The 57,465-nt window shown below is 62.0% G+C and carries 50 protein-coding genes and 4 pseudogenes (1 of these 54 only partly in view); 33 read left to right on the top strand and 21 right to left on the bottom strand.

The window, feature by feature from the left end; translation table 11 throughout:
* The 4 genes from FJW08_RS27925 to FJW08_RS27910 form a co-directional block, all read left to right on the top strand.
* Positions 1 to 435 carry the 3' portion of a DUF2840 domain-containing protein gene (locus FJW08_RS27925; RefSeq protein ID WP_140813129.1) on the top strand. 57 nt of this gene lie to the left of the window's left edge, so only the last 435 of its 492 coding nucleotides appear in the window; its start codon lies beyond the left edge, outside the window; it ends in the stop codon at positions 433 to 435.
* On the top strand, positions 432 to 977 hold the full coding sequence (locus FJW08_RS27920) for a S26 family signal peptidase (RefSeq protein ID WP_140765911.1): 546 nt from the start codon (positions 432 to 434) through the stop codon (positions 975 to 977). Before FJW08_RS27925 ends, FJW08_RS27920 begins: the two co-directional genes overlap by 4 nt.
* A gap of 36 nt (positions 978 to 1,013) precedes the next feature.
* Positions 1,014 to 1,343, top strand: a complete 330-nt coding sequence (locus FJW08_RS27915; protein ID WP_140813128.1) for a DUF736 domain-containing protein — start codon at positions 1,014 to 1,016, stop codon at positions 1,341 to 1,343.
* Between the two features lie 110 nt (positions 1,344 to 1,453).
* Positions 1,454 to 2,116 (top strand): lytic transglycosylase domain-containing protein, encoded by a 663-nt coding sequence (locus FJW08_RS27910; RefSeq protein ID WP_246682620.1) that lies wholly within the window; start codon positions 1,454 to 1,456, stop codon positions 2,114 to 2,116.
* Positions 2,117 to 2,220: 104 nt separating this feature from the next.
* Here FJW08_RS27910 and FJW08_RS27905 read toward each other — a convergent pair whose 3' ends face one another.
* The 3 genes from FJW08_RS27905 to FJW08_RS32755 all read right to left on the bottom strand — a co-directional run bounded on the left by FJW08_RS27905 (position 2,221) and on the right by FJW08_RS32755 (position 4,928).
* Positions 2,221 to 3,750 (bottom strand): IS66 family transposase, encoded by a 1,530-nt coding sequence (locus FJW08_RS27905; RefSeq protein ID WP_140813126.1) that lies wholly within the window; start codon positions 3,748 to 3,750, stop codon positions 2,221 to 2,223.
* A gap of 72 nt (positions 3,751 to 3,822) precedes the next feature.
* A complete protein-coding gene (tnpB, locus tag FJW08_RS27900; RefSeq protein WP_140813125.1) occupies positions 3,823 to 4,176 on the bottom strand; it encodes an IS66 family insertion sequence element accessory protein TnpB in 354 nt (117 codons plus the stop codon).
* On the bottom strand, positions 4,173 to 4,928 hold the full coding sequence (locus FJW08_RS32755; RefSeq protein ID WP_246682616.1) for a transposase: 756 nt from the start codon (positions 4,926 to 4,928) through the stop codon (positions 4,173 to 4,175). Before FJW08_RS32755 ends, tnpB begins: the two co-directional genes overlap by 4 nt.
* Positions 4,929 to 5,334: 406 nt before the next feature.
* Here FJW08_RS32755 and FJW08_RS27890 point away from each other — a divergent pair, with 406 nt between their 5' ends.
* The gene (locus FJW08_RS27890) at positions 5,335 to 7,074 is read left to right on the top strand and encodes a VirD2 family relaxase/mobilization nuclease (protein ID WP_181183073.1); all 1,740 of its coding nucleotides are present in this window, start codon (positions 5,335 to 5,337) and stop codon (positions 7,072 to 7,074) included.
* 23 nt (positions 7,075 to 7,097) lie between these two features.
* Entirely contained in the window at positions 7,098 to 7,472 is a 375-nt protein-coding gene (gene hpaR / locus FJW08_RS27885) for a homoprotocatechuate degradation operon regulator HpaR (protein WP_140813123.1), read from the top strand.
* 112 nt (positions 7,473 to 7,584) lie between these two features.
* On the opposite strand, the gene FJW08_RS27880 is transcribed toward hpaR, so the two are convergent.
* Positions 7,585 to 9,174, bottom strand: coding sequence for a GMC family oxidoreductase N-terminal domain-containing protein (locus FJW08_RS27880; RefSeq protein ID WP_140813122.1), 1,590 nt, complete (start codon positions 9,172 to 9,174; stop codon positions 7,585 to 7,587).
* A 4-nt stretch (positions 9,175 to 9,178) separates the two neighbouring features.
* Positions 9,179 to 10,681 (bottom strand): aldehyde dehydrogenase family protein, encoded by a 1,503-nt coding sequence (locus FJW08_RS27875; protein ID WP_140813121.1) that lies wholly within the window; start codon positions 10,679 to 10,681, stop codon positions 9,179 to 9,181.
* A 204-nt stretch (positions 10,682 to 10,885) separates the two neighbouring features.
* Between FJW08_RS27875 and FJW08_RS27870 the strand changes: the two genes are divergently transcribed.
* From FJW08_RS27870 to FJW08_RS27825, 10 genes are all read left to right on the top strand, one after another.
* Complete coding sequence (locus FJW08_RS27870) at positions 10,886 to 11,785, top strand: hypothetical protein (RefSeq protein ID WP_140813120.1); 900 nt, start codon at positions 10,886 to 10,888, stop codon at positions 11,783 to 11,785.
* A gap of 34 nt (positions 11,786 to 11,819) precedes the next feature.
* The gene (locus FJW08_RS27865) at positions 11,820 to 12,407 is read left to right on the top strand and encodes a YceI family protein (RefSeq protein ID WP_246682615.1); all 588 of its coding nucleotides are present in this window, start codon (positions 11,820 to 11,822) and stop codon (positions 12,405 to 12,407) included.
* A gap of 210 nt (positions 12,408 to 12,617) precedes the next feature.
* On the top strand, positions 12,618 to 13,406 hold the full coding sequence (locus FJW08_RS27860) for an SDR family oxidoreductase (RefSeq protein WP_140813119.1): 789 nt from the start codon (positions 12,618 to 12,620) through the stop codon (positions 13,404 to 13,406).
* Between the two features lie 13 nt (positions 13,407 to 13,419).
* The gene (locus FJW08_RS27855) at positions 13,420 to 14,214 is read left to right on the top strand and encodes a MoaF C-terminal domain-containing protein (protein WP_140813118.1); all 795 of its coding nucleotides are present in this window, start codon (positions 13,420 to 13,422) and stop codon (positions 14,212 to 14,214) included.
* A gap of 17 nt (positions 14,215 to 14,231) precedes the next feature.
* On the top strand, positions 14,232 to 14,624 hold the full coding sequence (locus FJW08_RS27850) for a nuclear transport factor 2 family protein (RefSeq protein ID WP_140813117.1): 393 nt from the start codon (positions 14,232 to 14,234) through the stop codon (positions 14,622 to 14,624).
* Between the two features lie 65 nt (positions 14,625 to 14,689).
* The gene (locus tag FJW08_RS27845) at positions 14,690 to 15,898 is read left to right on the top strand and encodes an amino acid ABC transporter substrate-binding protein (RefSeq protein WP_140813116.1); all 1,209 of its coding nucleotides are present in this window, start codon (positions 14,690 to 14,692) and stop codon (positions 15,896 to 15,898) included.
* A gap of 174 nt (positions 15,899 to 16,072) precedes the next feature.
* Complete coding sequence (locus FJW08_RS27840) at positions 16,073 to 16,810, top strand: ABC transporter ATP-binding protein (protein WP_140813115.1); 738 nt, start codon at positions 16,073 to 16,075, stop codon at positions 16,808 to 16,810.
* Positions 16,803 to 17,513 carry an ABC transporter ATP-binding protein gene (locus FJW08_RS27835; protein ID WP_140813141.1) on the top strand — a complete coding sequence of 237 codons (711 nt, stop codon included), beginning with the start codon at positions 16,803 to 16,805 and terminating at the stop codon, positions 17,511 to 17,513. Before FJW08_RS27840 ends, FJW08_RS27835 begins: the two co-directional genes overlap by 8 nt.
* Positions 17,514 to 17,518: 5 nt before the next feature.
* Positions 17,519 to 18,412 carry a branched-chain amino acid ABC transporter permease gene (locus FJW08_RS27830; protein WP_140813114.1) on the top strand — a complete coding sequence of 298 codons (894 nt, stop codon included), beginning with the start codon at positions 17,519 to 17,521 and terminating at the stop codon, positions 18,410 to 18,412.
* A 3-nt stretch (positions 18,413 to 18,415) separates the two neighbouring features.
* Positions 18,416 to 19,384, top strand: coding sequence for a branched-chain amino acid ABC transporter permease (locus FJW08_RS27825; RefSeq protein WP_140813113.1), 969 nt, complete (start codon positions 18,416 to 18,418; stop codon positions 19,382 to 19,384).
* A gap of 56 nt (positions 19,385 to 19,440) precedes the next feature.
* On the opposite strand, the gene FJW08_RS27820 is transcribed toward FJW08_RS27825, so the two are convergent.
* The 3 genes from FJW08_RS27820 to FJW08_RS32565 all read right to left on the bottom strand — a co-directional run bounded on the left by FJW08_RS27820 (position 19,441) and on the right by FJW08_RS32565 (position 21,912).
* Positions 19,441 to 20,394, bottom strand: coding sequence for a helix-turn-helix domain-containing protein (locus FJW08_RS27820; RefSeq protein WP_140813112.1), 954 nt, complete (start codon positions 20,392 to 20,394; stop codon positions 19,441 to 19,443).
* Between the two features lie 386 nt (positions 20,395 to 20,780).
* The gene (locus tag FJW08_RS27815) at positions 20,781 to 21,677 is read right to left on the bottom strand and encodes an MBL fold metallo-hydrolase (protein WP_181183072.1); all 897 of its coding nucleotides are present in this window, start codon (positions 21,675 to 21,677) and stop codon (positions 20,781 to 20,783) included.
* Between the two features lie 58 nt (positions 21,678 to 21,735).
* Positions 21,736 to 21,912: a hypothetical protein gene (locus FJW08_RS32565; RefSeq protein ID WP_181183071.1), complete on the bottom strand. Its 177-nt coding sequence runs from the start codon at positions 21,910 to 21,912 to the stop codon at positions 21,736 to 21,738.
* A 287-nt stretch (positions 21,913 to 22,199) separates the two neighbouring features.
* Between FJW08_RS32565 and FJW08_RS27810 the strand changes: the two genes are divergently transcribed.
* Together FJW08_RS27810 and FJW08_RS27805 are read left to right on the top strand one after the other, a co-directional pair.
* Complete coding sequence (locus FJW08_RS27810) at positions 22,200 to 23,102, top strand: LysR family transcriptional regulator (protein WP_140813110.1); 903 nt, start codon at positions 22,200 to 22,202, stop codon at positions 23,100 to 23,102.
* 69 nt (positions 23,103 to 23,171) lie between these two features.
* The gene (locus FJW08_RS27805; protein ID WP_140813109.1) at positions 23,172 to 23,561 is read left to right on the top strand and encodes a VOC family protein; all 390 of its coding nucleotides are present in this window, start codon (positions 23,172 to 23,174) and stop codon (positions 23,559 to 23,561) included.
* 233 nt (positions 23,562 to 23,794) lie between these two features.
* Here FJW08_RS27805 and FJW08_RS27800 read toward each other — a convergent pair.
* Positions 23,795 to 24,024 (bottom strand): annotated as a pseudogene (locus FJW08_RS27800) (acetoacetate--CoA ligase); the annotation flags it as partial.
* A gap of 231 nt (positions 24,025 to 24,255) precedes the next feature.
* Here FJW08_RS27800 and FJW08_RS27795 point away from each other — a divergent pair.
* Both FJW08_RS27795 and FJW08_RS27790 read left to right on the top strand, forming a co-directional pair.
* On the top strand, positions 24,256 to 26,241 hold the full coding sequence (locus FJW08_RS27795; RefSeq protein ID WP_140813108.1) for a conjugal transfer protein TraG: 1,986 nt from the start codon (positions 24,256 to 24,258) through the stop codon (positions 26,239 to 26,241).
* Between the two features lie 5 nt (positions 26,242 to 26,246).
* Complete coding sequence (locus FJW08_RS27790; RefSeq protein WP_140765668.1) at positions 26,247 to 26,684, top strand: ribbon-helix-helix protein, CopG family; 438 nt, start codon at positions 26,247 to 26,249, stop codon at positions 26,682 to 26,684.
* An 89-nt stretch (positions 26,685 to 26,773) separates the two neighbouring features.
* On the opposite strand, the gene ehuB is transcribed toward FJW08_RS27790, so the two are convergent.
* Positions 26,774 to 27,646, bottom strand: a complete 873-nt coding sequence (gene ehuB, locus FJW08_RS27785; RefSeq protein WP_140813107.1) for an ectoine/hydroxyectoine ABC transporter substrate-binding protein EhuB — start codon at positions 27,644 to 27,646, stop codon at positions 26,774 to 26,776.
* 255 nt (positions 27,647 to 27,901) lie between these two features.
* Positions 27,902 to 28,369, bottom strand: coding sequence for an Lrp/AsnC family transcriptional regulator (locus FJW08_RS27780; RefSeq protein WP_140813106.1), 468 nt, complete (start codon positions 28,367 to 28,369; stop codon positions 27,902 to 27,904).
* A 126-nt stretch (positions 28,370 to 28,495) separates the two neighbouring features.
* Between FJW08_RS27780 and FJW08_RS27775 the strand changes: the two genes are divergently transcribed.
* The 3 genes from FJW08_RS27775 to FJW08_RS27765 all read left to right on the top strand — a co-directional run bounded on the left by FJW08_RS27775 (position 28,496) and on the right by FJW08_RS27765 (position 33,009).
* Complete coding sequence (locus FJW08_RS27775; protein WP_140813105.1) at positions 28,496 to 30,877, top strand: transketolase; 2,382 nt, start codon at positions 28,496 to 28,498, stop codon at positions 30,875 to 30,877.
* 120 nt (positions 30,878 to 30,997) lie between these two features.
* Positions 30,998 to 31,942: a kinase gene (locus tag FJW08_RS27770; RefSeq protein ID WP_140813104.1), complete on the top strand. Its 945-nt coding sequence runs from the start codon at positions 30,998 to 31,000 to the stop codon at positions 31,940 to 31,942.
* The gene (locus FJW08_RS27765) at positions 31,936 to 33,009 is read left to right on the top strand and encodes a PLP-dependent cysteine synthase family protein (RefSeq protein WP_140765678.1); all 1,074 of its coding nucleotides are present in this window, start codon (positions 31,936 to 31,938) and stop codon (positions 33,007 to 33,009) included. Before FJW08_RS27770 ends, FJW08_RS27765 begins: the two co-directional genes overlap by 7 nt.
* Here the strand turns inward: FJW08_RS27765 and FJW08_RS27760 are convergent.
* On the bottom strand, positions 33,004 to 34,266 hold the full coding sequence (locus FJW08_RS27760; RefSeq protein ID WP_140765686.1) for a threonine synthase: 1,263 nt from the start codon (positions 34,264 to 34,266) through the stop codon (positions 33,004 to 33,006). The two genes, FJW08_RS27765 and FJW08_RS27760, sit on opposite strands and share 6 nt — an antisense overlap.
* A 202-nt stretch (positions 34,267 to 34,468) precedes the next feature.
* Here FJW08_RS27760 and FJW08_RS27755 point away from each other — a divergent pair, with 202 nt between their 5' ends.
* The 6 genes from FJW08_RS27755 (at position 34,469) to FJW08_RS27720 (ending at position 40,636) form a co-directional block, all read left to right on the top strand.
* Positions 34,469 to 34,735: a helix-turn-helix transcriptional regulator gene (locus FJW08_RS27755; protein ID WP_140765680.1), complete on the top strand. Its 267-nt coding sequence runs from the start codon at positions 34,469 to 34,471 to the stop codon at positions 34,733 to 34,735.
* Positions 34,736 to 34,900: 165 nt separating this feature from the next.
* The gene (locus FJW08_RS27750) at positions 34,901 to 35,629 is read left to right on the top strand and encodes a LuxR family transcriptional regulator (protein WP_140765682.1); all 729 of its coding nucleotides are present in this window, start codon (positions 34,901 to 34,903) and stop codon (positions 35,627 to 35,629) included.
* Positions 35,630 to 35,695: 66 nt separating this feature from the next.
* The gene (locus FJW08_RS27745) at positions 35,696 to 36,319 is read left to right on the top strand and encodes an acyl-homoserine-lactone synthase (RefSeq protein ID WP_140765684.1); all 624 of its coding nucleotides are present in this window, start codon (positions 35,696 to 35,698) and stop codon (positions 36,317 to 36,319) included.
* A 927-nt stretch (positions 36,320 to 37,246) separates the two neighbouring features.
* Positions 37,247 to 38,653: a recombinase family protein gene (locus FJW08_RS27735; RefSeq protein WP_181183070.1), complete on the top strand. Its 1,407-nt coding sequence runs from the start codon at positions 37,247 to 37,249 to the stop codon at positions 38,651 to 38,653.
* A gap of 21 nt (positions 38,654 to 38,674) precedes the next feature.
* Complete coding sequence (locus FJW08_RS27730; RefSeq protein WP_224617123.1) at positions 38,675 to 39,901, top strand: HipA domain-containing protein; 1,227 nt, start codon at positions 38,675 to 38,677, stop codon at positions 39,899 to 39,901.
* Positions 39,902 to 40,375: 474 nt separating this feature from the next.
* On the top strand, positions 40,376 to 40,636 hold the full coding sequence (locus tag FJW08_RS27720; protein ID WP_140813100.1) for a hypothetical protein: 261 nt from the start codon (positions 40,376 to 40,378) through the stop codon (positions 40,634 to 40,636).
* A 3,227-nt stretch (positions 40,637 to 43,863) separates the two neighbouring features.
* Here the strand turns inward: FJW08_RS27720 and FJW08_RS32560 are convergent.
* From FJW08_RS32560 to traD, 3 genes and pseudogenes are all read right to left on the bottom strand, one after another.
* Positions 43,864 to 44,556: a hypothetical protein gene (locus FJW08_RS32560; protein WP_181183069.1), complete on the bottom strand. Its 693-nt coding sequence runs from the start codon at positions 44,554 to 44,556 to the stop codon at positions 43,864 to 43,866.
* 152 nt (positions 44,557 to 44,708) lie between these two features.
* Positions 44,709 to 44,978 (bottom strand): annotated as a pseudogene (locus FJW08_RS32750) (transposase); the annotation flags it as partial.
* Between the two features lie 64 nt (positions 44,979 to 45,042).
* Positions 45,043 to 45,143, bottom strand: a pseudogene (traD, locus tag FJW08_RS32745) (conjugal transfer protein TraD); the annotation flags it as partial.
* 522 nt (positions 45,144 to 45,665) lie between these two features.
* Between traD and FJW08_RS27700 the strand changes: the two are divergent.
* From FJW08_RS27700 to FJW08_RS27685, 3 genes are all read left to right on the top strand, one after another.
* Positions 45,666 to 46,997, top strand: a complete 1,332-nt coding sequence (locus FJW08_RS27700; protein WP_140813099.1) for a UDP-glucose/GDP-mannose dehydrogenase family protein — start codon at positions 45,666 to 45,668, stop codon at positions 46,995 to 46,997.
* Positions 46,998 to 48,103: 1,106 nt separating this feature from the next.
* A complete protein-coding gene (locus FJW08_RS27690; RefSeq protein ID WP_140764190.1) occupies positions 48,104 to 49,183 on the top strand; it encodes a glycosyltransferase family 4 protein in 1,080 nt (359 codons plus the stop codon).
* A gap of 16 nt (positions 49,184 to 49,199) precedes the next feature.
* Complete coding sequence (locus FJW08_RS27685; RefSeq protein ID WP_140764193.1) at positions 49,200 to 51,410, top strand: amylo-alpha-1,6-glucosidase; 2,211 nt, start codon at positions 49,200 to 49,202, stop codon at positions 51,408 to 51,410.
* A 44-nt stretch (positions 51,411 to 51,454) separates the two neighbouring features.
* Here FJW08_RS27685 and FJW08_RS33115 read toward each other — a convergent pair.
* Positions 51,455 to 51,574 (bottom strand): annotated as a pseudogene (locus FJW08_RS33115) (Hsp20/alpha crystallin family protein); the annotation flags it as partial.
* A 66-nt stretch (positions 51,575 to 51,640) separates the two neighbouring features.
* Positions 51,641 to 52,066: an Hsp20 family protein gene (locus tag FJW08_RS27675; protein ID WP_140813139.1), complete on the bottom strand. Its 426-nt coding sequence runs from the start codon at positions 52,064 to 52,066 to the stop codon at positions 51,641 to 51,643.
* Between FJW08_RS27675 and FJW08_RS27670 the strand changes: the two genes are divergently transcribed.
* Entirely contained in the window at positions 51,950 to 52,597 is a 648-nt protein-coding gene (locus FJW08_RS27670; protein ID WP_246682618.1) for a Ku protein, read from the top strand. The genes FJW08_RS27675 and FJW08_RS27670 overlap by 117 nt on opposite strands.
* A 308-nt stretch (positions 52,598 to 52,905) precedes the next feature.
* On the opposite strand, the gene FJW08_RS27665 is transcribed toward FJW08_RS27670, so the two are convergent.
* The 4 genes from FJW08_RS27665 to FJW08_RS32555 form a co-directional block, all read right to left on the bottom strand.
* Entirely contained in the window at positions 52,906 to 54,687 is a 1,782-nt protein-coding gene (locus tag FJW08_RS27665) for a thiamine pyrophosphate-requiring protein (protein ID WP_140764196.1), read from the bottom strand.
* Between the two features lie 26 nt (positions 54,688 to 54,713).
* Positions 54,714 to 55,751: an SDR family oxidoreductase gene (locus tag FJW08_RS27660; RefSeq protein WP_140813098.1), complete on the bottom strand. Its 1,038-nt coding sequence runs from the start codon at positions 55,749 to 55,751 to the stop codon at positions 54,714 to 54,716.
* Between the two features lie 815 nt (positions 55,752 to 56,566).
* The gene (locus tag FJW08_RS27655) at positions 56,567 to 56,971 is read right to left on the bottom strand and encodes a hypothetical protein (protein WP_181178792.1); all 405 of its coding nucleotides are present in this window, start codon (positions 56,969 to 56,971) and stop codon (positions 56,567 to 56,569) included.
* Positions 56,965 to 57,195 carry a hypothetical protein gene (locus FJW08_RS32555; RefSeq protein ID WP_140764202.1) on the bottom strand — a complete coding sequence of 77 codons (231 nt, stop codon included), beginning with the start codon at positions 57,193 to 57,195 and terminating at the stop codon, positions 56,965 to 56,967. Before FJW08_RS32555 ends, FJW08_RS27655 begins: the two co-directional genes overlap by 7 nt.
* Positions 57,196 to 57,465 lie beyond the last annotated feature (270 nt).

Below are 57,465 nucleotides of genomic sequence, written 5' to 3'. Positions count from 1 at the left end.
TGGATCGAGAAGCGGATCGAGCACCGCATCCGCTTCGGACGTCCTGCCGATCAGACGATCATCGACCAGCGGCGCCGCGTCCTAGGATTTGTGCCGGGCAGCATTTTTGCCTTCGTGCGCTGGGTGGCGAATGACTTTGGCACCATCGCTTCGCGCATCGACATCGTGCGTGCCGTCTTGCCCGGTGAATCATATCAGACGCTGCCTCACATCCGGCCAGGCGGCGAGATCCTGCTCAAGATCGCAGGCTGGGACAAGGTCGAGCGGGTTCTCAAACTGATCGACGCGATCGAGAGGATAGGCTTCGATCCGGTCGAGGCCGCACCGGACCATTGGCGTCAGGCCCACAACCGCCTGGTTGCCGGCGGAACACCGCGAGCCTATTCACTCGAGCAGCACCGGGCCTTTCTGTTGCGCAAGCGAGCGACATCATGAGCCGCGCCGCTTGTATAGTCGCGGCGCTCGCGGCCGTCGTCGCGACGGTCGCTCCGGCTGCCGTGGGGATGCCGCCGCTGCTGCTATGGAACGCGTCGGCCAGTGCGCCGATCGGGCTCTACGCGATCGGAAAAATGGCCGTGCCTACGGCTGGCGGGCTCGCCGTCATCGAGCCACCGGAGACAGTCGCCCGGTTCGCCGCCGAGCGCGATTACCTTCCGCGCGGTGTGCCGATGCTGAAGCACATCGAAGGGCTTCCCGGGCAGCTAGTCTGCCGCGTCGATCGCGTCATCACCGTCGACGGGATTGCGGTCGGTGCCGCACTGGAGCGCGACCGCAAGGGGCGCGTGCTGCCTGACTGGCAGGGCTGCCGCATCATCGCCGCCGCCGAAATCTTCGTCATGAATCCAAAGGTCCCAGACAGTCTCGACGGCCGCTATTTCGGCCCGTTCCCGGCGAGCTCGATCGTCGGACGCGCGCTACCGCTTTGGACCGACGAGAGAGGCGATGGCCATCACACCTGGCTCGCTCCCGTGAATTGAAATTCAGCCCAGTCAACAGAAAGAAGGAGGCATTCCATGGCCGAGATCGGCGTGTTGCAGAAAACAGAAACTGGCTATTCGGGACGCATTCAAACGCTGCTCGTCGATGTCGAGCTGGTGCTTGTCCCGACCGGAACGTCGGACAACAAGGCGCCGGATTTTCGCATCCACATCGGCGATGGCAGCGGCCCCGAAGTCGGCGCGGCCTGGAAGGAAACCGGGCAGACGGCTGGCGAATACCTTTCCTGCCGATTGGAGGATCCGCTGTTTGCTCGGCGTTTTCGCTCCAGTCTCTTCCGCTCCGATGACGGCTCCTGGTCGCTGCGCTGGATGCGGCCGAAATCGCGGCAGGCGCGTGCGCGATGAGGGAGCCATCGGCGCCGAAAGATGCGGACGAAAGCCGGCCTGTCGGTTGGTTGGCTGGTCGGCGTGAGGCCCTTCGCTTTGTCGCCGGCATGCTGATCTTCTGTCACGCAATGACGGGGGCCGTCGCGCAATCGGCGCAGGTCTCCCGCAAATCCGCGGACGATCCTTATGCCGTGGATATCGCCGAGGCATCGCATCGCTATCGCATTCCTCAGCGCTGGATACGGGCAATCATGCTCCTCGAAAGCGCCCACGACCCACGCGCCGTGTCACGAAAGGGGGCCGTGGGCTTGATGCAGATCATGCCCGCGACTTGGGCCGAGCTGCGCCTTCGTCATCAGCTCGGCCGCGATCCCTATGATCCACGCGACAACATCCTTGCCGGGACGGCCTATCTTCGCGAGTTGTATGATCGATACGGTTCACCGGGTTTCCTGGCCGCCTACAATGCCGGGCCAGGACGTTACGAAGCCTCCTTGAAGGGCCTTCCGCTGCCGGCTGAGACCCGGGCCTATGTTGCGAAGCTTCGCCCTTTCTGGGGCGGCGATGATGCGCCCGGCTTGCTCACCGCCGGCCAAGCAAGGGCCGTCACTTGGAAGGTCGCGCCGCTGTTCATAGGGCGGGAGGCTTCTGAGGCCTTATCCGATCTCGCGTCCGGCAAAGCCGCATCCGGCGCGGTGCCGCCGACACTTTCGGTGCGCGATCTGTTCGCGGCCGGTATGCACGCCCGTGAGCTCTTCCCCGCGTCCGAAGCCGGAACCCCGTCGCGATGATGGCGAAATTTGCAAATCGTGTCCTGGCGTTCTCCTGGACGTCAGGGCGTCCGAATGGGGGAGGGCACGAGGCAACAAGTAAGCGTCCGGTGCTTGCACGTCGCTCAGCTCTTGACAGGATTTCCGACTTTCCAAGCCCAGGGCAGGAGTTCATCGAGCCGGTTTACCGGGTGACCGTCGACCATGCGGATGAGTACGTCGCGCAGCCAGGCATGCGGCTCGACGTCGTTGAGCTTGCAGGTTTCGATCAAAGAGCACAGCACCGCCCATCGGTGCCCACCACCGTCACTGCCGGCGAAGAGGTGGTTCTTGCGGCCGAGCGCGACAGGTCTGATCGCGCGCTCGACCGGGTTGGTGTCGAGCTCGATGCGGCCGTCGTGCAGGAAGCGGGTCAGGCCGCCCCAGCGCGAGAGCGCATAGCGGGCGGCTTCGGCGAGGGAACTGCGACCCGGCAACAACGGCAGCTGTGCTTCGAGCCAGACCCGCATGGCGTCGACGATTGGTTTGGAGTGGCTGCGCCTGGCTGCAAGCCGATGCCCCGGCGATTGGCCGCGAACATCCGCCTCGACGGCATAGAGTTCGCCGATCCGTCGCAAGGCTTCCACCGCGATCGGCGCGTTGGTCGCATGCGCCACGTCGTAAAACTTGCACCGTGTATGGCTCCAGCAGGCGGCCAGAACGATATCTCCCTTGCCGGTAAGACGCTCGAATCCGGCATAGCCATCGACATGCAGAACGCCCTTGAAGCGCTCGAGATGCGAGACGGGACGATCGGCTTTGCGGTCCGGCGCAAACAGATAGACGGCGGCCGGCGGCTCCGGTCCGCCCCATGTCCTCTGCTCGCGGGCGTATACCCACAGCCTTCCCGTCTTGGTGCGTCCGCGGCCAGGATCGAGCACCGGTACCGGCGTGTCATCAGCAAAAAGATGGCTCGAGGCGAAGACGCTTTTGGCGAGCCGCTCGTGCAGGGCTTCCAGCCACCAGCAGGCGCCGCCGACCCAGCCCGCGAGTGTCGAACGCGGGAGCTCGACGCCATTGCGAGCGAAGATCTGCGACTGCCGATAGAGCGGCGTGTGATCGCAATATTTGCTGACCAGCACCTGCGCCAGCAACGCCGGCGTCGCCAGACCGCCAGCGATCGCCCGCTCCGGCGCCGGTGCCTGCATCACCGTCTCGCAGACCCGGCAGGCATATTTTGGCCGCGTCGTCCTGATCACGCGAAGCTGCGCTGGAACCCAATCCAGCGTCTCGCTGACGCTTTCGCCGATGGCATGCAGCGCGCTGCCGCAGCACGCGCAGATCATGCTGTCGACATCGACCAGAACATCCTCGCGCGGCAGATGATCGGGCAGCGGCTTGCGACGCGACGGCCGCTCAGTCGACGGCTTGCTGACGAACTGACGGCTCTCCTGGATGCGTGCGATGTCAGCGTCGAGTTCTTCCAACGCAAGTGCAAGCTGATCGGGATCGAGCCGCTCCGAGCTGCGGCCGAACTGCGCCCGCTGGAGCTTTTTGATGATCGACTGAAGCCGCTCGATCTCGCCGTCGCGGCTCTCGACCGCAGCCGCCATGTCGCGCACGAGGCGTTGAAGAAGTGCTGGATCGGATGGCAGGTTTTGGAGATCGACCAACATAATCGATTCTATCACAAACAGCACAGGAACCCAAGGATTCCGGGCTTCTTCGCGACAATAGAAGTGCCGGTTTCAGCCCGCCAGCATCGGTCGCCAGAAGCGTTCCGGCGCACGCCAGTCGATGCCCTCGATGAGCATCGCGAGTTGTGCCGGCGACAGTGCCACCGAGCCGCCAGGCTCAGCCAGGCGCGGCCACATGAACTGTCCGTGATCCATGCGCTTGGTGAACAGACACAGTCCCGTTCCGTCCCAAAAAAGGATCTTCAGGAGCGAGGCATTCTTGCCGCGGAAGACGAACAGATGGCCCGAGAAAGGATCCTTCTTCAGATGCTCCTGGATCAGCGCGGCGAGCCCATCGAGACCTTTGCGCATGTCGGTGTGACCCAATGCCAGATGCACTTTCACACCCGCTGGAACGACCATCATGGTGCCTTCTCCTTGCCGGCCAAGTGCCGCTTGACCGCAGCCGCGGACGCGCCCGCCGGCGCAAACACGCGCCGCCCATCATCCAGTTCGATTGCCACCATGCCGTCCGGCGGGTGCACGAGATTGCGCAACGCGGCGAGCGCCGGCGGCTCGCTTTCTGCTCCATCGGCGATCTCGACCAGCGCCAGTTCCGGCGCCTTGCGGGCGGTCAGGCCGAACTCCTCCCGCCAGCGGAACGCCATGCTGGTGGCAATGCCATGGCGGCGGCAGACCTGCGCCACGACAACGCCGGGCCTCTCGGTCTCCGCAACGATCGTCCGCTTCTGCTCTTCGGTGAAGCTGCGCCGGTGCGATCGCCCGTCCACCGCGTCGGGTGTCAAGCGGTATTGGCGCCGCGCGCAATTAGCAGCGCTGCTTAATTGGGCTCGGGCACTCGGATGAAGCAGCGATCGCCAGTCCATTTCGTCACCGGATTCTTCCAGGCGATCGCGCCAGATCCGCAACGCATGTCGCGAAAGACCGAGCGCGGCGGCGTATTCGGCATGCCCCATGCCGCTCCAGTTCATCGCCTCGACATGCATGCTCCAGAACGCCCGAAGGGCGACCGGACCGCTGTCCGTGCGCTTGCCGTAGCGATAGCGCGGCCGCCTCTGGGGATGCTTCGGCTGCTGCGTCTTGCGCTGACGTCCGGTCTTCTTCCGGCGCAAATTCTGCAGCTTTTCCGCGCGTTTGCGCAGGTCTTCGGCGCTCACCAGATGGCGCGTCCACAGCTCGAATGTCCTGGTCGAAAGATCACGCTGGCGGCAGAATTCCTGCGCACTGAGAGTGCTATTGAGCCAACTCGCGACCTGCGACGACCAGTAGGGGCTGTTGGCCTTGGCCCAGGAGCGACGAGGCGCCATCCGAATATCCTCCACAAAGCGAAGGAACCCGACATGATGCGAGATTGCACTACTTCAAATATGTGCAGGGACCGGACGGTTACGGCAACAACCGAGGGATGGCAAGATAAAAGGGCGCACATTGTGCGGCGGTCGGTTGGTTGTATTCACTGGGTTTTTCGCCGCTTCCCGCACATTGCAGCGCCTCGGCGCAATGTGCTGCGTACATGCAAATCATTGTATTTGTCTCGATTTTGGCAGTGTGTGGGGCGCAGCCGTGTCCGATGAGCGCGAATTCCATGTCCGTCCGGGCCGCATTCGCTCGACACGATCCCAATCGTCGCGGCCCTTCATCGCCCAGGCGCTCGCGGCGGCGCAAAAGACTGGCGGCAGCGCGTCGCGGTCAGGCCGGATCGGGTCAGGCAAGCGCTCGCAATTCGGACGCGGCAGGGTGGCCAGCATCCAGGCCAACCGCTTGCTTACCGGCCGCTCCCGCGTCGCCACGATCAAGACCCGCGTGGTTCGCCATTCGAAACGTGGCGCACCGCTGGCGACCCACCTCAACTATCTGCGCCGCGAGGGCGTCACACGCGACGACGCGAAAGCCCGCATGTTCGGACCGGAGGTCGACGATGCGTCGACCACCGATTTCGTCGCGCGCTGCAAGGACGACCGGCATCATTTCCGCTTCATCGTCTCGCCAGAGGATGCGGTCGAGATGGCCGACCTGAAATCCTTTACCCGCGATCTTATGGGTCGCATGCAGAAGGATCTCGGCACGTCACTCGACTGGATCGCGGTCGATCATTGGAACACCGACAACCCGCATGTCCACGTCATCCTTCGCGGCCGGGCCGACGACGGCCAGGACCTGGTGATCTCGCGCGACTACATCAGCCGTGGCATGCGCGATCGCGCAAGCGACCTCGTCACGCAGGAGCTCGGCCCCCGGTCCGATCTTGAAATCCGCCGGCATGTCGAGCGTCAGGTCGAGGCCGAGCGATGGACCGGGCTCGATCGCCAGTTGCTGCGGGACGCGCGCGACAATGGCCTCATCGATCTCGCGCCGCATGCCGATCGCCAGCCTGATGAATTCGTCGCGCCCAAGCTCGGGCGGCTGCGCAGGCTGGAAACCCTCGGCCTCGCCGAGCAGCTCGGTCCGGGCCAGTGGGTTGTCAGCGACAGAGCGGAGGCAACGCTGCGCCAGATGGGTGAGCGCGGCGATATCATCAAACGCATGCATCGCGCGTTCGCGGCCCGCGATATCGAGCGCGCGACCGCCAGCTATGTGCTGGCGGCCGAGAACGTCGATGAGAAGATTATCGGCCGGCTGGTCGAGCGCGGACTGGATGACGAACTCAAGGGCACCGCCTATGCGGTGATCGATGGCGTCGACGGCCGCTGCCACCACGTCCGGCTCGCCGATCTCGAGGCGGCGGGCGACGGCGCGCCGGGCTCGGTTGTTGAACTGCGCAAATTCGACGACGCCCAGGGACGCCGGCGGCTGGCGCTTGCCGTGCGCTCCGATCTCGCCATCGAACGTCAGGTCGTTGCGGAGGGGGCGACCTGGCTCGACCGCCAGGCGCTTGCCCGTCCTGCCGCGGCTCTTTCGGATGGCGGCTTCGGCGCCGAGGTGCGCCAGGCGCTTGTTCGGCGCTCCGAGCATCTAGTCGGTCTGGGGTTGGCTGAGCGGCAGCCGGGCGGAACTGTCTTTTCGGGCGGTTTGATCGACACGCTGCGCCGAAGGGAACTTGACGCGCTGGGGAGCAAGCTCGCAGCCCAATCCGGCGGGTCGTTCAATCGTTCCGGCAGTGGTGAATATGTGTCCGGCACCTACAAGCAGCGCTTTGCGCTCGCATCCGGCCGTTTCGCCATGATCGATGACGGGCTCGGCTTCCAGCTCGTGCCTTGGACGCCGTCGTTGGAGCGCCATCTTGGCAATCGTGTCTCGGGCGTCATTCGCGCTGATGGCGGCGCCGATTGGAGTTTCGGCCGCAAGCCCGGTCTAGGCCTGTGAGGGCACCCTCACATGGATCTGGAATGTCGGGTTTCCGGCCGATGCTTGCCCGCCACGACATCACTGACCAGCAATGGCGCGTGCTGAGGGTCCTTGCCGAAGCCAGGCCGCTGGAAGCGACCGAGCTTGCCAATCGCGCCTCGATCCTGCCGCCGAGCCTCACCCGCATCATCAAGGCGCTGGAGGAGCGGCAGTTCATCTCCCTCAACAAGGTCAAGCACTACGGCCGCCGGGCGCTGCTCGCCATCAGCCCGGCCGGCCTCGCGCTGATCGCGGATCTGGCGCCGGAACGTGTGGCCATCTACGAAGCGATCGAGCAGCGCTACGGCGCCAAGCGGCATGAACACCTGCTCGATCTCTTGGAGAGCTTGATCCATTCCGAGTCGACGGCAGATTAAGTTCGATCCTATCGCCCTTCGCACATTTCGGGCGCCGCGCGAGCCGCGGCGACGACCCACACGGCCATTCGCCTACCGCGGCTAACCATCCTTGAGAGGGAGGGAGGGCGCACTAGTTCTCGCCCAGTAAGAAATCGGCGCAGCGATCGCCGATCATGATTGCCGGCGCGTTGGTGTTGCCGCTGGTCAGCCTGGGCATGATCGAGGCATCCGCGACGCGCAGGCGCGGCACACCGCGCACGCGAAGCTGCGGATCGACCACAGCCTGATCGTCCGTTCCCATCCGGCAGGTGCCGCAGGGATGGTAGACCGTCTTCGCGTGGCGGATGATGTGGTCGACGATCGCGTCGTCGCCGAGATCGTCGGCATTGCCGGGTGCGAGCTCCTCGGCAACGACCTCGCGCAGCGCCGGCTGGCGCACGATGGCGCGCGCGACCTTCATGCCGGCGAGCAGCAAGGCTAGATCGTCGGCGTGCGACAGGAAGCCGGTGGTGAAGCGGATCGAATCGCTTGAATTGCGCGAGCGCAGCAGCACCGAGCCGCGCGATTTCGGTCTCAGCACACACGGGTTTAGCTCCATGCCATGGCGTTCGATCGAGCCGTGCTCGGCGCTCTCGATCATCACCGGCAGCACGTGGAACTGCACGTCGGGCCGGCCGTCGCCATCGGTGTCGAAGAAACCGCCGCTCTCGACCACGTTGGAGGCGAGCAAACCGCGCCGGAACATGAGATATTCGATTCCGTGCCGAAGCGCCTTGAAGCCGCGATCCTCACCGAGCAGCGAGACAGGCTTGCGGGTCAGCGCGTAGAGCGGGGCCGCGACATGATCCTGCAGATCCTGGCCGACCGCCGCCATGTCGCGGATAACGGGAATGCCCATCTCCGCCAGATGCGAGGCCGGTCCGAGGCCGGACAGCATCATCAGCTTTGGCGTGGCGAGCGCGCCGGTGGCGAGGATCACTTCGGCCCTCGCCGATGCGGTATGGTTCTGTCCGTCCGGCGTCGTGTAGGACAGGCCGGTGGCCGCACCGTTCTCCAGCGTCAGCGCCGTCACCAGCGCATCGGTGATGACCTTGAGGTTGGCATTGCCGGCAAGTGGCCGCAAAAACACTTTCGCGGCCGACTGCCTTTCACCGTTTGCGGTCGTCGTCTGGTAAAACCCGACGCCCTCCTGCCGCTCGCCGTTGAAGTCGTCATTGAAGCGATAGCCGGCCTGCTGCGCGGCCCGCACAAAGGCGAGCGACAGCGGATGCCGGTAGCGCGGATCGGAGACCGGCAGCGGTCCGTCGGTGCCGTGCTGTTCGCCGGCAAGCCGCTCGTTGCACTCCAGCCGCTTGTAGATCGGCAGCACGTCGTCCCAGCCCCAGCCCGGGCAGCCGAGATCGCGCCAGCCGTCATAGTCCTCCGGCTGACCCCTTATGTAGAGCATGGCGTTGATCGACGAGCCGCCTCCGAGCGTGCGTCCTTGCGGGATCGGCAGCGAGCGGCCGCCGACGCTCGGCTCCGGCTCCGACTGGTAGATCCAGCTGCGCGCCGTGCCGATCACCTTGGCGAAGGTGGCGGGCATCTCGATGAAGCGCGTGTTGTCGGCCGGACCCGCCTCGACGACGAGTACGCGCTTGCCCGCTGCGACAAGCCGGTTCGCCACGGTGCAGCCGGCGGATCCCGCGCCGGCAACGATATAGTCGTAGACCTCGGCCATCTGGTCAGGCGTAGCGCATGATGGCGGTCTTGGTCTCGAGGTAGCCCTCGATCGCCGCACGGCCATGCTCGCGGCCGATGCCGGACTGCTTGAAGCCGCCGAAGGGGGCTGCGGGGTCGAGCGTATTGTGCGAGTTGACCCACACCGTGCCGGCCTTGAGGCCGTGGATAGCGGTCATCGCCTTGCCCATGTCGCGGGTCCAGATCGAGGCCGACAGGCCGTAGCGCGTGTCGTTGGCAATGCGGAGAGCCTCATCGAGATCGGCGACCGGCATTGCCGCCACCACCGGTCCGAACACCTCTTCGCGCACGATCTCCATGTCGGGCCGGACGTGATGCAGGATGGTCGGCGCCACATAGTGTCCCTTGGCCGGAACCGCCCGCGCGCCACTCAAGCGTTCGACGCCTGCCGCAAGGCTGCGCTCGACGAAGCCCTGAACGCTGTTGCGATGCTTGGCCGACACCAGCGGGTTGATCTGCGCCTCTGCGTCGCGGCCGGCGCCCATCGTCATGCCGTCGGCTATCTCGGCCAGCCGCGCCAGCGTGCGGTCATAGATCGACTTCTCGATCAAAAGCCGCGCTGCCGAAGTGCAGACCTGGCCCTGGTTGAAGAACATGCCGAGCCCGGCCAGCAGCGGCTCGATGCCGTCCTCCATGTCGGACAACAGGATCATCGGCGATTTCGAACCGAGCTCAAGCGTGAAGCGCGCGACACGGTCGACCGCGGCGTGGCCGACGCGTTTTCCCACTTCCGTCGAGCCGGTGAAGGTGAGCTTGTCGATGCCGGGATGGCGGATCAGCGCTTCGCCGGTGAGTGATCCGCCGCCGGTGACGATGTTAACGACGCCGGGCGGGAAGCCGACCGCCTCGATCAGCTCGGCAAGCCTGAGCAGGCCAAGCGGCGTTTCCTGCGGCGGCTTCAACACGATCGTGCAGCCGCAGGCCAGTGCCGGCGCGATCTTCCACATGCCGATCAGAAGCGGGAAGTTCCAGGGCACTATGGCGCCGACGACGCCGACCGGTTCCATCACCGTCATCGCATGATGCTTCGCGCCCGGCGGCACTGGGATAGAAACCTGGAAGGTCGAGCCTTCGATCTTGGTCGCCCAGCCGGCATAGTAGCGCAGCCAGTCGACGGCGCCGCCCGCGCTCAACATGCGCGCAACGCCCAGCGACTTGCCGTTCTCGATGCTCTCGATCTCGGCCAGAAGGTCGGCGTCGGCCTCAATCGCGTCGGCGAGCCTCAGCATCAGGTTCTGGCGGTCGACTGGCCGCATCGAGCCCCATGGCCCTTCGAGTGCCGCGCGTGCCGCGCGCACCGCCTGGTCGACGAGCTCCGGGCCGCTCTCCGGCACATGCGCCACGATCTCGCCGGAGGCGGAATCGTCGACCGCAAGGCCGTCGCCGACGAGGCCGTCGACAAAACGCCCGTTGATGAAGGGCCGGTGCGGTCGCGACAGGAATGCGGCGGCGGCAGCACTGATCGGCGGCACGGTTCTCTCGTTCACGCCATCCTCCTCGAAGTGTTGATCGACTTCTCGAGAGGGTTATGGAGCACGCCAACGCCCTTCAAGCCGGCACGGCCGCGAGTGCGCTTTCAGTCAAAACAAAGTTCCCGCTCGGACAAGACGGCGCGCCCTTGGCCAATCAAGATTGGGCAACGAGATCGGCCGCGCGGGCACGGTCTTGAACGGTGTTGGAGGCGGCGGCGGTTGAGCGCGATTCTCGGCAATGCGATGGTCATCACGGCGGCGCTGCCACTCTTGCTTGGCTTCGTCCTGCCCTTGCTTTCACGGTTTGCCCTGCCGGCGTCATCGCCGGTGCTCACGCTGCTTTGGGCCGCACTGCTCCTGTTCTTTTATTGGGACACGCTCGGCCCGCCCGTCATGCCGCCGGTCGCCGCCAGCCAGAAGCTGATCTATCTCGCTTTTGCCGGCATCGTCATCGGTCTTTTGCCTGAGCGGATCATGCCAGGCCGAACGGCAAGCGTTCTCGCCGTTATTGCTCTTGCCGCGGCATTCCTCTGGCTTGGCTGGCGTCGTCTTGCCGGCGGTTCGCTCGACCTGCAGATGATCGCAGCACTCGCCGTTGTCCTGCTGGCGCTCATCGGTGCGGCAATGCTCATAGCAAAGCCATCCTCACCATCGCCTTCGGCGGAAGAGCCGTTCCTGGCGCCGGCGGCAGTGCTGTCCTTGGCGCTTTCCGGCGCCATCGTCTCGGTGCTTGGCGCTTCGATCGTCACCGGGCAACTGCTCGGCTCGCTGGCCGCGCTGATCGGCGGCTGGTGTCTTGTCCAGTATCTCGCGACGTCGCGCGGTGGCGCTGCCTCCGCCTGGAGCAAAGGCGTCGAATTCCTGCTGCTCTACGCTGCCGTCACCGTGCTGATCCAGGTGGCGCTGCTGGCGCCCAAGGCCAATCCCCTGGCACTCGTCTTGTCATCCTTGCCGCCGCTCGCCGCCGTGCTCGTGCGCGGCCGGCTGCAAGGCGTGCTTCCCGGCGCCGGGTCCTTGCGGCCGCTGATTGCCGGTCTCCTGATCGCCCTTCCGGCGATGCTGGCCATCGTGACGGCGATCGTCTGGGCGCCGCACGGGGCCGCTCTTGGCTTTTCCTGAGCCACTCCAACAACCAACAATTAGGGAGAGATATGTGAGGACGAAGAGACTGATTACCGCGCTCGCTTTCGCCGGCGCCTCCATGCTGGCCTCGGCCGCCTATGCCGACAATTACGAGATCGACGGCCAGCACGCCTGGGTCACCTTCACCATCAAGCACGGCATCTACAGCGTCGCGCACGGCCAGATCGACGCGGTCAAGGGCGCGATTGTGATGGACAAGGCCGACGTCACCAAGAGCAGCGTCAAGGCGGAGCTCGACGTCGGCTCCATCCACACTGCTTTCGATCAGCGCGACAGCGACCTGAAGGGTCCCGATTTCTTCAACGCCGCCGAATTCCCGACGATCTCATTCGAAAGCACCAAGGTCGAGAAGGTCGACGGCAAGACCGGCAAGATCACCGGCAATCTCACCATCAGCGGCGTCAGCAAGGAAGTCACGCTCGACGTCAAGCTGCTCAACGAGGCGCCGGCTCCATGGGATGCGACGCTGACCAAGGCGGCCTTCAGCGCCACCGGCAAGGTGAGCACCGCCGATTTCCCAATGGCCAAGGCCGCAGCTGGCTTCGGCCTGGGCCCGGATGTCGAGATCGCCATCGATCTGGAAGCGATCAAGAAGTAGGTCACTACAGTCGTTCCTGTGGTGGCCGCCGCGCGGCTCAGATGTCGCGCGGCGCTTAGCAAGTCGGTTCTGGAGTGCGCATTCAGTCAAAACAAAGTTCCCACTCGGACAAGACTGCGGAACGGCTCCGGCGCACTATCCCTGAACAAGATCGGCATATGGCAAAGACCGGCCCGTAGCCGGCACGACGGCACCAATCGGGATGGACCAATGAGATTTTCCGGCAAGACGGCATTCATCACCGGTGGCGGCACCGGCATCGGCGCGGCCGTCGCCCGCCGCATGGCCGCCGACGGCGCCAGGGTGGTGCTGATGGGCCGGAGGCGCGAGCCGCTCGAAGCCGTTGTCAGGGATATTGGCGGGCTGGTGGTGCAGGGCGATGCCGCCGACGCCAAATCCGTGCGCGCGGCCCTTGCGCAAGTGCATGACAAATTCGGACCGGTCGACATTCTCGTCGCCAATGCCGGTGGCCACGGCGTCGGCCCAACCGTGTCGATGAGCGACGAGACCTGGGCGCTGGCGACGCGCCTCAACCTCGACACCACTTTCGTCTGTGCCCGCGAGTGCCTGCCGGACCTGATCGCGCAGAAGGGCAACATCGTCGTCGTCGCGTCGATCGCCGGCCTGTTCGCCGGCCCGGCGGCGGCCGGCTACGTTACCATGAAGCACGCCTGCGTCGGCCTCGGCAAATCGCTGGCGCGCGACTATGGCCGCCAGGGCGTGCGCACAAACATCATCTGCCCCGGCTGGGTGGCGACCGACATGGCCGACGAGCAGATGCAGTTCGTCATCGAAAGACATGGGCTCGGCTCCATCGAGGAAGCCTATCGCCTGGTGACCAGGGACGTGCCGCTCGGCCGCCCGGCGACGCCGGAGGAAGTGTCCAACGTCATCTGCTTCGTTGCCTCGGACGAGGCGGCGATGATGAACGGTTCGATCCTGACCATCGATGGCGGCGCCACCGTCGTCGACCTGCCGACGCTTGCTTTCGTCGATTGATGTGGAGGGTACCATGAACGACCAGAACAGACCTGCCGACTGGAAGCACTTCGACGATTTCGCCGCCGGCATCGCCACCAACCGTCTGCCGACGACGGACGCGTTGCGCGGCCAGACCTTCAAGATCACGCTGAACACCGGCCGCGTCATCGACCTCGCCTTCACGTCGGCCAATACCGTGGCCTGGAGCGAAGGCAGCGATGCCGGCGCCGACTGGTACGAGGCGCTGGAAGTCGCGCCGCAAGTCTTCTTCATCAACATGGTTTTCGCCACGCGGCTGACAGAAGACGAGGCCTTTATCGTCGACATCGAAACGCGGCGTGTGCTTTCGGTGCGCGAGCGGGTTCGCGAGCCCGGCGAGGCGCCCGGCGAGCCGCGCGTCGCGCAGGTCTATTCTGCAGGTGTGCTCGGCGATCCCTCGGTTCCGGCTGCCGGTGCCGAACCGGCGCCGACGCGCGATCTGATCGGTCTGACCGCGCACTACACATACAGCCCCAACCACGTCTACGAGCACATCTATCTGAGCTCTGAACGCTATGCCTGGCAGAACCTCGTCGGCATCCAGCGCGGCCATGGCGACGTCGATCTCGCGACCACCTGGAAGTTCGACGACAGGCTTTATGTCTTCGGCTTCCGCGAGTTCATCATCCCGGTCGCTTCGTTGTTTTTCTACAATTGGGACACGATGCGCTCGACCGGCAAGTTCCTCGGCGTCACCAGCCAGGGCAAGGTCGAGAACAAGCCCGCCGGCGCCTTCATCGAGAAGAAATCCAGGGCCGTTTACGACCCGGGCCAGGAACCGGTTTGAGCATTGGGATCAGCATCATGAGTAGCAGGAACTACGAAGTCATAAAGGCGCACTACGCCGGCTCCGACGCCAAGGATCTGGCGGCAATGATGGGACCGGTCACCGACAAGACGGCGTGGACCGAAATGGCGGGCTTCCCCTATGCCGGAACCTATGTCGGTGCCGACGCCATCATATCAGGCGTCTTCAGGCGTATCGGCGAGGAGTGGGAGGGCTATGCGCTGAAGGTCGACAAACTGGTCGACGGCGACAGCACCATCGTCGGCATCGGCACCTATTCGGGCATCTACAAAAAGACAGGCAAGGCGATGTCGGCGCGGGTCGTCCATGTCTGGGAAATGCAGGACGGCAAGGCCGTCAGCTTCGAGCAGTTCACCGACACCAAGCTGGTGGCAGCCGCGATGGACTGAAGCACTGGCGCTGTGAATGCGGGCCTCGCCCTGATGCGTTGGCCCGATGAACCTGGGAGGATGGAATGGAAATCACTTTGAAGGGAATGCTGGCCGGCCTGTTGCTGTCCACCGCGCTCAGTGCCGCCGGCACGGTCGCCGCTAATGCCGGCGACACCGAAATCGTGATCGGCGCGCCGATCTCGCTGACCGGGCCGCTGGCCGGCGACGGCAAGGAGCAGAAATGGGCCTATGAGCAGGCCGTCGCCGACATCAACAAGGCCGGCGGCATCATGGTCAAGTCCGCCGGCAAGAAGCTGCCGGTGCGCCTCGTCGTTGCCGACGACGAAAGCTCCGAAGGCAAGGTGGCGTCGGCCCTTGAAAACCTGATCAAGGTGCAGAAGGTCGATGCTCTGCTGTCGACCCATTCCGGGCCGATGAACATCGCCGGCGCCATCGTCGCCGAGAAGTACAAGAAGTTCTACATGATCACGACGGCCTTCCCGTTCGAATGGCAGCCGTTGAAGCTCAAATACTCGGCGCTGTTCTTCTTCCATCCTGGTCCCGGCGCCGAGGTGCCGTTCGAGGTCTGGGACAAACTCCCGGCCGGGGAGAAGCCGAAGCACCCGGCCCTGGTCACCGAAGATTCGCCTGACGGCAAGGGCTTTGGCGGCGCCTTCCAGGCGGCGGCGAAGAAATACGGCTACACCTTTGCCGTCGACGATCCGTGGGCGATCGGCGCCACCGACTATTCGGCGCTGATCACCAAGCTCAAGGCCGCCGATGTCGACGCCATGCTGGTCTTCGGCTCGCCTGCCGACACCATCACGCTGCTCAGGCAAATGAAGGAACTCGGCTTCTCCGTACCATATTTCCACGGCTGGAAAGGCACCTGGACCGGCGAATTCCATGAAGCGCTGGGACCGGACTCCGACTACATCATGACCGACGGCTTCTGGTCGGCGAGCTACCCCTACAAGGGCGCCAAGGAACTCGGCGAACGCTACGAGGCTGAGTACAAGAAGGACTCCGTCACCGTCGGCGCCTTCTATGCCAATGCACAAGTGTTGGCGCAGGCGATCGAGAAGGCCGGCAGCACCGATGCATCGGCGATCCATGACGCGATCTTCGGCCAGGAGTTCAAGGACACCGTGGTCGGCGACCTGAAGTTCGACGAGACCGGCTTCGCGCTGATCCCGAGCGTCGCCACGCAATGGTGGCAGGGCAAGCATCAGCTCATCTATCCGGACGGCACCTGGACCTACAAGCCGGCCCCGGCCTGGGACAAGCGCTGACAGGCGAGGGGCAGGGCGCTCGCAAGGGGAAGCACCCCTAGGGGCGTCGACGCTGCCCATTGCCCTGCCGGGCATTTCTCCCCGTATAGCGAGGGGGAGAAAGGGCTGGCCGCAGGGCGGCGCAAAGCCGACAGCTTGCCACCCAATCACGTCCACTGGAGAAACGGAAACACGATGCAGCCTGACGAAATCCTGCTTCGCCTCGAGGCGGTCCAGAAGCGGTTCGGCGGGCTCGTCGTGCTCAACAATGTCGACATCGCCGTCGGCCCCAACGAACTCATCGGGCTGATCGGCCCCAACGGCGCCGGCAAGTCGACGCTGTTCAACGTCATCACCGCCATCTATGCGCCGACACAAGGGCGGGTGCTGTTTCGCGGCAACGACATCACCGGTATCGCGCCGCACCGCATCTCCAGGCTTGGCATCGCCCGCACCTTCCAGCTGGTGCGCACCTTCCTGACCATGACCGCCTTCGAGAACGTCATGGTTGGCGCCGTCTACGGGGCAGGGGGGCGCGTCAAGCATGCGACCGAAGCGGCGAACGCCGCGCTCGAACTGGTCGGCCTCACCGCCCGGCGCGACATACGCACTGCGCATATGACCCTTTCCGACCGCCGCATGCTGGAGATCGCGCGCGCCGTTGCGTCAGACCCGGCGCTGCTGCTGCTCGACGAGCCGATGGCTGGCCTCAACCCGACCGAGATCCAGCGCATGGTCGACGTCATTCGCCGCGTGCGCGCCGAGCGTGGTCTTTCGATGCTCTGGGTCGAGCACAAGGTCGACGCCATCATGAAAGTCTGCAGCCGCGTCATCGTGCTCGACCATGGCGAAAAGATCGCCGACGGCTCGCCGCGCGAAGTCACCCAGAACCGCAAAGTCATAGAGGCCTATCTTGGCGAACCGGCTGCTTGAAGTGAGCGATCTCCAGGTCGCCTATGGCGACGTCGGCGCGCTGTGGGGCGTCTCGCTCCATGTCGACCCCGGCACCATTGTCGCCATCGTCGGCGCCAATGGCGCCGGCAAGACGACGCTGCTCAGGACCGTCTCTGGGCTGCTCAAGCCGAAAAGCGGCGATATCAAGCTGGCCGACCAATCGCTGGTCGGCAAGGCGCCGCAGGAGATTGCCTCCATGGGCATCGCGCATGTGCCGGAAGGCCGCGGCCTGTTCCGCCAGATGACTGTGCTGGAGAATCTCGAGCTCGGCGCCTTCCAGCCCAAGGCGCGGCCGCGCACCAAGGAATTGCTCGACAAGGCCTATGCGCTGTTTCCGCGCCTCAGGGAGCGCGTCCACCAGAAGGCCGGTTCGCTCTCGGGCGGCGAGCAGCAGATGCTGGCGATCGCGCGGGCCACCATGTCGGAGCCGTCGCTGCTCATCCTTGACGAACCGTCGCTGGGTCTCAGCCCACTGGTCGTGCAGCAGATGTTTTCGCTCATCCAGACCTTGCACGGCCAGGGCGTCACCATCCTGCTCGTCGAGCAGAACATCCACCAGGCGCTGAAGGTCGCCGACTATGCCTTCGTGCTCCAGACCGGCTCGCTCGCCATGCAGGGCACCGGCGCCGAGCTGATCGCCGATCCCGAAATCCAGAAAGCCTATATGGGCGTGTTGGAGTAGATCAGATGTTCAAACTGCCCCCTCCCGACATCCTGCTCCAGCTCTCGCTCAACGGCGCGCTCGGCGGCGCCATGTACGGCGTCGCCGCCGTTGGCCTGAGCCTGATTTTCGGCACCATGCGGCTGATCTTCCTTGCCCAGGGCGCGATGATCATTCTGGCCGCCTATTTCGTGCGGACGCTGTTCTACGGCCTTGGCATCGACCCGTTCCTGTCGCTGCTCATCGTCGTGCCTGTCGGGCTCGGCGTCGGATGGCTGATGTATCAGGGCCTGTTCCGCAAGGCGGCCGCCGAGGAAGACCGCAACGTTTCGCTGCTGATCGCCGTCGGCCTGATGTTCCTGGTCCAGAACCTGATGACCGTGGTCTGGGGTGGCAACACCGCCGGCGTGGTGACGAGCTATACGGCGACCGGCATTGAGCTGCTCGGCGTGCGCACCTCGTTTACCCGCTCTACGGGCTTCCTGATCGCGCTCGCCGGCACCGGGCTGGTGATGCTCTTCCTGCGCAAGACCATTGTCGGCAAGGCGGTGCGCGCGGCTTCGGAAGACATGGACGCGGCGACGCTGATGGGTATCAGCCCGCACCGCGTCAACTCCATCGCCTTTGCCATCGGCATCGCGCTTGCGGGTGCGGCCGGCGTCGCGGTGGCAACCACCTTTCCGTTCAACCCGTTCGCCGGCTTCATCTTCAGCCTCAAAGCGCTGGTGGCGCTGGCGCTGGGCGGCATCGGCAACGTCACCGGCGCGCTCGCCGGCGGCATCCTGCTTGGCCTGATCGAAGCCTATGTCCAGTTCTTCATCTCGGGCGGCTGGACAAACGCCATCGCCTACGGCGTGTTCCTGGCCGTGCTGATGTTCAAGCCGGAAGGCCTGTTCAGCCGGCCCTACAAGAAGGCTTGAGAAATGAGCAACGCCTTCAAATGGATCGCCATGGTAGTCGTCGCGGCGCTCGCGCTGCTGCCGTTCCTGCCCGGTGCTGTCGACGCCTATTATTTCTCGTTCCTGTTCTTCGTCTTCCTCTACGCCATCATGGCGCAGAGCTGGAACCTTGTGGCCGGTTACGGCGGCCAGATCAGTCTCGGCAGCCACGCCTTCTTCGGGCTGGGCGCCTACACCACCGCCATCGTGTGGACCGGCAACTATATCTGGGGCTCGCTCTATGACACGCACCCCGGCATCTACTATTTCGATCCGGTGACCATGGCGCTGGGCGGCGTGGTGGCGGCCCTTGCCGCCGCCATCATCGGCCTGCCGCTGCTGTCCAAGCTGCGCGGCGACTATTTCGCGCTGGGCACGCTCGGCTTCGGCGAGATCGTCAAGGTGCTGTTCGTCAATGGCGGCGACTTCACCGGCAGCGCCTTCGGCATCGTCGCGCCCGCCGGCCTGTTCGACACGCTGCGTCCGCATTACTGGGTCGCGCTCGGGCTGATGGTCGCCACCGCGCTCGCCATCCGCGCTCTGATGCGCTCACGCTATGGGCTGGCGCTGATCGCGGTGCGCGACGACGAGATGGCTGCGTCGGCCAACGGCATCGATGTCCTGAAGGTCAAGGTCGCGGCTTTCGCCAGCAGCGCTTTCATCGCCGGCGTCGCCGGCAGCCTCTACACCTTCTACATCTTCCATGTCGGCCCGGACTCGGTCTTCGATCTCGACTGGATGCTGCTGCCGCTGATGATGACGGTGGTCGGCGGCACCGGCACGCTGCTCGGTCCCATCCTCGGCGCGCTGGTCATGTACGCCGTCTTCGACCTCGCGCGCATTGTGGTGCCCGACTATCACCCGGTGATCTCGGGGCTGACCATCATCCTGGCGATGCTGTTTCTGCCGAAGGGGCTGATGCGCAGCTTTGCGGGCAAGGCAAAGCTGGCGTAGGCAATAAGCTTCCCGATGAATGCAGCGCCCGAACTCCGCCGTTCAGACCCACGCGCCTAATGCACCACCGTCCTTAACCTCTCCCTCAACTCCCTCGGCGCGACATCATACTTGCTCTTGAACGCCCTTGAAAAATGCGCGCTGGAATTGAACCCACAGGCGAAGGCGATTTCCGAAATCGAGGCTGCGGCCCGGGAAGGGGACAAAAGCTCCTCCTTGCTGCGCTCCAGCCGCCTGTCCCAGACGAAACGTTCCAATGTCATGCCTTCGCCTTCGAAGGCGCGGTGCAGGTAGCGGCGGGAGCAGCCCATGTGGCGGGCTATGTCCTCGGCCGAGAGATTGCTGCGGGCGAGGTTGGCGTCGATGTAAGCAACGATACGCTCGCGCAGCGCTTCCAGCGGCGAGCGGCGGAAGTCCGGCGCCATCGGCTTGGCCTGGATCAGCCCGTTGACGAGCTGGATCAGGCTTTCGCCGACGCGGCGGCAGCCGGCCTCGTCGAGCTTGTGCGCGGTGCCGATCGCCATCTGCATCAGGCCGGAGACGATATGGGTGAGGCTGTCGTCCTCCCCGGGCAACGGCACCGGCGCCGAGAGGCGCGCCAGCGTCTCATGGCCGAAGGTTGAGCGCGGCACCTGCAGGATGAGCTGGTCGACATCACTGAGGTTCTGCAGGGAATAGCTGCGTAGCGGATCGTAGATGATCGCCGCGCGCGGGCCGAGATCGACCGCGACCTGCTGCTGTTCAAAGCGGCTGCGGCCGCTGAGCTGCATCAGGATCTTGATCGAGTCGGGATCGAAACTGCGCCAGAAGACGCGGTCGCTGACCACCAGATGCGACTTGGCCTTGATCTCGGAGAGCCGGCAGGAGCCGAGATTGACCGAGACCAGCTTGGGCAGGGACGGCGCGTCGCCGCGCGAGAAGCGCTGGGTGATCGGGCCGAACAGCATCCGCGACGCGGACAGGAAAGCCTCGCCGTCGGCGACGCTCATATGGCGGGTGGTAGCATGCATACAGTCTCCTCCTCCGGGTGGTCTCCCGTCTTGTCGCGGGATTGCGGCGCATCGGCAGGAGCCGACGCAGCCATCATTTAACTTAACATGCTAATCATACCCGCCGCAAACGCAGATATGTTCATGCTTCGCCAGCGAGGCGGGCTGGAATCAGCCGCGCCGCCTTGATAGTAGCCTCGCCTCGGCTGGCCGCGGCCGCGTCGTCGACGCGTGAGGCCGGCGAGGCCACGGACAGCGTGCCGATCAAGCGACGGTCAGGGCCGACCATCGCCGCCCTGTGCACGCCTTCCGTCGCGCCGCCGGATGGCGCAAGGGCCAGCAAATCACGGCCGTTCCCGCCGGAGGACACTGAGGGCACTCCGGTTCAGATCAGGTTGGGGCTCACCTCAGCCCCACTTCATTTCGCCTTTGACGACCTTGGCGCCGATGTCGAGGGCCACTCCCATGCCGAGGTTGGGGAAGCGGGCTTCCATGGCCGCCTTGAGCGCCGCGGCGTCCGCGGCCTTGGCCAGTTCCTCTTCGAAGGCAAGCAGGTAAGTCTTCGTGTGCTCGACGGCCGAAATGTCGGTTGCCGCTTCGGGTGTCATGTGCCCCGGAACGACGACGGCGGGTTTGATGGCGGCGATCTTGTCGAGATTGGCGATCCAGGCGGCGCGCTCTTCCTTCGTCGGGGTATCGGCTACCCAGACGTGCACGCCGGAGAAGATCATGACGCCGCCGAACACCGCCTTAAGCGAGGGCACCGAGAGGTAGCGGCGATTGGGCAGACCTTCGGCCGCCACGATCGTCACCGTCTCGCCATCGATGGTCAGCTCATCGCCATCGAACGCTTCCGGCAGGACGATGTCAGCCAAGGTCTGCGGGCCATTTTCCTTCAGCTGAGGACCCCAGACGGCCAGCTTTTTGTCCACATTGCCCTTGATCGCGGCAAGCGTTTCGGAAGACGCGATCACCTTGGCGTCGGGGAAGGCCTCGCGAACCGGCTTGAGGCTGAAGTAGTAGTCGGGATCCGACTGGCTGATGTAGATGGTGGTCAGCTTCTTGCCGGTCGCCTTGATCGCATCGGCAAGCGCCCGGCCGTCGGGGTAGGTGAAGCCACCGTCGATCAGCAGCGCTTCGATCGATCCCGACAGTAACACCGGAGCTCGGAAGAAGCCGTTCTGGCCGGCAGGAAAGTGCTTCCAGGCGGGTCCGGTTCCGGCGGCGCGGCCGATATCGGCGGGAGCAAAAGCGGCGGCGGCGATAGCAACGGAACTTTTCATGATCTGTCTCCTGGTGAGCATTTTGAAAACTCCTTTTTGTGATGGGCAAAGAAATCGGTCTGCGCGCTCGAGGCCAGGACTACGTCAACCGGGCCCAAGTGCAGGACAAATTGAGGAAGCTGCGGTCGGGCCTGGTGATGTTGGTGTGGACGGCCCCATTCTCGAAATCCTCGAGGTGGGTCACGGTCGTTCCGTCAGCCTCAATCCAGGCCACCATGAACACGCCCTGCCGAATGGCGATTGCGCGATAGGTCACGGCCTCCGCCTTGGCGAAGTCGTCCATTTGTTCAGGGGCAAACCGCATGGTTTCCCCGTCGCTATCGAACTCAAATGAAACGCGAGTTCGCCGAAGCGGGCCTCATGGACGTGGCCGATAGCCGGAAACATTTTCGCCGTCGTCATGCGGGGGACCCTTCGAATGCCGGGCAGATCAGCCGGTGGCTGAACTCGATGCGCAAGATGCATTGTCTTTATTGGTCGATAAATCCCGATGAATTGAATTCAATGTAAGCTATAGACACACAATCCTGCGGAGCGACGACCATGGAAGCGATCAACCTCAATAGGCTGGCCTATTTCGCCGCGGTGGTGGAGGCAGCTTCCTTCACACGAGCGGCGGAGCGTCTCGGCATCACCAAAACTGTCGTGAGCCAGCAGGTGGCGCGACTTGAACAGGAACTGAAGACAAGCCTTCTGCTTCGCACGACCCGGCGGGTTGAGCCGACCGAGGCAGGCCGGCTGCTTCACGCGCGATGCGCGATGATTCTGCGGGAGGCCGAGGCGGCCGTCGACGAGCTTGCCCAAACAAACGCTCAGCCAATGGGAGTTCTGCGGGTCACTGCGCCGAATGACTATGGCACCACCACCATCGCGCCGCTTGCAGCCCGGTTCTGTCGTACCTATCCGGCATGTCGCGTCGACCTGATGCTTTCGGACACCAGGATCGATCTGATCGCGAACCAGATTGATCTGTCGATCCGCGCGGGCTGGCTAACGGACTCGAGTCGTCAGGCACGCAGGATCGGTTCCTTCAAACAGTTTCTCGTTGCGGTGCCTGATTTAGCACGGAGCCTATCGCGCGCCGAACCCGAGGATCTATCCGACCTGCCCTTCATCGCGAATGTCGCGCTGAAAGAGCCGCTCGCTTGGCGTTTCACGCGAGGTGAACACGATCGGCGCACAGTGCGGATGAAGCTTGGGCTGACAATCAACGCCACGCCGGCCGTTCTGGAGGCGACCCTGGCCGGCGCCGGTATGTCCATCCTTCCAGACTTTGCTCTGGGCGACCACGTGGCGGCCGGCCGGCTGGTACCCCTTTTACCCGGCTGGACCCTACCCTCCGGCGGCATCCATGCTGTGTATCCGGCCGCCCGTTTCCGTCCGCCCAAGGTGACGCGATTTGTGGAGATGCTCGCCCAAGCCGGCAAGGCCGGTGTCGGCACTTAGTTGCGCCCAAGCCATACCGATGCGATTCTGCCAGCGACGCGTTGTCGACGCTTACGCGAGGCCAATGTGATGCTCCTGGCTGTCCACCATGTCGCAATCATCTGCAGCGACTACGAGACGTCCAAGCAGTTCTACACGAGCAAGCTTGATTTCGTCATTCTCGCCGAAAACTGGCGCCCCGAAAGGCGGTCTTGGAAGTGCGACCTGCGTCATGGCCTCGTCCAGATAGAGTTATTCAGTTTCCCGGATCCGCCGAGCCGGCCCAGCAGGCCCGAGGCCTGCGGATTAAGACATATTGCATTCGTGGTCGCGTCGGTCGAGGCAACTGCCGGGCTGCTTCGGTCGCGAGACGTTGACGTGGAGCCAATCCGAACAGACCCCTACACGGGGCGCCTGTTTACCTTCATCGCCGATCCGGATGGACTTCCGATCGAACTTTACCAGGCCGGCGCCTTATGAGCTGAACGAAGGCGCCTCCGGCGACTGGATAGACCTTCGGGCGCTCCGCTGACCAGGCAGTCTCTCGTTCCGATACAGAAAGGTGCCTGGCTTCCTGCTGCGCTCAGCTTGCTGAGCTATCCGGGGCGTTTGACAAGCTCCGTCGACCATCTGGTCGTCATTTTCTATTTGACGATGTGCTCCTGTGCTTCGAGGAGAGGCAAAACCAGAGACCGAGCACGGCTCGCCCGTGTATCAACCAACCGCGGCGGGCTCCTGAACAGCTCGAGCGGTTCCGGGTTGGCCGGCACCTCCTTGTTCTTGATGGCGCGGCCATGCACGACGTCGCGCACCGCGAGTTCGGTGGTGTTGCCCGATCTGGCGCGCGGGATGTCGGTGGCGGCGACGATCTTGTCCGGCACGCGGCTCGGCCTGGCGCGAATGCGAATCGTGGCGCGATGAGCTTTTGCAGATCGGCGTCGAGCGGCGTCTTGGCAACCACGTCTCCGGCGTCGTTCGCGGCAACGGCGGTGCCGTTTGGAGTTTCTCTCGCAAGCCCGGCTCGGCTTGTGTGGCCCCTCTCACATAGATTTCTGGAATCTCGGATTGCCGATCCCCTGTCTTCTTTGCCGGCAGCGCGACGTGACACGATCGGTGTGAGCCGGCTGTTGAATCTCGCATCCACCTGCCGGCCTCTCGGCACAAGGAGAAACGAATGTCGGGAACAAAAGTCCTTTGGGGGCAGATCGTCCTCGTCTTCCTGATCGTGCTCGTCACGATCTGGGCCTCGACACAATGGTCGGCTTGGCAGCTCGGCTATCAGGAGCGGCTGGGGGCGCCATGGTTCGTCATCGGCGGCATGCCAATCTATTATCCGCCTGCCATCTTCTGGTGGTGGTATTTCTACGATACCTACGCGCCTGGCATCTTCGCGCGTGGCGGTCTGATTGCCGCTTCGGGCGGCTTCATCGCGATCGCCGTGGCGATCGGCATGTCGCTGTGGCGTGCACGCGAGGCGACGAAGGTCGAGACCTATGGCTCCGCGCGCTGGGCCGAGAAAAGCGAGGTGCAGGCGGCGGGCCTGCTCGCCCCCGACGGCGTGGTGCTGGGCCGCTATGGGTCTCACTACCTGCGCCACGATGGGCCCGAGCATGTGCTTTGCTTTGCACCGACGCGTTCGGGAAAGGGTGTCGGCCTCGTCGTGCCGTCTCTGCTCACCTGGCCTGGCTCGGCGATCGTCCATGACATCAAGGGCGAAAACTGGAGCCTCACCGCCGGCTTCCGCGCCCGCCACGGACGGGTGCTGCTGTTTGATCCGACCAATGCGAGATCGGACGCTTACAACCCCTTGCTCGAGGTTCGCCGCGGTGAATGGGAGGTCCGCGACGTTCAGAACATCGCCGATATCCTGGTCGATCCCGAGGGCTCGCTTGAACGGCGCAATCATTGGGAAAAGACGAGCCATGCGCTCTTGGTCGGCGCGATTCTGCATGTGCTCTATGCCGGACCGGATAAGACACTGGCCGGCGTCGCGGCATTCCTGTCCGATCCGAAGCGGCCGATCGAGTCGACCTTGGCAGCCATGATGACGATGCCGCATCTGGGGGAGGGCGGTCCGCACCCAGTCATCGCCAGCGCGGCCCGTGAGTTGTTGAACAAGTCCGACAGCGAACGCTCCGGCGTGCTTTCGACCGCGATGTCCTTCCTCGGGCTTTATCGCGATCCTGTGGTGGCCGAGGTGACCCGCGCCTGCGGCTGGCGCATCGCTGACCTGGTCGCCGACGCTCGTCCGGCGACGCTCTATCTCGTTGTCCCACCCTCCGACATCAGTCGCACCAAACCGCTGATCCGTCTCATCCTCAACCAGATCGGCCGCCGTCTGACCGAGGATCTGCAGGCCAGGACGGATCGTCATCGCTTGCTTCTGATGCTCGACGAATTCCCGGCGCTCGGAAGGCTCGACTTCTTCGAGTCGGCGCTCGCTTTCATGGCCGGCTACGGGCTGAAAAGCTTCCTGATCGCGCAGTCCCTCAACCAGATCGAGAAGGCCTACGGGCCGAACAATTCGATACTGGACAACTGCCATGTGCGCGTCAGCTTCGCGACCAACGACGAGCGTACCGCCAAACGTGTGTCTGATGCCCTTGGCACGGCAACCGAACTGAAGGCGATGAAGAACTATGCCGGTCACCGGCTCTCGCCATGGCTTGGTCATCTCATGGTTTCGCGCTCAGAGACGGCGCGGCCATTGCTGACACCAGGCGAGATCATGCAACTGCCGGCCGGCGATGAAATCGTCATGCTGGCTGGTATCCCGCCGATCCGGGCCAAGAAGGCGCGCTATTTCGAAGACCCGCGGTTGCGGGAGCGCATTCTGCAGCCACCGTCTGTCACGGCTCGAGCCGAGCCGGAGCCTGACGATTGGACGGCGCTTCCATTGCCGCTTCCGCCACCGGATACGGGAGCCGCAACTGTCATGGCGAAAACCCAGCAGGAATCGACCGAGTCCGAGCTGCGACGTCAGCCCGAACTCGATCCCCTTCTCGGGGCTGTGGCGGAGCCACCGCTCGTCAACGAATTCGAGATCGACGCGCCTGACGAGGCCGATGATCTGGCTGCGAGCAGCAGCCGGATGGCTCGCTTTGTTCGGGGCGTGGCGCGTCAGATCGCGCTCGATCCGAACGACGGCATGGAGCTGTGACGACTGTGGCGGCAAGCAAGAAAAAGGTGCAGATTTCCGTCTATCTTGACCCTGCGGTGATGGCGGCGCTCCTCGAATATGCTGCCCGGCGCGATCGCTCGCAGTCGCTCATCGCTGAAGCGGCGATCGCCTCTTTCCTCTCTCCGGATGCCGACGCGCAACGCGAGGCGGCGATCTCCAAGCGTCTCGACCGGATCGACCGCCGGATCGCGCGGCTGGAGCGCGATGTCGGCATCTCCATTGAAACCTTGGCGGTATTCGTCCGCTTCTGGCTGGCGACCACGCCCGCTCTGCCTGAACCGATGGCCCAGGCAGCGCGCGCCAAGGCAAGCGAGCGTTATGAAGCTTTCGTTTCCGCGCTTGGCAGGCGCCTGGCCAAGGGGCCGAGCTTGCGGCAAGAAATCCCCGAAGACGTCGCGCCGTCCAGCGATCCGGAACGATAGTGATGTGAGGCCCTGTCGGCCGACGCGCGAACTCGCGCGGCGCGCAACCCGGTCCTGTTGATGTCAGACGGCTTTTGTTGCTGACCCGGTCAGTTGGCGGCTCCGCACAACTGCGACGTCGTCAATCCTGGCGGCACGTTTTCCGTGGGGCCAAATCCGTATTTCGCCATGATGGTGGCGATCGTGCCGTTGGACATGACCTTGGCCAGCCCCTGATTGTAAAGGTCGCGCAGGTCGCCATCGTCTTTCCTGAACGCGATCGCGATGTAGCTGATCGACTTCTCGTCGGTCGTGAATGGGCTGGCGCGTTCCAGATCGGGGCTCTTTTTGCCGGCAAGCAGCCCGATCACCGTCGGCGAAGAAAATACCGCGGCGTCGATGCGGCCGGCACGCAGTGCCGCGATGTTGGTCTCGATGTCGGGAAACTGCAGGATGCGATCCCCAGGGACGCCCTCGGCGATGGCGTTCTGGATGACGTTGCTGCCGCGGCCGCCGCCCATGATCGTGTCGGATTTATTGGCAAGATCCGCATAGCTATGGATCGCCTTGGGGTTGCCGGCGAGTACGATCGCCGCGTCGTCCGACCTCAGGTCGGGAGCGCCGAAGGCGACCTGCTGGCATCGCGGAGGCGTTATCGACAAGCCGGACGCCACGGCATCGAAACGCCCAGCCATCAAGCCAGGGATCAATGCGCCGAACTCGGTGACCTCGAAGTCGATCTGCTTGACGCCGAGATCGGCGAACGCCGCTCTAAGCAGGTCCGGATGCCAGCCGAGCAACTCGCCGGTTCCTTCCTTCTTGTAGCCCCATGGCGAACGGTTATGGATGCCGATGACGATCCTTCCTTCCTTCAAGACGCGTTCTTTCGTCGTTTCCGCCGCGGCCGGTAGAACAGATCCAACAATCGCGGCATAGGCGATGCAGGCCAGGCCAATGGCGGCCGATCGGGCTCGAAATTTCATCGTGCAGTCCTCCCGTGAGATTGAGTTGCGCGCAGGCGTTCCGCCTCAGCCGCTCAACGCTACGTTGACGAGCGCCAAGTCGTCAATATAGATGTACAAAATATGTACATAATATTGCGAGCGCAGTAATGAGAGGCGCTCTCGCTCGTAGTGCGAGGGCATTACATTTGTGCGTGAATGGCGGTCGAGTTGACGCGGCCCCCAATCTCGCTTCCAGCCGCCGGGCGCGATGACCGACGCAGAATACCCGGCCGATCAGATAGGCAAGACTTCCGAGCGCTTGACCTGGCCGAGCGCGAAGCTGCTTTCGATGGAAGCGATGTTGTCCAGCCGCGTCAGCTTGTCCTTGATGAACCGCTCATAAGCCTCGAGGTCGCGCACCACGATGCGCATCAGGTAGTCGCGCTGGCCGGTCATCAGATAACAGTCGAGAACCTCCGGCCAACGCAGCACGGCTTGCGAGAAGCGGTCGAGATCGTCCTCGCGTTGCCGTTCAAGCTTGATCGAGGCGAAGGCGCTGATCGGCAGGCCAAGCTTCTTCTGGTCGACGACCACGGTATAGCCTTTGATGACCCCGGCGCTCTCCAGGAGCCTGACGCGCCGCGCGCAAGGCGAGGGCGAAAGACCGACGGCTTCGGCGAGATCGTTCGTCGTCGCCTTGGCGTTTTTCTGTAGCGCGGCGATGATCTTCAGGTCGATTGCGTCAAGCGCCGGATTTGGCATGTTTCCCCCGTTTAGGCGTGACTATTGGCTGCGTGAGCCAATATCATCGATCTGTTTGGGCAAGAATAGTCACATTCGGAAGATCGAGGCAGCTATCGTTGAGCCGCGATTTCACAGGAGCCGACGATGACGATCCTTTCCGAGCTTGAGCGCAAGGTTCTGTGGCTGGCTGTGTGGATGATCCATCACGCCAATCATGTCCGAGGGGCGGAGGACGGCCTCAAAGTCGGGGGCCACCAGGCGTCGTCGGCGTCCGCCTCGACCTTGATGACGGCGCTCTATTTCCAGATTCTGAGGCCGCAGGACCGCGTTGCCGTCAAGCCGCATGCCAGCCCAGTCTTCCATGCCATCCAGTATCTGTTCGGCAAGCAGACGCTTGAGCAGCTGCGGAATTTTCGTGGCTATCGCGGCGCGCAGTCCTATCCGTCCCGAACCAAGGATATCGACGATGTCGATTTCTCGACCGGTTCGGTTGGACTGGGCGTGGCGCAGACCCTGTTCTCCTCGCTGGTCCAGGATTATGTCGCGGCAAAAGGCTGGAATGCGGACCAGCCGGAGGGTCGGATGGTCGCTCTTCTCGGCGACGCCGAAATGGATGAAGGCAATATATTCGAGGCGCTTCTCGAAGGCTGGAAGCACGGCCTGCGCAACACCTGGTGGGTTGTCGACTACAACAGGCAGAGTCTCGACGCGGTGGTGCGCGAAGGCCTGTGGCAGCGTTTCGAATCCATCTTTCGCAACTTCGGCTGGGATGTGGTGATCCTGAAACATGGGACATTGCAACAGGCCGCCTTCGAGGAAGAGGGCGGCGAAAAGCTGCGGTCGTGGATCGATGCATGCCCCAATCAGCTCTATTCCGCGCTGACCTTCCAGGGCGGCGCTGCATGGCGCAGGCGCCTTCTGGACGACCTCGGTGACCAGGGACCGGTCACCCGCTTGATCGAGAAGCGCAGCGACGAAGAGCTTGCCGCCCTGATGGCAAATCTCGGCGGCCACGATCTGGCGAGCATCATCGATGCCTTCGAGGAAGCGCGCGGGCATGATCGTCCGACCTGCTTCATCGCTTATACGATCAAGGGCTTCGGCCTGCCGCTGGCCGGCCACAAAGACAATCACGCCGGACTGATGACACCGGCGCAAATGGAAACGCTGCGACAGGGCATGAATGTCCGCGGGGGGCGTGAATGGGACCTGTTCGAGGGCCTCGCATACGATGAGACCGCGATCCGGTCCTATCTCACATCGGTTCCCTTCGCGCAGGCGGTCCCGCGTCGCCACCAAGCCCCTGCTGTTCCGGTGCCAGCGCGGATCGGCTTCAGCGCCCAGGCCTCGATGTCGACACAACAGGGTTTCGGGCTTTTGATGCACGAGATCGCCAAATCGGACAGCGACTTTGCAAGCCGTGTCGTTACCACGTCCCCCGACGTTACGGTGTCGACCAATCTCGGGGCATGGGTGAACAGGCGCGGTCTGTTCGCGCGCGCCGGGCAGGCGGACGTGTTCCGCGAGGAGCGCATACCCTCTACCTTCAACTGGACGTTTTCGCCGTCGGGACAGCATTTCGAATTGGGCATCTCGGAGATGAACCTTTTCACGATGCTTTCGGCGCTGGGCTTGTCACACTCGCTTCACGGGGAGCGCCTGCTTCCGGTCGGAACGCTCTACGATCCCTTCATCGAGCGCGGCCTCGATGCGCTCAACTATGCCTGCTACCAGGACGCCCGCTTTGTTCTGGCGGCGACGCCCTCAGGCGTGACGCTGGCGCCCGAAGGCGGAGCGCATCAGTCGATCGCCACGCCGTTGATCGGCATGGCGCAGGACGGCCTGGCGACGTTCGAGCCGGCCTATGCCGACGAGCTGGCAGTCATCCTGCGTTGGGCATTCGACTACATCCAGCGTTCGGGGGAGGGCGAGCCCGACGCCCACACCTGGCTCCGTGAACAGACCGGAGGTTCGGTCTATTTGAGGCTTTCCACACGATCGATCGAACAGCCAGTCCGGCGGATGGAGGATCAGCTGGCGCGCGACATCGTCGATGGCGCCTACTGGTTGCGCAAACCTGGGCCGAACGCTGACGTGGTGATCGCCTATTCGGGGGCTGTCGCGCCGGAGGCGGTACAGGCGCTGGGGTTGATGGCCGGCGACCGGCGCGATGTCGGCCTTCTGGCCGTGACCTCGGCCGATCGGCTGAACGCCGGATGGTCAGCCGCGGCCCGGGCGCGCCAGTATGGCCATCCGCGCGCCTCCAGTCATGTCGAGCGCCTGTTGGCCGGTCTCCCGGCCTCATGCGTCATCGTGACGGTGTTGGACGGGCACCCCGCGACTCTGGCCTGGCTGGGATCGGTGCATGGTCATCGCACGCGTGCGCTGGGCGTCGAGCATTTTGGCCAGACCGGTACGATCGCGGATCTCTACCGGCATTACGGTATCGATGCGCAAGGTATCATGGCCGCGGCGCAGTCGGTTTCGGCCGGCAGGCCGCTGCGGCACCTTGGCTCCGCCGCCTGACGATCGATCACGCATCCCCGGCCGGCTCGTTCGATAGAAGGCCGTCAATACCGGAATTCCTTGAGGGCAGATGTCAGCCGTCGGCGCCATCCTCCTCCGCTGCGAGAAAGCGTGGGGGAGATGAGGATGGTTGGGGCCGGCGATCTTATGAGCCGAGAAACGCTGCGGTCGTCGGTGGGGACGGCAGCGGCGATTGCGCATCACGGCGAACTCATCCAGGGCGTCTTCAAGGATGATGGCGGGCGCCTTCATCGCGGGCTCGTCACACTGCCGATTGCCGGCTTGAAATCGGAGGCGAGCTTTTCCAGGAGCGACGGCGATGCAATCGTTGTCCAACCCGATCATAAGGTCAAGGCGTCGGCAGCCGCGCGGCTCACGCTCGATTTCTTGAACGCCACCGGCGGTGGCGAGCTGACACTTCGAAGCTCGATTCCTGTGGGGCACGGCTACGGCTCATCGACGGCGGACGTTGTTGCTTCCATTCGCGCTGTCGCCGCAGCCCTCAAGGTCCAGTTGCGGCCCTCGAGCATCGGGCGTCTGGCCGTTGCCGCCGAGCGCGCCAGCGACGCGATCGCCTTCGACGATCACGCGGTCCTGTTCGCGCAACGCGAAGGCACGGTGATCGAGAATTTCGGAGGCTCGCTGCCGCCGCTGCTTCTGGTCGGGTTCAAGGCAAATGGCGGCGCTCCCGTCGACACATTGCAGCTGCCGCCGGCGCGCTACGACAGTGCCGAAATCCAGGAATTCGGCGTGCTTCGGGCGCTGGTGGCGCGGGCGGTTCGTCTTCAGGATCCATATCTTCTCGGACGCGCCGCCTCGGCCAGTGCCTTGATCAGTCAACGGCACTTGCCGAAGCAGGGTTTCGACGAGATCGCCGAAATCGCCAGGTGGGCCGGGGCGTGCGGGGTGCAAGTCGCCCATAGCGGTTCGTTGTTCGGTCTGATTTTCGATCTTTTCACATCGAATCTGAAGCGGCGGGCAGCCCTGGTCGCGCAGCAGATAAGACGCGCCGGCTTCAAGGATGTCGAGGTCCATCTGGTCAACGCGGAGGGCTGGACATGGTGAGCCTCGATGTGGACTATTTCAGGGACCTTGAGACCCCGCGCCTTGCTCGACTGGCACCAAATCTCGTGGCCGCGGCTTTTCCTCTGATGAAGCTTATGCCGGCCCGCTACATTCTGGATCGGGCAGCGTCGAATGGTGAACTGAAGGCAGGCTCCCATATTGTCGAGACGACGTCCGGCACGTTCGGCATGGCGGTGGCGCTGCTCGCGGCGGCGCGTGACTATCGCCTGACGCTCGTCACCGCTTCAACACTGATCGATACCAAATACAAAGCTCGCCTGGAGCGTATCGGCGCCACGGTCATCGCGCTTGACGATCCGCGCGGCGACGGCAACCAGCCTGGCCGGCTCAAGCTCCTGCAGGAAATCCTGGCCAAGGAGCCGGACGGCTTCTGGACCCGCCAATACGACAGTCCCGGTAACTGGCTCGCCTATGCGCGGCTGGCTGAACTTTTCATCCGGGCAGTGGGCAGGGTTGACTGCCTGGTCGGCTGCGTCGGTACGGGCGGCTCGCTATGCGGCACAGCATCCTTTCTGCGAACGGTGTTTCCCCATCTGACGGTATTCGCCGTCGATACCCATCGCAGCATTCTGTTCGGGCAGCCCGTCGGCAAACGCATGCTGCGGGGCTTAGGCAACAGCGTCCTGCCGAAAAACGTAAGACATGAACTTGTCGACGAGATCCATTGGGTCGGCGCCTATCCCGCGTATATGGCCGCGCACCGCTTGCTGCGCGAGCAGGGAATCTTCATGGGGCCGACCAGCGGCGCCGCCGCGTTGGTGGCGCAATGGGCTGCAACCACGCTTCCGGACGCGCAGGTCGCGGTCATCATGCCTGACGAAGGCCATCGCCATGTCGAGACCGTCTACAATGACGATTGGCTCCGGTCCCTGCCTGGCTGGCCCTGCAAGGAACTGCCTGAGCCGAGGACGCTGACGACAATCGCACCGGCCGCGGAGACGCAATGGACACGCTTCCTTTGGTTGCGTCGCAGTCTCGACGATGTGCTGAAAGCGCAGGCACCGGATGAGGTGCCGCCGGCTATCGGCGCTGTGGAAAATCTATGAAACGAGATCCAGCCCGCTTCTGTCGAGCCAGCGCCAGGCGTCGTCCGTCGTCTGGAAGATCTGATCGTGTTCGTTCGATCCAGCGGACCGATCGAGGTCCTTGAGACCGCTGGCTGTCACGACGGCCACGACGCGGTCTGTGGCTGCGATGATACCTTGGTCCTTGAGCGTCGAAATGGCGATTAGCGGCGTGACCGACGCCAGTTCGGCAAAGATACCTTCGTCCCGCGCAAGCCGTTCCTGCATCGCGATCAGCCCGTGATTGTTGACGGGGACGGCGTGCCCGCCGGAGTCGCGCAGAGCCTTAAGCGCCTGAAAGGTGCTGCGCGGGGTGCCGATCGAAACGGCAAGGCTGTCGAAGGGCATTTTGCGTTCACTCAAGGCATCGGCGCCGCTGGCGAGGGCGTCCGCCAAGGACCCGTGCACCTCTGCGGCGACGAGACGGGGCAGCCGCGTGATCGACCCTTGCGCGTACAGCTCGCAAAAGCCGGCCCACACGCCCGACAATGCATCGCCATAGCAGACCGGCAGGACGCACCAGTCCGGTGCCGTGCCATCCGATTGCTCGACGATCTCGTAGGCAATCGTCTTGTAGCCCTCGATGCCGAGTGGATGGCTGCCGACGACTGGACCGTGATAGGGCGAGGCGATGAACCAGTCGTAGCGGGCAGACGCCTGTTCCAGCATGGACCATCGGTCCATTTTGCTGACCAGGGGCAGGACCGTCGCGCCATATTTTCGGATCTGCGCCAGCATCGCGCCGGCGGAGTCCGCGAAAGTGGTGACGACGCATTTGAGCCCGGCTCTAGCCGCGTAAGCCGCCAGCGAAGCGCCGGCGTTTCCCGATGAGGCGGTCGCGACGATCTTCGCGCCGCGTGCGCGCGCCACGCTGACCGCGATGGTCGAGAAGCGGTCCTTGTGCGACCAGGTCGGGTTTCGGCCTTCATCCTTGATTGCAAGATCCGGCACGCCGAGAAACGAGCCGATACGCGGCGCCGCAAGCAAGGGTGTCAAGCCCTCGCCGAGGCTCACGGCATCCGCGGCTGTGCAAGGCAGCATGTGCGCAAAGCGCCATAGCGAGCGCGCGGCAGTGGCGCCGTCCAAAAGGGGAGGGTGCGGGGCGACGTAAACCGGCCGAAGGTTTGCCGGCGCGGTGTCTCGGCACCGCGCGCACCCTTTGGAGTCGATGGTGACGTTGGCGGGATAGGCAGCGCCGCATCGGATGCAGGCGAACTCCAGGACCCGGCTTTTGTCCATATCGGGACGGCTGGTCTCGCCTGAGGAGTGCGCGGACATGTCGTGCGCGAGGTCGCGAAACGGCCGGCTCGCCATGGCTATTCCTTGTCCAGGAAACGATGAATTCGCTGGTTGTTTCAAACAGCCAACAGCGCCGCTGTCAATGCGGAATGTGCACTATAGTGTGTCGCACCATAGTGCGCGTCGTAGCATCCGTTGTTTGATGAAACTTCGTGGGGTTTTTGGCCTGAACGTGCAGCGGCTTCGGAGAGAGAGAAAACTCTCTCAGGAGCAGTTGTCTTTCGTTTCGGGCCGCACGCGAGCCTATATCAGCAGCGTCGAAGCCGGGAGGCGCAACGCCACCCTGGATACAGTCGAAATTTTGGCCAAGGCATTGAATGTCGACCCGCAAGAGTTGGTTTCGGCAAGCCCGGCCAATAAGCGAGCTATTCGGGTGACGAAACCTGCCGCTTCAAAGACGGCCGGCTGAAGCCAGCCGGCATCAATGTAGTAATGATCGAATTTTCACTTATCTCACCTTCGTGACAGGTGATTGACTCCTTTAGTGTACATTCGATGCGTGTCCTATTGAAGATTGTATCTGAACACGCATAGGTTGTTCTGCGGGTAGGGCCTGAGTGTAGTCGAGGCTGCCATGGAGAACGAAATTGTTGTTGACCTCTTTGCGGCGATCTCGAAGATCGACACTGCGCTCTCGGCTGATGCAATCCTTCAAGAGTTCCGCTCAGCCCTGGCACGCTACGGATTGCGCAGTTTTCTGATCACCGGCCTGCCCGTGCCGCACGATACAGACTGGCAGCGGGAAATCCTGGGCGATGGCTGGCCTCTCGACTGGTATCGTCGCTACGTGTCCGAGGATCACTTTTTGCACGATCCTTGCGTTGCGCAGTGCCGGCACTCGCCAGAGCCCTTCCTGTGGCGCGAGCTTCCCGCCGCAAAGCTGTCGACACGCGCGAAGCTGGTGATGGACGAGGCAGCTGAATTCGGGATGAGAGAAGGTATCTGTGTCCCCATACACGTGCCTCTTTCGGGTCCCAGTGTCGTCACCGCGGCGAGCGACGGGATGGAAGTTGCGCCACGCGAAATGCCCGTTATCGAGACGCTTTGCGTGCACACTTTTCGGAGCCTCTCGGCGCTGGGAACGCCGGGCGATGGCGATGAGCCCATGCCTTTGACGGCGCGTGAGCGCGAACTTCTGGAGTGGAGCGCACAAGGCAAGTCCACCGACGACATCGCTTGTATCCTGGGCGTCACCAGGAACACGGTCGAAAGCCATCAGCGCAACATTCGAGGAAAGCTCGACGCGATAAACGTGTCCCATGCCATCGTCAAGGCGCTGCGACGGCAGGAAATCCAGATTTAGCAATACCTGAATACCGTCATACGTACCGCAAGTCCGTTTTCCTACGACCCTGCGCCTGGAGGCGTCATGGTTCGTATGCATTTGGTCACCTGGGATAACAGGAAGCACTACAGGAAAGTTCTGGAACGCTACTTTCGCATAAGGTACGACATTTACGTCAAGCAGAGGCGGTGGCGCGCCGTCGCCCGGCCCATCAACATCGAGATCGACGCCTTCGACAACGAGCATGCGCTTTATGTCCTGGCGCTTGACACCAACGGCAAGATCGTCGGCGGCTCCCGTCTCGTGCCGACGCTGGAGCCGCATCTGATGAGCGAGGTCTTCCCGGTTCTCGCCGGCGGCACGCCGCCGAGAGCGGCTGATATTTTCGAATGGACGCGTTTCTTCGTCGATCCATCGCTTCGCACGCACGGCGCCTCGTCGCCGATCGCCGGCTTCGTTCTCTGTGGTCTGCTCGAGACGGCTCAAAGGCTGGGGATTCGACAGATCAGCGTGGTATGCGAAACATTCTGGCCAAAACGCCTGCGCGCGCTTGGATGGACGCTCGCCGAACTCGGCGACGTTCTCGAGCATCCGGACGGCGACATTATAGCGCTGCTGATTGACGTCACGCCTGAGGCTATTGAGCAGACGCGGCGCGCTTATGGCATAACCGGTGTTATACTTGCGGAGATACCCACCGCCAGCTGAAGTTCCCCAGCAGTAGGCCGCCAATCGATCGCGAATTGTAGAACTATCCGACAACCACTTTGGGGCCGTTTCCAGCCCGTCCAGTTATGGACGAGCTTGGCGATAACCTGACACTCTCCAACGGCTTTCAACGAATCTTGGAACAGCTACGGTTGGCTTCGCCGGCAGAAGCGAGTCCATTGTTTGCGCGCTATTAACGCTGGCGCAATCATCCCGTTCTAGAGAGCTTGCCGCAAGGCGTTACGGCTATCCCCTTATCTTCGCCTCCGGTATCAGCCTGGGATGGTTTTCCCACCAGTACAACGAAGCGACCTCCGGTCTGGAGGCCCTCAGACGTACCGTCCTTAGCGCCTGCCTCCACTCCACGATATGTGTAGCGAGTGCAGCCGAACTGAACGGGGGCGATGACCCTCGATACGACTTGGGTCCGGGCGGAAAGCTCTATTAGGTCACCAGCCCCTTATTCGCGCCATACGGGGCATCACGGCTACCGGGCATTCTTGACTGCTGCTGGGGCCTTCCCTGGCGCCGCTGCTAGCGATAGCCTCTAGCGCAGCAAGTAAAGCCGGACACCAATCCCACAAGTTGAAGCACCTGATGCCTTTACACCGCTTTAAAGCCGGAGGAATGATTGACCCCTGATGCCTGCCCATTCTGCACCAGCACAGAAGTTAGGCCCCATATCAGGCGAGACATGCGTGTAGTCATTGTCTGCGATGAATGCGGAGCGTCAGGGCCGATATGCATTGATCAGGACGCCGCCGCTGAAAGCTGGAATAGCCGTCCTTGGAAAGGCAACCAGCGGCCTGCATCATCGAGCTATCGGTAGACACCAAAAACATATTTAAGTTTTATTGGATTGAATGATCAGGCAATATAATATCCCTCCTCAAACGGCGAATGTGTGTCGCATGGGGAGGCACTATAGTGGCTAATGTGACGACTGAGCTTCGCGTTCCAGCGGCGCAGTACATTCGCATGTCAACAGAGCACCAGCGCTATTCTCTTGAAAACCAGATCGCTGCCATTGCGGAGTATGCCGAGACACGGGGCTTCGCTATTGTCCAGACCTATTCCGATGCCGGTAAGAGCGGCTTGAGCTTGAAAGGGAGAGAGGGACTCAAGCAGTTGTTGGGCGACGTGGTGACTGGCAGGCGCAGTTATTCGGCAGTTTTGGTTCTGGACGTTAGCCGGTGGGGCCGCTTTCAGGATGCTGATCAATCCGCACATTATGAGTTCCTGTGTCGAGATGCAGGGGTTGCGGTGGAATACTGCGGCGAGCCGTTCGAGAACGACGGCAGTATGGTTTCGTCAATCGTGAAGAATCTAAAGCGGGTGATGGCGGGCGAGTTCAGCCGTGAGCTCTCGGCCAAAGTCTCAAGGGCGCAGAAGCAGCAGGCCAGCCTTGGATTTAAGCAAGGCGGCCAAATGCCTTATGGAACAAGACGAATGCTCGTTAGCAAAGATCGGGAACCTCGATTTCTCCTCGGACCGGGCGAACAAAAGGGGCTAGACACCGATCGTGTTGTCTTTGTGCCGGGCCCAGGCGAGGAGATCGGGATCGTCCGACGCATTTTCCGGATGTTCGTTGACCAAAGACGAAGCATGAGCAGCATTGCGAAAAAGCTAAACGAGGAAGGTGTGCCTTCAACAGACGGTTGGCGGTGGACATTGGGGCGGGTCAGAACCGTTCTGAAAAGCGAGTTGATGATCGGATATTATGTCTTCAACCGAACCACAGGGCGATTGAGAGGGCCGTCTCGACCAAATCCTCCGAACCTATGGGTCAGAACACGGGTCATGGAGCCGATTGTGGACTCAAGACAGTTCGCAAAGGCCCAACGGGAGATGGGGTACAAGCGCGGGTACGGCTATGCGAAGTCTGACATGGTCAAAGGCCTTCGTCGGCTTTTGCGAGAAAAAAAGAAGCTCTCTTCGGACATCATTGACGTCTGCACCTACACGCCTTGCGCACGATCTTATGGAGAGCGTTTTGGAGGCCTACGGGCTGCCTACGCCATCGTGGGCTACGAGTGCCGCTGGCGACCTGGGCCGCGTCGCAGATTTTCGGATGAGGAGCTCCTTGATGGCATCCGGCGGCTACACACTGCGTTCGGCCATGTTACCATTGCGCTCATCAATGCCGACCCAGACCTACCACGGGCTTTCGTCTTCATGCGGAGATTTGGCACGATGACTAGAGCCTATGGGCTGGCAGGCTTTCCAACTACTAAGGCAGAGGCATGTTCTGCCGCGCGAAAGAGGGCTAGCCCGCGCCTTCGAGAGGGATTGCGATACGAACCGTCCAGGCCGCGCAGCGAACGAACCAGATAGCCCGCGAGGGTAGCAACGCCTGTGAACATTGATTCACCTCGGACGATACAGTCGCTAGATGTTCTTCTTGGCAAGCGGAAGATCGGCACGATTGTGCGCAGCCCCGTCTATGCCTTCAACTTTACGCAGCAATATCGGGAAGCGGGCGGTTTTCCAATTCTCAGCCTCTCGTTTAGGTCAGCAAATGGCGAACTCGGGAAAGACCCGAAGCCGCTTGCGGGCATCCTACCCGCGTTCTTCGCCAATCTCCTGCCCGAGGGTAAGCTGCGCGAAGCAATGGAGAAGCATCACCAGGGCAGCGTAAGGCGACGCAATGACTTCGATCTCTTGGCGGTGCTTGGTGCCGATGTTTCCGGGGCAGTGCAAGCCTTGCCCAGTGATGGTCCTGTCGTGAACGAAAAGCCCAAAGCTCATTTCTCTCTGGCCGGAATGCAAATGAAGCTGTCCGTTGCCAAAAAGGGGGGAGAAGGAGGCGCCTTTACCCTGCCGAAGGACGGCGAACTGGGTCAGTACATCGCAAAATTTCCACCCGAGACGTTTCCGGGGGTTTCGGAGAATGAGTTTGCCAATCTGGCCCTTGCCGCAGCTATCGGCATGGATGTGCCTGACCGCGAGTTGGTCGAGAGGTCCGACCTGCAGAACGTTCCCGAGGAACTCAACCCCCAGTCCGGGGGACCGCTTCTTCTGGTCAGACGCTTTGATCGAGGCGCGAACGGCCAAAGGATCCACATTGAGGATTTCGCTCAAGTCTTCGGAGTCCCTCCCTCGCGCAAATATGACGGCGCTGCCTTTCACCAAATCGCGGCTGTCTTGAACGAGGCTGTGTCCCCTAGTGCGGCTCTCGAATTCGTCCGTCGCTTAACTTTGGCAGCTTTGACCGGCAATGGTGACATGCATCTGAAGAATTGGTCGCTGATCTATCCTGGAGGTGGCGATAGACCGGCTCTTGCCCCGATCTACGATGTGCTATCGACCGTTCCCTACATCCCAACCGACGCCATGGCGCTCTCCCTCGGTCGGCAGCGGTCGTTCAAGGCGCTTACGGCGTCGCGGTGGAAAGCGTTCGCAAACCGCGCCAGGCTGCCCGAGGCCGCCGTGCTTGAAGCGGTTGTTGAGACAGTCGCACTGGTCAACCAGCATTGGTGGCGTTTGCCGGAGCGCGAGATAGTCCCTGCAACGATCCTGGAACGCATCGACGAGCACATTAAGGTCATGACTCCGATTTTGACCACCCGCGACGGAAAGTGACTCCGATCCTGGCTAACTGCCATAGTGGCCCCGATGAGACACCCCGCGCCTGGTCGTCACAGACGGACAAGGCATCCCGGCTGTCCTCAAGGGACAAGCCGGCGGAGCGGAGGAGACTAAGAGGCAGCTAGAGGCACCTATCATGGTCTACCCCCGGATGCCCGGCTACTCCATGTCCGGCACGTCGCCACCCACAAAGAGCTCGTGGGCTCCCCGTATTCCCCAAGCGATGGGTTGGCCTCACGCGACCCGCAATGACGTCGCCCTCGTGTGTGGCAACAAACTTGTCGGCGATGGCATGGAGGGCGGCCTCCTGCCGGCTGTCGAGTCTGACAATATGGTCCATGTCGTTTGCCTCCGAGAACAGTGAACAAAAACGGAACAAAATTGTCAAGGCCGAATTGACTCCGCAAGGAATGCGTTCCTATTTGGAGGGCGGTGGGGCGGTCGCTCGCTACTGAGAGGAGAGCCGCTATGGGCAGACGAACGAGCCGGTATGACAGACTGTTTAAGAGCAATGCCGAGGCGATCATTCGGGATGGGCTTCGCCTCCGCGAGACAGTGCTTGCAGCGCAACTTCATCTGAAAGCGAGCGGTTCACTGTTCTGGCAATTGAATGGCCTCACCGATAAACTGCATGAGGTGCTTACCGTGATAGCTGAGCAGGAACCCGACTTCAGGGCGGCAGGGCTGGGCCTATTGCCGCTGCCCGAGGATTACTCCACCCGGAAGTGACCTCCTATGGACAGCGTTGGGCGAGCCGCAAAGCAAACCTGCTGCTCATCGTGGAGTGCGGCCACTGTTATCATGTGGGCCGCTTCCGGGCTAACGATGTGGCAAGGTGGTGGGATGGAACAAACCGGTGGAAACCATCAACGTCAAATGCAAGCGGTGCAGCCGAAAGGACGCTACCGTGCGGACTCAGTTCAATATCAGGACCATCCGGGCCACGCAGGTTGAATCAGCGTCCCCGAGGCCCTCTGCGACACCGTACGAGACGCGCAAACGCGCGTCGCTGAAGCCAGAGAGCAGCTGAAGAAGATTAAGGCTGGCGCGTGAGGCTTCAGACCCGGCGCGTCCGGAATGCAATGCTCGCTTGACGCCCATTCGTCGGGCGCTACATTGCCTCGCGGCGGTCCTATCGGACGCCAGCGGCCGGCGCTCATCAAAACCCCAAGGTCCCCCGCCTACTGAGCGCCGGCCGATCTTTTTCGATCAGCTCCCGAGATAGGCGCGGCATATCGCGTCCCAGTCCGCGGCCGGCGGTCTGCTTGGCGAAAGGCTGCCTTTCTCGGTATCAAACCGACATTTGAATCCTTCTGAGCACCGCATTAGATTCGACTGGTTAAAATTGTAGCTATTGGGAGGTAGCTATGATCGAAAGCCGTACAGACGTCGCGCGTGCGATGATAGACGCCAGCTTCGTCTCGCAGCGTCGCTCTTTAAGTGACATCGCCTCAATTCGTCGCGATCTAGACCAATCCCGCCGTGCAATCGCAGCATCACGCGACCTTCTAAAGCGGTTACGCCAGCGCAAGGCGGACGAGGCGCCCAGGGAGGCTGAGAAGCACCGAGTGTCCGCGTTCCATGCAGACATTGTCCGGTCTGTATTTCGAAATTTGGTCTCGGAAACTGACGTGCCCGAGTGTGAATGGCGCAACCTGGCTAGGAGCCTCATCTTCGAGCTCACCGGGTGCGAGTGCGTTGACGCAGTCTTGCTGGATTGGGTCATTAGAAAGTAACGGACGGAACAATCGCCACGCCGCTTTATTCGGGGCGCATCATTTTTGTGGTATGATTCATCCTATGGGGAAGAAGGCCAAGCACAAAGCAAAGTAGGTGACTGAAATCCCGATGGAGAGGCGGTATCACGACAGATGAAGCCGCCAAGATCTTTCGGAAGCCCACGCGCCAAAGCTCACCATCGTCCCAAAAGAACGCCAGCCATCGGGGTCCACAAAGGAAAAGCCCCGGTGCTTTGGTCAGCACCGGGGCTTTTGACACGTACGAGCTACTCGGCATGTCGGCATGTACGACGTAGCAGTAGGCCCGGCGGTTGAGGGGGGCTCATCGCCGAGCCTGACTGGCGGGGGGGGTAAGGGGGGACATCGCCAGCTTACACGAAGCTAGCATTGTCGTTGCTGGCGCGGCATCATTCAAACAGAGGAGGCGTCTCGGCCTGCTCAAGCACGCCTACCCTGCCGGACAGTTGCAGTGGGCCCGCTTCACTGGCGACGAAGCGGGCCGGTCAGGTCTTGGGGGACCTGACCGGCAGCAGGGGAGCTGCCGCTTTCGAACCTGCCAAGACATGCCAAGTTCCCATATAGCGCACAAAAAAGCCCGCAGGCCGGAGCCAGGCGGGCAGTTCACAGAGTGGAGGCCGCCCGGAGTAGGCGGCTGCTCCCGAACCTTTGTCTCTGACATATGTTCCAGCACCGGGCCGCTTAGGCCCGCGCTCCCACAGGAGGGCGCGAGCCGGCCAGCAGCGCGAAAAGCACCGGACCCGCTGTTCGCCGGCACTTGCGCCTAACGGGGCTGTTCCCGACCGAACACTAAAATGCCCACCGGCCGGAGCCAGCGGGCAGGCTATGCACGGAGTAAGCGGGGCCGGCTCCCGAACTTCGGTCTCTGACACCGTTCCGGCTACCTTGAAAGCTTCCGCAATCGCGGACTTGCAGAAATTTCGCGTTAGCGGATTGTGGTCGCTTGGTGAGCCGAGGGCTCTGGGGCGCTGGCACGCTCTCCGATGAGGACCATGCGTCCGTGGCCTCGAGAAAGTTCAGGACGCTACGCATCAAACTGACGATGGCACATCATCAAAATGGCGGACGACTTATCTCGTCGCCCGTGAAAAGCTTGTCACAACAGTTGGGAGGGGAATTGGCCGGTGAAGGATCGAGTGAATGGACCACTTCGGCATTGTTCGGACGCGCGAGATTGCTAAATGCATAGGCGTCGCAAGAGAGCCCAAGTCGCCTAAAGGGTGGCGTTCAGCGTTAGCAACGATGGAAACCGAGCGAAGCGCCAAGACGGCTATCCTCAGACAATTGCGGACATGCTCGGAATGGCTCGTTCGGGACGATCAAGCCTCGATGTGCGATGAGATCGACTGCTCGGCTCTTCTGTTGAGGCGAAGCAGCGTTGGAGAGCCGCAACCTGATTGGACCGACCTTGATAGGTGGTTGGGATGATGCTGAACCGCCGGGTCTGATTGGCGGCGGCGATTTTGGGAGCGGGATCGCCGTCAGCTAAACCAGAAATACTGCTGGGTTGCCGGATGGGGCGCCATTCCAACAGATCGGCCGTGCAGTTTCGTTTGCCACCTGCGGAAAACCGCGCGAGCGCAAGCCGACATTCTATTGCCTGGCGGACCTATGCCGCGCATGAGCACCGCTGCCTCGTGGTTGGCTGCGTAGGAGCTGGAGCGCTTGGTAATGGATCGCAGCCAGCATCACGGCACAGTTGCACTATGCTGTTGATTGCCCGGTGGCAACTTGCGCCGGCAACCCGCCAGATGAGGCGGTTTTTATTGGCCGCAATATGCTCGCTGCTCCGGACTGCAAATTCAAATTACTGGATTGGCCAAAAGAGCGGGAGCGGCTCCCCTGTTTAGTGTCAGGCCATTCGGTACGCCATTTACCGTCGACGCCTTGGACTAGAACTTCCGCCTCGTGGCCTTGTTCGGTAGCGCGTATCGCCGCTTTGACCGCAGCTAGAACTGCGGAGCCGTGGGACTCATAAGGATAATCCTGGCCGTCGTAACGGACGTTCCAACGGTCTGCGTTCTTCGCGACATGGTATTTGGCATTCGCCATAAGCGCCGTCCCCAAGGTTCGGCAGCAAGAAAGCATTAACCAACCTCCCCGGCAAGAAAAGCTTTCGCCGGCGAGGGCGCTCGCGAGACACACCCGTCGGGGCCGAGCCGCAAAGTTTCACACGAACTGAGGATTGGAGGCGAATCGCTATTCGCTATCCAACGACAGCCCACACCTTCCTCTGGGCAATCTGCATGCAGCCGCCGCCCTTTTCTGCCTTATAAGCGATAGGTCCTGAGCCGATTGAGATCGGCTTTTGTCGCAGGTGTCGTTGTGCGCACCGATGTGCCGGCGCTCTGCCGCGATTTTCCCAGACCCTCCGCGCGACGTGCGCAGACTACGACTTATCCTGGGCGCTCTGGGTTTTGACCAACCGATCAAGCACGGCGAATCCTGCAGGTCCCGATAGGGTGTAAGATCGAGGTCGGGAGGCACCTTCCTGAGCTTCTCTTGGTCTATCGGCTTCTCGTTGAGCTTCATCAACGACTGATATCTTTGCCAGCGGACGCCTGCGGCCATGACTGCATCGCGCTCGGCACATAGCGCGATTTGATGGGCATGTAGATAGTGCAGCCTAAGTTCATCCAGCAGCGCCTTTTCGATAATTTCATGGGTCAGCAAGAAAGGGGACAGCCTCACTCTTTGACCCTTCCACGGCATCGTGCGTGGCAGGTGACGGTCAATGTAGACCGTGCGTCGATCAATGCTGTAGCCTGCAATGTAAGGGATATCGAAGTCATGGCTGATCTTGACACGACGATGGAGAGCCATGACGACGTCCCCCAACACATTGTCATCCACCTCTTCCGATCTATGGCGAATCTCGGCTTCGCGTTTCATGTGCTCTCCAGTCCGCGAAGGCATCTCAGCTGCCCGTTCCGTCAAGAGTTTCAACTATGTCAGGCTGCTCACATACCCACGGTCTGATCAGGTTCCAGGTGAAGGAAGGCTGCGAGCAAAACGGCCTATCAACCGGCAGCCAGCAGGAGCGGTCATGTCGGCACCGCCAGAAGCTTCGGCAACCGCACCAGATTGTAGGCCGCGGCAGCGAAGGTTGAGGCCCACCCGACGCGGTCACGACCGCGCAACTTCGTCTTCTCCTGCCCGGCGACCGTCTTGATCCAGCCGAACGCCTCTTCGATCCGCTTGCGGATGCGCTGGCTGACGCCATTGCCGCCGTGCCGGGTCGTGCGGCGATCGATAGCGGAACGGCGCCCGTTCGTGTTTTGCGCCACGTGCGGCGTCACCTTCATCGAGCGCAGTAGCCAATCTGCCATCGCTAGTCCGCGAAGCTCTCTTGCTGCTGAAAAAATAGGGTCATTGATGACGCTTTGCGGCGTCTTTCGTTTTATTGAGACCAGCGCGCCGGCCAGTTCGTCGGTGCGGAGTTGTTCGGCGCCGGTGGCGATCACCAGTTCGCCAAGCTGCGGGGCCAGGCGAGGGCTTGGCTATCCAGAGAAGGTGATTCTGTTCGAGAAGCACTTGGCGTCATCCCAAGCCGCGCGTGTGGCGGCCCGACAGTCCGGGTTTGGGTGGGTTGGACCGCCGGGCGTGACCGGCGGGCTAAGCCCTAAGTAGGGCGCCGGGTAGCGTCGACATATCACTCGTGCCGCGCCCTGCGAACGAAGGATGTCGAAGCCGTAGAGTTGGCTATTTTTTCATGGGTCATCCATAATGAATAAGGGCCTTCTCACCCATCTGGCGATTCTCATTCCATGGTGCACGAAGCCGTCGACCGTTGCTCCGCAGACGTATTCGAGAGGCACTAGCCCTTGCGTTTGGGTTAGATACTGCATGCCAAGCAAGTCGGTTTCATCGCTGTGGATCGGGGGTGCGAGTTCGGGCTTCCGGATAAGATCATGCCGAACTGACTAGGCCGGTCCGGCCACCGGGACATCTGAACCGACCAGGCCTATTCGCGGCCTAGTCCTGCACAGAAAGAGATCCGAATGAACTTGACGGTGTTTGGAATTGGCTATGTCGGCCTCGTACAGGCGGCGGTGCTTGCCGAAGTTGGCCACCAGGTTGTCTGCGTCGATATCGACGCAAGCAAGGTGGAGCGGCTCAACCAGGGCTTTGTCCCGATCTTCGAGCCAGGCCTTGAAAGCATCGTCAGGGAGAATCACGCCGCTGGCCGCATCAAGTTCACCACCGATGCGGCGGCTGCCGTCAGGCATGGCGAAATCCAGATGATCGCGGTCGGCACGCCGCCCGGCGAGGACGGTTCGGCCGACCTCAAATATGTCCTGGCGGTCGCCGAGACCATCGGCCGCGAGATGGATACCGCCAAGATCGTCGTCGGCAAATCGACAGTGCCGGTCGGCACCTGCGAAAAGGTGAAGGCCAGGATCGCCGAGACGCTGAAGAAGCGCGGGCGCGAGGATTTGAGCTTCGACGTCGCCTCCAATCCAGAATTCCTCAAGGAGGGCTCCGCCGTCGCCGACTGCATGAAGCCGGATCGCATCATCGTCGGCACCGACAGCGAGGACACCGAGGCGGTGATGCGCGAACTCTACGCGCCCTTCAACCGCAACCACGAGAAGATGATCGTGATGGACGTGCGCAGCGCCGAATTCACGAAATACGCCGCCAATTGCATGCTGGCGACCAAGATCAGCTTCATGAACGAGATGGCGAACCTTGCCGAGCAGCTCGGCGCGGACATCGAGGAGGTGCGCAAAGGCATCGGCAGCGATCCGCGCATCGGCTACCATTTCATCTATCCGGGTCTCGGCTATGGCGGCTCGTGCTTTCCCAAGGATGTCCGTGCCCTGATCAAGACCGCCGAGGGCGTCAAGTTCGACGCCAAGCTGCTGCGCGCCGTCGAGGAGCGCAACAATGACCAGAAATCCGTCCTGTTCGACAAGGTGCACCGCTATTTCAAGGGCAACCTCGAGGGCAAGACCTTCGCGCTGTGGGGCTTGGCCTTCAAGCCCAACACCGACGACATGCGCGAGGCGCCCGCGCGTGTCCTGATGGAAGCGCTCTGGAACGCCGGCGCGACCGTGCAGGCCTATGACCCCGAGGCCATGCAGGAATGCCAGGCCATCTACGGGCTGCGCGACGACCTGATGCTGTGCGGCACCAAGGAAGCGGCATTGCGCGGCGCCGATGCGCTGCTGATCGCCACCGAATGGAAGAGTTTCCGCGCACCGTCCTTCGATGCACTGAAGGATGCACTGACCACGCCGGTCATCTTCGATGGCCGCAACCTCTACGATCCCAAGGTCGTGGCGCGCCACGGCATCGAATATCACTCGATCGGCAGAATGGCGGCATGACGCGACGATTGGAGTTCGGCACCTGCGACGGCCGCGTTGACATGGAGGAAATCCAGTCCTTCTTTCATGGATCTGGCAATCGGGAGTAGGATTAATCTTGGGCGTCGGCCGGTTACCACTCAGTCAGCCAAGCCTGGACAGGCCCGACGAGACCTCTCCTAAGCACTCGGGCGGCAAGGGGCGGCCCGTCAAGGCTTCGATCATTGCGGTACGTAGGCGTAACTGTTTTGTTCACGGAACGTATCGGAATCAGACACGGTGCAAACCAGATTCAAAACGGGTATCTCTGGGACTTTTTCATCAACCTGCTAGGAGGTAGTGGGCTTTTTCAGGAAAAGCCGCGGTCGACTTGAACTAACCCCCGAACGGTTGGACATAACCTTCGGGGCCGAGCGCGGCTCCAACCTCGGCGTGTTACGGGCGAGCACCGGCCGGCGAGCGCGATGCTGAAGGCGTTTTTGCTGTGCTATCTCGCGTGCTCTATGTGCAGACCGGCTTCACCGCACTGGTCAATGCTCGTTCGAAACTGGACGAGCGCTTGCCACGCTGGCTGCTCATGTGTCACGACCGCATCCTTCACGACGATTTTTTATATTATCCACGAGTTCATGGTGGTCATGTTGAGCGTTCGTCGGCCGGGCGTTGCCGCTTCCCGCACCTGCGGCTGGCCGGATCCGGGCCATCGAATGGGCTCAGGAAGTCATTCAACGTCGTCTGGTCTTGAATGATCTGCCGGGTCGTGATGGCAACCACGGCCGGCAATTCTGGCGCACGATTGCGGTGAAGTCACTTGGGACCTTTGCCGTGGCCGGAGCAAAGCCGCAGGCGAGAGCATCAGAATTCCCGCAAGCAAGGTCACGCACACTCGCTTCGTTGAACTCACGGACATGCCAGAACCTCCATGATAGATCCTCCTGGTCAGAACCGCACATCCGCGTGGGAAGCTCGGCCAGTGCTCCCGACCGATCGTCATCTGCGAGCATCTGTCCGCCGGCAAGACAGGCTCGCTCAGCGCCGGAACAATCTGGATTCTGCGGTGTTAGGTTCCCCGAAAAGCCGGAAGTGGGTGCACCGAATCGGGTGAACGACACAAATGGACTGGATCGATGAGGGTTGCCCAAGTCGCACCGTTAACAGAAAGCGTTCCCCCAAAATTCTATGGTGGTACCGAGCGGATCGTGTCGTACCTTGCCGAGGAGCTTGTCCGTCGCGGTCATGAGGTCACGCTTTTCGCAAGTGGAGATTCGCACACCTCGGCGGAGCTGATAAAATGCTGCGACCGGGCCTTGAGACTTGATCCGACTGTCCTCGATCCCGTTCCACATCACATCATAATGCTCGATCGCGTTCGACGGGTTGCCGACGAGTTCGACGTCATTCATTTTCACACTGATCTGCTGCAGTTCCAACTGCTCAATACCATCCAAACTCCTGCGCTCACGACGCTGCATGGGCGTCTTGATCTTCCTGACCTGCATCCGTTCTATCAAAGCTTTCCCGACGTGCCGCTCGTGTCGATATCGGAAGAACAACGTCGCCCGATGCCGCCCGTCAACTGGCTCGGGACCGTCTATAATGGGCTACCGCGCGATCTACTGCCGATGACACCGGATCCCTCGGGCGATTATCTGGCGTTTCTCGGCCGTATTTCTCCGGAAAAAGGTCCGGAGACAGCGATCGAGATCGCCACGCGCGCTGGCATGACATTGAAGATCGCGGCCAAAATCGACAAGCAGGACAGGCTATTTTGGGAGAACGAAATCTCGCCCATGATCGCCACACATCCCAACGTGGAATTCCTCGGCGAAATAGATGAACATCATAAGGCTGATTTCCTTGGCAACGCCCGAGCATTGCTTTTTCCAATAAATTGGCCCGAGCCCTTTGGGTTGGTGATGATCGAAGCCATGGCATGCGGCACCCCCGTAATTGCGTTTGATCGAGGTGCGGTATCCGAGGTGATTGACCATGGGGTCTCGGGGTTTGTCGTAACAACTGTCGAGGAGGGAATTGAGGCGATAAGGTCGGCCGGCAATTTGGATCGGCGACGGATCCGGGCTGTTTTCGAAGAACGGTTCTCGGCCGAGCGTATGGCATTCGACTATGTGTCGATTTATAATCGTCTTGTCGCGCTATCATCAGGCGCTGCGATGGCTCGCGCCAGACGCGCTCAAGTGTCAGCTTGAAGTAGAGGTCTCAGCGATGCAATCCGTGAGTGCTGAAGCGATCTCCCATGCACCTTTTCCCGGGGGATCCGGCGTTACCCATCTTGCCCAGCTTTTCGTCCCCTCTCTGCAGGAGCGCCGGCCCCGAACACTCAAGCATGACGACATTTTCGGCGTCTTCGACCGTAACGGCGACGTCCTCTCTGGTCCTGGTAGCCCAGACGGGATTTACTATCGCGACACACGCTATCTTTCGCATCTTGGTCTGACGATCAATGGCGCCAGGCCTATGCTGCTCAGTTCGACATTGCGTGACGACAATGCCACCTTGACTTGCGATTTAACCAATCCAGACATTTTCGATGCCGAAGGCGTTCGCGTGCTGAAGCACGACTTAATTCATCTCCGGCGGTCCCGATTATTGTGGGGCGCCCGATGCTTCGAGCGGCTGGCTGTGCGAAATTTCGATGAATTTCCGCATCGTCTCCAGCTTGAACTGGTTTTCGCATCCGATTTTGCGGATCTTTTCGAGGTGCGGGGCACGCCGCGGCCTCAGCGAGGAGAGGATTGTCAACCGGACGTGGCAGGTAACCGGGTTACGCTCGCTTACATGGGCTTGGATGGCATGCGACGCGCTACCATTTTGTCCTTCGATCCCGTGCCGGCGACGCTCACCGGCGAACAGGCGAGGTTTGTGATCGAACTCGCACCTCACGAAACCCGTTCGCTTTTCGTCGATGTCGGCTGTGACCAGCGGGAAATCGGCGACCAGTCGCCTCGGCGCACCTTTTTCATTGCACTTCGCGATGCGCGGCGGGCGCTGCGTTATTCCACATCGAAGGCCGCCGCCATAACGACCTCCAACGAAATCTTTGATGAGGCGGTGCACCGAAGTGTGTCGGACCTCTACATGCTGATCACACAAACACCTGAGGGACCCTATCCCTATGCTGGCATTCCATGGTTCAGCACCGTGTTCGGGCGTGACGCTCTCATCACTGCCATGGAGATGCTTTGGCTCGACCCCTCGATAGCACGCGGCGTACTCCTTTATCTCGCAGCCAATCAGGCAACCGAGCTGGATCATGTGTCGGACGCGGAACCTGGGAAGATCCTTCACGAATTGCGGCGTGGCGAAATGGCGGTGCTTCGGGAGGTGCCGTTCCGCCGGTACTATGGCAGCGTCGACTCCACCCCCCTCTTTATCATGTTGGCAGGTGCTTATCTGGAGAGGACAAGCGATCTCGAAACATTGCAGCGTCTGATGCCCAATATCGAAGCTGCTCTCGCTTGGATCGGCGATTACGGTGACCGCGACAAGGACGGTTTCGTTGAGTACCAGCGATTGACGCCAGATGGTTTGGTAAACCAGGGTTGGAAGGACAGCAGCGATTCTGTTTTTCACGCAGACGGAACGCTCGCGAAGGGATCGATCGCACTCGCCGAGGTGCAGGCATACGTCTATGGAGCATGGTGCGCGGCCGCTGCCATCTCTCGTCGGCTCGGCAATTCGGCGCGAGCCAACAAGCTCGAAGCCAAGGCATCGGACCTCCGCGATCGCTTCGACGTCTGTTTTTTCGACGAGCAGCTCGGCACATATGTGCTTGCGCTCGACGGAGACAAGCGCCCCTGCAGGGTACGTTCGTCAAATGCCGGTCATGCACTTTTCACCGGTCTCGCGCGTGCCGAGCGAGCAAAGTCTGTGGTTCAGAGTCTCACGGAGCGCGCCTTTTTTACGGGCTGGGGTATCAGAACCATTGCTGCGACAGAGGCCCGCTACAATCCAATGAGCTATCATAATGGCTCTGTCTGGCCACATGACAACGCGTTGATCGCCGCCGGCTTCGCTCGCTATGGCTTCCGACACCAAGCTGCAAAGATATTCGAAGGTCTGTTCGCCGCTTCGACATATCTCGATCTGCGTCGCTTGCCAGAACTATTCTGCGGCTTCCCGCGCCAAAGTGCCCAAGCACCGACATTCTATCCGGTCGCATGCAATCCCCAGGCGTGGGCGGCCGCTGCGCCATTGCTTTTCGTGCAAGCTTGCCTCGGCCTCGAATTTGATCCGAATTCTCAGTTTGTCATTTTTGACGCCCCTGTCTTGCCGAGCTTCCTGGATCAAATCGTCCTGAGACGGCTTTCTCTGGGTGCCGGATCGGTGGACGTGGCGCTCCGTCGTACCGGCTCTCAGGTGGTCGTTGACGTTCTTGGCCGCACTGGATCGATCAGAGTCGTTGCGAAGAGCTGATCGACCGGCTTTTCGTCAGCCCTCCTCAACCGCTCAGAATTCCGGAACAGCCTGTTTACTTCTCGATGCATCGACAGGAACGGGTCGCGCTCACCGTCACGGAAAAGGCTGGCGGCCTGGTCGCCATTGTCGCGGCCCCAAGGTATCAGATCACGGATACTCATGATTTTTCTCCTTTCGGCCGTTGGGTGTGAGGGTGCCGGGCAATGCCCGGCACCCTTGCGGAGATCTCAGGCGGCCTTCTTCTCGCCCTCGATCTGCTTCATCGCGCCCTTCGGCAGCGTCGTGTCGGCTGCGACCTCGATCTTGCGCGGCTTCATCTCTTCGGGAATCTCGCGCTTCAGATCGATTGTCAGCAGACCATTGACAAGGGCAGCGCCAACGACCTTGACGTGGTCGGCCAGTTCGAAGCGGCGCTGGAAGGCGCGCCCGGCGATGCCGCGATGCAGGTACTGACTCTTGTCATCGCCCTCGTCGTCGCCAGTCTTCTGACCAGATACCACGAGCATGTTCTGCTCCTGCGTGAGGGTCAGTTCGGCCTGCCAGAAGCCGGCCACCGCCATGGTGATGCGGTAATCGTCGTCGCTTGTCTTGGCGATGTTATAGGGAGGCCAGTTGTCGATCGTTTCGATGCGGCTGGTACGCTCGAGGTCGATTCATTCGTCGCAATCGAAGATGTCGACACCCGATATCTGGAAAAGCCTTACTACCTCATCCCGGCGGACGAAGCTTCCCTCGAAGCCTTTTCCATCCTACGCGACGCGATGGCGAACAAGCGGGTGGCTGCACGGTCTTGCGTGGTGCTCTACCAGCGCGGGCGCGAGGTGCTGATCCAACCCTTCCAAAACGGGATGCTGCTGACCGAATTGCGCACTCACAACGAGATGACGTCGGAAAAGACCGTGTTCAGTGGCTTGCAAAGCCCCAAATACGACGAAGACCTTCTTGAGATCGCCGGGCTGTTGATCGACAAGAAAGTCACCAAGTTCGATCCGTCGAAGTTCGAAGACACATACGAGGATGCGTTGATCGCGATGATCGACGCCAAGCGCAAAGGCAAAGCACCGCCCAAGCCGGCGCCGGCGCCAAAAGAGAACGTCATCGACTTAGCCTCAGTGCTTCACAAGAGCCTTGCCAAGGAAGGCATCAAGGGCGGCGCCAAATCCAAGGGCCGAAAGTCGGCATAGTGATGCTGCGTAATCCCCTTTCCAGGTATTTGCTCTGTTGGGAACGCTGACACGATCGAGAGAGCCGGAGTGACGAGAGGCGTCCACATCGCCCTGTTGTGAAAATTGCCGCGGTAATGCTCCATCGCGCTGTCAATCAGCACCGATGCGGCGATCATACCTGCCGCCCGGCTGAGATGCCGGGCAGCCGTGATCACCGCGCTCGGGGCGATGTCCTCCCGCCGCGATGAATGTGCCGGGACCGGCATGTTCACGACTGACTCCGGCTCAAGTGGATCGCGCCGCCGCTCACGTGTGCCGAACATGGCTCACTCGTTGCCCGGCAAAACGCCGGCCAGCATCTGCTTCGCGCTATTCTTGATGACGCTGGCGAGTTCGGGCTCGTCAGCCATCATCGTCATGAAATTCTTGGCATCCTTGAGGGTGATGTGCGGCGGCAGCGGCGGCACGTTCGGATCGGCCTTCATGTTCATGATGACAGGGCGATCGGAAGCCAGCGCCTCGTCCCATGCCGCACCGATCTGTTCGGGATCATCGCAGTAGATGCCCTTGAATCCGAGCAGTTCGGCATACTTGTGATAGGCAAAGTCGGGGATTGTCTGGGTTAGCGGCGTCTTGCCATCGCCAAGTTGCACGCGCTCCTCCCAGGTCACCTGGTTCAGGTCCTGGTTGTTGAGAACCATCACGACGAACCGCGGATCGGACCAGCTCCGCCAATATTTGCTCGCCGTGATCATCACGTTGAGCCCGTTCATCTGCATGGCGCCGTCGCCAATGAAGCCGATCACGGGCCGATCGGGATAGGCCATCTTGGCGGCGAGCGCATACGGCGTCGCGGCCCCCAACGAAGCGAGGCCTCCCGAAAGCGAACCCATCATGCCGCGCCTCATCCGGATGTCGCGCGCATACCAGTTAGCGACTGAACCTGAATCGCCTGTCATGATGACGTCGTCCGGAAGCCGCGCAGAAAGTTCGTGGAAAATGCGCTGGGGATTGACTGGATCGGCAGGCTCCATGGCGCGATCCTTGAGCGTCTCCCACCATTCAGAGACGTTTTTCTCGATCCCACGGCGCCAGGTCTCGTTCTTGTTCTGCTCGAGCAGCTGCAGGAGGGCGGCCATGGTCTGCTTGCTGTCGCCGATGAGGCTGTATTCCATTGGATAGCGCAGCGAGAGGTTGGCGCCGTCAATATCAATCTGGACGCCGCGCGCACTACCCGGCTTGGGCAGGAATTCGCTGTAAGGGAAGGCCGACCCCACCATCAAAAAAGTGTCGCACTGCTTCATCAGGTCCCAACTCGGCTTGGTGCCGAGCAGGCCGAGAGAACCGGTGACGAACGGCAGGTCGTCGGGCAATGCCGCCTTGCCAAGCAGTGCCTTAGCGACGCCGGCATTGAGTCGGTTGGCCACTGCCATGACCTCGTCGGTCGCATGCAGCGCGCCCGCACCGACCAGGATCGCGACCTTCTTGCCGCTGTTGAGGATCTCGGCCGCCTTCTTGATATCTTCGATGTCCGGGACCGTCGCGGCGCCGGGAAAACCGATGCCTGTGTGCGTAGCGCCATGAGCCATCGGCGCATCCTCGTATTCGAGCTCCTGCAGATCATTGGGAATGATGACGCAGGTGACCGCGCGCTTGGCCTGCGCGATCCGCACGGCGCGATCGATGCAGGTGCGAACCTGCGTGGGAACCACTGCGGTCACCACATACTCGGTGACGTCGGCGAAGAGGTTCTGCAGATCGACCTCCTGCTGGTAATTCGCGCCCAATGCCGAACGCGCCTGCTGTCCGACGATCGCGACAACCGGCACGTGATCCATCTTGGCATCGTAAAGGCCGTTCAGGAGATGAATGGCGCCCGGCCCCGAGGTTGCAAAGCAGAGGCCTACCTGCCCCGTGAACTTGGCATGCGCCGAAGCCATGAAGGCAGCCATTTCCTCGTGGCGGACCTGAACGTAATCCATATAACTCTTGGCCTTTTCGAGAGCGACGTCCAGCCCGCCAACGCCATCGCCGGGATATCCATAGACCCGCGACAGGCGCCACTCGTTGAGGCGCTTCCAGACGAATTCTGCAACATTCTGAGACATGGGATCTTCCTCGGCGGATAAAGTCGTCAGCGGCCTCCCCGTCCTGTCCTGGGCCTATCCGAGTTATGCTTCCAAGCATCCAGGCGTTTCGCGGCCCGAAGCGCCACGACAGCCAGTCCAATCGCGGTGACCGCGATGACCGATGCCTTGTGGCGATCCGTAAACATTTCCCAGCTTCGGTCGCGTGACTGGGCGTCAAAGCGGCCGTGCGCCGAATAGTCACCCGACACCGGCTTGAACAGGTTCGCTGGAGCGTTCGGAGCGGTAGGGCGATCGGCAAGTTGTCCGCAATAGCCAGCCTTGGCGAGATAGCGGTCGATCAACCCCGGCGCGATGCGGTTGGCGAGGATCGCCTTGACTGTCGACCAGCCAACCCAGACGTCACGTCGCTGGTGCGTGGCGGCGAAGAAAATCGCGCGTGCCGGCACTTCGGGTTCGAAGATCGGGGCGACCGGCTTGGCCTTGCGACCCATCTTGTTGAGCGCCCAGTCGAATTGCGGCGTATTCACCGCAGGCAGGTCGACCATCGTCAGGTGTACATCGAGCTTGTCGTGGATGATCTCGGAACGCAGACTGTCGGTAAACCCCCTGATCGCTGCTTTGGCGCCGCAGTAAACCGATTGCAGCGGCACGGAACGATAGGCCAGCGCCGACCCGACGTTGACGATGGTTCCGCGATTGCGCACGCGCATTCTCTTCAGCGCCGCCATCATACCATGTACCTGTCCGAGGTAAGTCACCTTGGTGCCGCGCTCGACCTCTTCGGCAGTCAGCTTGGCGACGGGGGAAAATATCGTCGCCATCGCGACATTGACCCAAATGTCGATTGGACCGAGCTCCGCTTCGACCCGATCCGCGGCCGCCTCAACCGCGGCAGGATCGGCGACATCCGTCGGAATCGGCAGCGCGTTTACGCCGTACCGCCGCACATCATTGGCTGCCCGCTCAAGCCGCGCGGCATCACGCGAAAGCAGGCCGACATCGAAGCCCTCTCGAGCAAACTCCTCGACGGTGGCGCGACCGACGCCCGCGCCGGCACCTGTGATCACCACCACCTTGGCCATACATCTTCTCCTGGATATGGCCATCTAACGACGGGTTCGGAGTGTTGTTCCGGGCCGAATGGCGAAAATGGGCCACGGCGGAAACATTGGCGTCGTGCGCCGTTTAGGGATGGACAGCGCTGAGCGCCGCCTTGCCGCCGGGAGGATGGGTTGCTTGAACACTATCATTTGATCGCCATCGGCAGCTGCCTAGGCTGTGCTTCGTTCGCCTATGCGCCCGCGCCAACCGGAAAGCGCCTGATCCTCGAACGATTACCTACCGGGCGAGGAGGCTGACTGGAGCGCGCAGGCTGCCTTGGTCGACGGCAGGTACCAAGTCGGCCCACGCGCAGGTAATCTACATCGATCCAATGCTGGCGAAAACACGACAATGTGAAGCTGGTGACCAATGCCGACGGCCAAGAGGAACCCTGCCTCCCTGCAAAATTGGCGCGCCCCCGGCCGGAATGGCTCGTTCTGGACCGCGCTCCTGGTTTGAGCACGCTGAAACCACCGGCAAAAGCCATGCCGTGTGCGCAATGGCGAAGGATGCACCTGCTCGGCGGGGGGGCCGGAACGGAGGAGAGGGGACGGTTGTTCGGGTTGGAGCGGTGCCTGCACGTGGCAAAAGAAGTGCGGCGGGCCTGCGCCTAATCCTCGCCGTTCGCGGTTGACGTGAGGTATTCCTGAGCGGGGACGGGCCGCTTTCCCGAGGCCGCGCCAAGTCGCACGACAATTCGTTGCGCTAGCGCCACGGGACGTCCTTATCGCTGAAGGTGTTGAACTCGCCAGCAGATTGACCGTTCGATGACGTTCGCCGGGAATGGCGGGCTCAGCTATTTCTTCAACTGTCCACCAACGCGTGCGACGTAGCAACCCCCGTGAGCGAGAGCAGGACCTTCAATTTCGTTGCGGTCGATCTGCTGCACCTTGCCGCGGACTATCGCAAGCTCGGCCGGGACGTGGCCTGCCTCTTTTCTGGTCGCGGTGTCGACGGCAATCAGCCGCTTTAGTGATCGCAGAACCTCGCCGCGCGTCCAGCCGACCAAAAGCATGGAATCAACGAGTGCATGAAAGCCTGGTTGAATCGCCCCTTGGCATTCGATCCAACGATCGGGATGGTCTTCTGTTCGTCTCGGCGGATTGATGCTGCCTTGAGCACTGGAAATCTGGGGGCCGCCTTGTACATCCCCTGGAGAGTCTTTCATCTCGCCATCAGGCGCGAATTGCAGTCTCAGCATTTGCCATATCCAATAATATGTCGGTCTATCGCCGCCATTTGGGCGACAGGCTTAGCCATAAAGTAGGTCTGTTCGTTGATCTTGATGATCTTGTGGGTCGCGGGGTTCACAACGACCGGGCGGTTGTCGGGCAGGATATTTGACATTGGGAACTTCATGAATTCCGACGGCGTCGGCCAGCGCAATGCCGGCGTTGACTTCGACCCCTCGGGTTTCTGAAGCAAGTGGATGCTTCATGGCACACTCGCAGGACACCTGTTTCCTTTTCATTTTTCTCCCAACAGCCCCGATCATCAATGTAGTCAGCGCGCTGCCAACTTTGGGAGAACGCAAATGTTCCAACGGTGGGGCTTCGGTCGGGCATGCGCTGGACCTAAGTCTGATCGAATTGCGCAGTGGTGGCTTAGGTGGGGCTTAGGTCGTGTCCCATCGAGTGGTGTAGCTGGCGGTTACGAAGCCGCTCGCGAGCGCGCCGTTAGTAGCGCTGTAGCGAG

The organism is Mesorhizobium sp. B3-2-1 (assembly GCF_006439515.1).
Lineage (GTDB): Bacteria > Pseudomonadota > Alphaproteobacteria > Rhizobiales > Rhizobiaceae > Mesorhizobium.
This window is presented reverse-complemented; position numbering and strand designations above follow the sequence as displayed.

Bases quoted from the DNA above. Each gene is read 5' to 3' on its own strand.
- FJW08_RS27920 (WP_140765911.1), top strand. From the start codon at position 432: ATGAGCCGCGCCGCTTGTATAGTCGCGGCGCTCGCGGCCGTCGTCGCG.
- FJW08_RS27915 (WP_140813128.1), top strand. From the start codon at position 1,014: ATGGCCGAGATCGGCGTGTTGCAGAAAACAGAAACTGGCTATTCGGGA.
- FJW08_RS27910 (WP_246682620.1), top strand. From the start codon at position 1,454: ATGACGGGGGCCGTCGCGCAATCGGCGCAGGTCTCCCGCAAATCCGCG.
- FJW08_RS27905 (WP_140813126.1), bottom strand. From the start codon at position 3,750: ATGTTGGTCGATCTCCAAAACCTGCCATCCGATCCAGCACTTCTTCAA.
- tnpB (WP_140813125.1), bottom strand. From the start codon at position 4,176: ATGATGGTCGTTCCAGCGGGTGTGAAAGTGCATCTGGCATTGGGTCAC.
- hpaR (WP_140813123.1), top strand. From the start codon at position 7,098: ATGTCGGGTTTCCGGCCGATGCTTGCCCGCCACGACATCACTGACCAG.
- FJW08_RS27880 (WP_140813122.1), bottom strand. From the start codon at position 9,174: ATGGCCGAGGTCTACGACTATATCGTTGCCGGCGCGGGATCCGCCGGC.
- FJW08_RS27860 (WP_140813119.1), top strand. From the start codon at position 12,618: ATGAGATTTTCCGGCAAGACGGCATTCATCACCGGTGGCGGCACCGGC.
- FJW08_RS27855 (WP_140813118.1), top strand. From the start codon at position 13,420: ATGAACGACCAGAACAGACCTGCCGACTGGAAGCACTTCGACGATTTC.
- FJW08_RS27850 (WP_140813117.1), top strand. From the start codon at position 14,232: ATGAGTAGCAGGAACTACGAAGTCATAAAGGCGCACTACGCCGGCTCC.
- FJW08_RS27845 (WP_140813116.1), top strand. From the start codon at position 14,690: ATGGAAATCACTTTGAAGGGAATGCTGGCCGGCCTGTTGCTGTCCACC.
- FJW08_RS27840 (WP_140813115.1), top strand. From the start codon at position 16,073: ATGCAGCCTGACGAAATCCTGCTTCGCCTCGAGGCGGTCCAGAAGCGG.
- FJW08_RS27830 (WP_140813114.1), top strand. From the start codon at position 17,519: ATGTTCAAACTGCCCCCTCCCGACATCCTGCTCCAGCTCTCGCTCAAC.
- FJW08_RS27825 (WP_140813113.1), top strand. From the start codon at position 18,416: ATGAGCAACGCCTTCAAATGGATCGCCATGGTAGTCGTCGCGGCGCTC.
- FJW08_RS27820 (WP_140813112.1), bottom strand. From the start codon at position 20,394: ATGCATGCTACCACCCGCCATATGAGCGTCGCCGACGGCGAGGCTTTC.
- FJW08_RS27815 (WP_181183072.1), bottom strand. From the start codon at position 21,677: ATGCTCACCAGGAGACAGATCATGAAAAGTTCCGTTGCTATCGCCGCC.
- FJW08_RS27810 (WP_140813110.1), top strand. From the start codon at position 22,200: ATGGAAGCGATCAACCTCAATAGGCTGGCCTATTTCGCCGCGGTGGTG.
- FJW08_RS27805 (WP_140813109.1), top strand. From the start codon at position 23,172: ATGCTCCTGGCTGTCCACCATGTCGCAATCATCTGCAGCGACTACGAG.
- FJW08_RS27795 (WP_140813108.1), top strand. From the start codon at position 24,256: ATGTCGGGAACAAAAGTCCTTTGGGGGCAGATCGTCCTCGTCTTCCTG.
- ehuB (WP_140813107.1), bottom strand. From the start codon at position 27,646: ATGAAATTTCGAGCCCGATCGGCCGCCATTGGCCTGGCCTGCATCGCC.
- FJW08_RS27780 (WP_140813106.1), bottom strand. From the start codon at position 28,369: ATGCCAAATCCGGCGCTTGACGCAATCGACCTGAAGATCATCGCCGCG.
- FJW08_RS27775 (WP_140813105.1), top strand. From the start codon at position 28,496: ATGACGATCCTTTCCGAGCTTGAGCGCAAGGTTCTGTGGCTGGCTGTG.
- FJW08_RS27770 (WP_140813104.1), top strand. From the start codon at position 30,998: ATGAGGATGGTTGGGGCCGGCGATCTTATGAGCCGAGAAACGCTGCGG.
- FJW08_RS27765 (WP_140765678.1), top strand. From the start codon at position 31,936: ATGGTGAGCCTCGATGTGGACTATTTCAGGGACCTTGAGACCCCGCGC.
- FJW08_RS27760 (WP_140765686.1), bottom strand. From the start codon at position 34,266: ATGGACAAAAGCCGGGTCCTGGAGTTCGCCTGCATCCGATGCGGCGCT.
- FJW08_RS27755 (WP_140765680.1), top strand. From the start codon at position 34,469: ATGAAACTTCGTGGGGTTTTTGGCCTGAACGTGCAGCGGCTTCGGAGA.
- FJW08_RS27750 (WP_140765682.1), top strand. From the start codon at position 34,901: ATGGAGAACGAAATTGTTGTTGACCTCTTTGCGGCGATCTCGAAGATC.
- FJW08_RS27745 (WP_140765684.1), top strand. From the start codon at position 35,696: ATGGTTCGTATGCATTTGGTCACCTGGGATAACAGGAAGCACTACAGG.
- FJW08_RS27720 (WP_140813100.1), top strand. From the start codon at position 40,376: ATGGGCAGACGAACGAGCCGGTATGACAGACTGTTTAAGAGCAATGCC.
- FJW08_RS32560 (WP_181183069.1), bottom strand. From the start codon at position 44,556: ATGAAACGCGAAGCCGAGATTCGCCATAGATCGGAAGAGGTGGATGAC.
- FJW08_RS27700 (WP_140813099.1), top strand. From the start codon at position 45,666: ATGAACTTGACGGTGTTTGGAATTGGCTATGTCGGCCTCGTACAGGCG.
- FJW08_RS27690 (WP_140764190.1), top strand. From the start codon at position 48,104: ATGAGGGTTGCCCAAGTCGCACCGTTAACAGAAAGCGTTCCCCCAAAA.
- FJW08_RS27685 (WP_140764193.1), top strand. From the start codon at position 49,200: ATGCAATCCGTGAGTGCTGAAGCGATCTCCCATGCACCTTTTCCCGGG.
- FJW08_RS27665 (WP_140764196.1), bottom strand. From the start codon at position 54,687: ATGTCTCAGAATGTTGCAGAATTCGTCTGGAAGCGCCTCAACGAGTGG.
- FJW08_RS27660 (WP_140813098.1), bottom strand. From the start codon at position 55,751: ATGGCCAAGGTGGTGGTGATCACAGGTGCCGGCGCGGGCGTCGGTCGC.
- FJW08_RS27655 (WP_181178792.1), bottom strand. From the start codon at position 56,971: ATGCTGAGACTGCAATTCGCGCCTGATGGCGAGATGAAAGACTCTCCA.